This is a genomic window from Paenibacillus sp. FSL K6-3182, assembly GCF_037976325.1.
Taxonomy (GTDB): domain Bacteria; phylum Bacillota; class Bacilli; order Paenibacillales; family Paenibacillaceae; genus Pristimantibacillus.
In genome coordinates, this window is sequence record NZ_CP150265.1 from 4,661,674 (window position 1) to 4,718,640 (window position 56,967).

The 56,967-nt window shown below is 45.1% G+C and carries 62 protein-coding genes and 2 riboswitches (1 of these 64 only partly in view); of the genes, 18 read left to right on the forward strand and 44 right to left on the reverse strand.

The window, feature by feature from the left end:
- Together MHH56_RS20740 and MHH56_RS20745 are read left to right on the forward strand one after the other, a co-directional pair.
- A protein-coding gene (locus MHH56_RS20740) for a prepilin-type N-terminal cleavage/methylation domain-containing protein (RefSeq protein WP_339203564.1) crosses the window boundary here: on the forward strand, nt 1-377 show its 3' portion. 79 nt of this gene lie to the left of the window's left edge; the window shows 377 of its 456 coding nt (coding positions 80-456); the start codon falls outside the window, past its left edge; the stop codon is at nt 375-377.
- A gap of 20 nt (nt 378-397) precedes the next feature.
- Nucleotides 398-904 carry a hypothetical protein gene (locus tag MHH56_RS20745; RefSeq protein ID WP_339203566.1) on the forward strand — a complete coding sequence of 169 codons (507 nt, stop codon included), beginning with the start codon at nt 398-400 and terminating at the stop codon, nt 902-904.
- On the opposite strand, the gene MHH56_RS20750 is transcribed toward MHH56_RS20745, so the two are convergent.
- The 5 genes from MHH56_RS20750 to MHH56_RS20770 form a co-directional block, all read right to left on the reverse strand.
- On the reverse strand, nt 901-1,674 hold the full coding sequence (locus tag MHH56_RS20750) for an A24 family peptidase (protein WP_339203568.1): 774 nt from the start codon (nt 1,672-1,674) through the stop codon (nt 901-903). The two genes, MHH56_RS20745 and MHH56_RS20750, sit on opposite strands and share 4 nt — an antisense overlap.
- A gap of 70 nt (nt 1,675-1,744) precedes the next feature.
- A complete protein-coding gene (locus MHH56_RS20755) occupies nt 1,745-2,095 on the reverse strand; it encodes a prepilin-type N-terminal cleavage/methylation domain-containing protein (protein WP_339203570.1) in 351 nt (116 codons plus the stop codon).
- A 143-nt stretch (nt 2,096-2,238) separates the two neighbouring features.
- On the reverse strand, nt 2,239-3,450 hold the full coding sequence (locus tag MHH56_RS20760) for a type II secretion system F family protein (protein ID WP_339203571.1): 1,212 nt from the start codon (nt 3,448-3,450) through the stop codon (nt 2,239-2,241).
- A 33-nt stretch (nt 3,451-3,483) separates the two neighbouring features.
- Complete coding sequence (locus MHH56_RS20765) at nt 3,484-4,521, reverse strand: type IV pilus twitching motility protein PilT (protein ID WP_339203573.1); 1,038 nt, start codon at nt 4,519-4,521, stop codon at nt 3,484-3,486.
- A gap of 35 nt (nt 4,522-4,556) precedes the next feature.
- Nucleotides 4,557-6,224: an ATPase, T2SS/T4P/T4SS family gene (locus MHH56_RS20770; RefSeq protein ID WP_339203576.1), complete on the reverse strand. Its 1,668-nt coding sequence runs from the start codon at nt 6,222-6,224 to the stop codon at nt 4,557-4,559.
- Nucleotides 6,225-6,544: 320 nt separating this feature from the next.
- Here MHH56_RS20770 and MHH56_RS20775 point away from each other — a divergent pair, with 320 nt between their 5' ends.
- The gene (locus MHH56_RS20775) at nt 6,545-7,768 is read left to right on the forward strand and encodes an MFS transporter (protein ID WP_339203579.1); all 1,224 of its coding nucleotides are present in this window, start codon (nt 6,545-6,547) and stop codon (nt 7,766-7,768) included.
- An 882-nt stretch (nt 7,769-8,650) separates the two neighbouring features.
- Here the strand turns inward: MHH56_RS20775 and MHH56_RS20780 are convergent.
- On the reverse strand, nt 8,651-9,283 hold the full coding sequence (locus MHH56_RS20780; RefSeq protein ID WP_339203580.1) for an O-methyltransferase: 633 nt from the start codon (nt 9,281-9,283) through the stop codon (nt 8,651-8,653).
- A 142-nt stretch (nt 9,284-9,425) separates the two neighbouring features.
- On the opposite strand from MHH56_RS20780, the gene MHH56_RS20785 reads away from it, so the two are divergent.
- Both MHH56_RS20785 and MHH56_RS20790 read left to right on the forward strand, forming a co-directional pair.
- Nucleotides 9,426-10,568, forward strand: coding sequence for a class I SAM-dependent RNA methyltransferase (locus tag MHH56_RS20785; RefSeq protein WP_076266796.1), 1,143 nt, complete (start codon nt 9,426-9,428; stop codon nt 10,566-10,568).
- A 63-nt stretch (nt 10,569-10,631) separates the two neighbouring features.
- Nucleotides 10,632-12,629 (forward strand): LTA synthase family protein, encoded by a 1,998-nt coding sequence (locus MHH56_RS20790; RefSeq protein ID WP_339203581.1) that lies wholly within the window; start codon nt 10,632-10,634, stop codon nt 12,627-12,629.
- Nucleotides 12,630-12,747: 118 nt separating this feature from the next.
- On the opposite strand, the gene MHH56_RS20795 is transcribed toward MHH56_RS20790, so the two are convergent.
- The 8 genes from MHH56_RS20795 to racE all read right to left on the reverse strand — a co-directional run bounded on the left by MHH56_RS20795 (nt 12,748) and on the right by racE (nt 18,003).
- Nucleotides 12,748-14,190 (reverse strand): PDZ domain-containing protein, encoded by a 1,443-nt coding sequence (locus tag MHH56_RS20795; protein ID WP_339203584.1) that lies wholly within the window; start codon nt 14,188-14,190, stop codon nt 12,748-12,750.
- An 86-nt stretch (nt 14,191-14,276) separates the two neighbouring features.
- Nucleotides 14,277-14,576 (reverse strand): hypothetical protein, encoded by a 300-nt coding sequence (locus tag MHH56_RS20800; RefSeq protein WP_076266793.1) that lies wholly within the window; start codon nt 14,574-14,576, stop codon nt 14,277-14,279.
- Nucleotides 14,539-15,153, reverse strand: coding sequence for a DUF3990 domain-containing protein (locus MHH56_RS20805; protein WP_339203587.1), 615 nt, complete (start codon nt 15,151-15,153; stop codon nt 14,539-14,541). The genes MHH56_RS20800 and MHH56_RS20805 overlap by 38 nt, the downstream gene beginning before the upstream one ends.
- Nucleotides 15,154-15,263: 110 nt before the next feature.
- A complete protein-coding gene (locus tag MHH56_RS20810; protein ID WP_076266791.1) occupies nt 15,264-15,488 on the reverse strand; it encodes a DUF1450 domain-containing protein in 225 nt (74 codons plus the stop codon).
- A 37-nt stretch (nt 15,489-15,525) separates the two neighbouring features.
- Nucleotides 15,526-15,828 (reverse strand): iron-sulfur cluster assembly accessory protein, encoded by a 303-nt coding sequence (locus tag MHH56_RS20815; protein WP_339203589.1) that lies wholly within the window; start codon nt 15,826-15,828, stop codon nt 15,526-15,528.
- Between the two features lie 45 nt (nt 15,829-15,873).
- Nucleotides 15,874-16,107: a hypothetical protein gene (locus tag MHH56_RS20820; RefSeq protein WP_076266789.1), complete on the reverse strand. Its 234-nt coding sequence runs from the start codon at nt 16,105-16,107 to the stop codon at nt 15,874-15,876.
- Nucleotides 16,108-16,185: 78 nt separating this feature from the next.
- On the reverse strand, nt 16,186-17,091 hold the full coding sequence (locus MHH56_RS20825) for a M14 family metallocarboxypeptidase (RefSeq protein WP_339203591.1): 906 nt from the start codon (nt 17,089-17,091) through the stop codon (nt 16,186-16,188).
- Nucleotides 17,092-17,193: 102 nt separating this feature from the next.
- Nucleotides 17,194-18,003, reverse strand: a complete 810-nt coding sequence (gene racE / locus MHH56_RS20830) for a glutamate racemase (protein ID WP_339203593.1) — start codon at nt 18,001-18,003, stop codon at nt 17,194-17,196.
- 328 nt (nt 18,004-18,331) lie between these two features.
- On the opposite strand from racE, the gene MHH56_RS20835 reads away from it, so the two are divergent.
- The 3 genes from MHH56_RS20835 (at nt 18,332) to MHH56_RS20845 (ending at nt 22,323) form a co-directional block, all read left to right on the forward strand.
- Nucleotides 18,332-19,138, forward strand: coding sequence for an SDR family NAD(P)-dependent oxidoreductase (locus tag MHH56_RS20835; RefSeq protein ID WP_339203596.1), 807 nt, complete (start codon nt 18,332-18,334; stop codon nt 19,136-19,138).
- 48 nt (nt 19,139-19,186) lie between these two features.
- On the forward strand, nt 19,187-20,932 hold the full coding sequence (locus MHH56_RS20840; protein ID WP_339203597.1) for an alpha-glycosidase: 1,746 nt from the start codon (nt 19,187-19,189) through the stop codon (nt 20,930-20,932).
- Nucleotides 20,933-21,102: 170 nt separating this feature from the next.
- A complete protein-coding gene (locus tag MHH56_RS20845) occupies nt 21,103-22,323 on the forward strand; it encodes a sugar phosphate nucleotidyltransferase (RefSeq protein ID WP_339203598.1) in 1,221 nt (406 codons plus the stop codon).
- A 134-nt stretch (nt 22,324-22,457) separates the two neighbouring features.
- On the opposite strand, the gene MHH56_RS20850 is transcribed toward MHH56_RS20845, so the two are convergent.
- From MHH56_RS20850 to MHH56_RS20870, 5 genes are all read right to left on the reverse strand, one after another.
- Nucleotides 22,458-22,874, reverse strand: a complete 417-nt coding sequence (locus MHH56_RS20850; protein WP_339203600.1) for a YtxH domain-containing protein — start codon at nt 22,872-22,874, stop codon at nt 22,458-22,460.
- Between the two features lie 51 nt (nt 22,875-22,925).
- Nucleotides 22,926-23,402, reverse strand: coding sequence for a DUF948 domain-containing protein (locus MHH56_RS20855; RefSeq protein WP_339203601.1), 477 nt, complete (start codon nt 23,400-23,402; stop codon nt 22,926-22,928).
- A 216-nt stretch (nt 23,403-23,618) separates the two neighbouring features.
- On the reverse strand, nt 23,619-24,275 hold the full coding sequence (locus MHH56_RS20860; RefSeq protein ID WP_339209688.1) for a metalloregulator ArsR/SmtB family transcription factor: 657 nt from the start codon (nt 24,273-24,275) through the stop codon (nt 23,619-23,621).
- Between the two features lie 150 nt (nt 24,276-24,425).
- On the reverse strand, nt 24,426-24,845 hold the full coding sequence (locus MHH56_RS20865; RefSeq protein WP_339203603.1) for a HepT-like ribonuclease domain-containing protein: 420 nt from the start codon (nt 24,843-24,845) through the stop codon (nt 24,426-24,428).
- Nucleotides 24,846-24,997: 152 nt separating this feature from the next.
- Nucleotides 24,998-25,285, reverse strand: coding sequence for a Dabb family protein (locus MHH56_RS20870; RefSeq protein WP_339203604.1), 288 nt, complete (start codon nt 25,283-25,285; stop codon nt 24,998-25,000).
- Nucleotides 25,286-25,395: 110 nt separating this feature from the next.
- On the opposite strand from MHH56_RS20870, the gene MHH56_RS20875 reads away from it, so the two are divergent.
- Nucleotides 25,396-25,662: a hypothetical protein gene (locus MHH56_RS20875; RefSeq protein WP_339203605.1), complete on the forward strand. Its 267-nt coding sequence runs from the start codon at nt 25,396-25,398 to the stop codon at nt 25,660-25,662.
- Between the two features lie 69 nt (nt 25,663-25,731).
- Here MHH56_RS20875 and MHH56_RS20880 read toward each other — a convergent pair whose 3' ends face one another.
- The 4 genes from MHH56_RS20880 to MHH56_RS20895 form a co-directional block, all read right to left on the reverse strand.
- Nucleotides 25,732-26,121 (reverse strand): cytochrome c oxidase subunit II, encoded by a 390-nt coding sequence (locus MHH56_RS20880; protein WP_054024112.1) that lies wholly within the window; start codon nt 26,119-26,121, stop codon nt 25,732-25,734.
- Between the two features lie 135 nt (nt 26,122-26,256).
- A complete protein-coding gene (locus MHH56_RS20885) occupies nt 26,257-26,658 on the reverse strand; it encodes a hypothetical protein (protein ID WP_083681694.1) in 402 nt (133 codons plus the stop codon).
- Nucleotides 26,659-27,035: 377 nt separating this feature from the next.
- Nucleotides 27,036-27,272: a hypothetical protein gene (locus MHH56_RS20890; RefSeq protein ID WP_339203606.1), complete on the reverse strand. Its 237-nt coding sequence runs from the start codon at nt 27,270-27,272 to the stop codon at nt 27,036-27,038.
- A 118-nt stretch (nt 27,273-27,390) separates the two neighbouring features.
- The gene (locus MHH56_RS20895; RefSeq protein ID WP_339203607.1) at nt 27,391-27,966 is read right to left on the reverse strand and encodes a GNAT family protein; all 576 of its coding nucleotides are present in this window, start codon (nt 27,964-27,966) and stop codon (nt 27,391-27,393) included.
- A gap of 129 nt (nt 27,967-28,095) precedes the next feature.
- Between MHH56_RS20895 and MHH56_RS20900 the strand changes: the two genes are divergently transcribed.
- On the forward strand, nt 28,096-28,767 hold the full coding sequence (locus tag MHH56_RS20900) for a class I SAM-dependent methyltransferase (protein WP_339203608.1): 672 nt from the start codon (nt 28,096-28,098) through the stop codon (nt 28,765-28,767).
- 52 nt (nt 28,768-28,819) lie between these two features.
- Here MHH56_RS20900 and MHH56_RS20905 read toward each other — a convergent pair whose 3' ends face one another.
- A complete protein-coding gene (locus MHH56_RS20905; RefSeq protein ID WP_339203609.1) occupies nt 28,820-30,388 on the reverse strand; it encodes a sensor domain-containing diguanylate cyclase in 1,569 nt (522 codons plus the stop codon).
- Between the two features lie 80 nt (nt 30,389-30,468).
- Nucleotides 30,469-30,774, reverse strand: a complete 306-nt coding sequence (locus MHH56_RS20910) for a helix-turn-helix transcriptional regulator (RefSeq protein WP_339209689.1) — start codon at nt 30,772-30,774, stop codon at nt 30,469-30,471.
- A 122-nt stretch (nt 30,775-30,896) separates the two neighbouring features.
- On the opposite strand from MHH56_RS20910, the gene MHH56_RS20915 reads away from it, so the two are divergent.
- On the forward strand, nt 30,897-32,288 hold the full coding sequence (locus tag MHH56_RS20915; RefSeq protein ID WP_339203611.1) for an MFS transporter: 1,392 nt from the start codon (nt 30,897-30,899) through the stop codon (nt 32,286-32,288).
- A gap of 1 nt (nt 32,289) precedes the next feature.
- Here MHH56_RS20915 and MHH56_RS20920 read toward each other — a convergent pair whose 3' ends face one another.
- From MHH56_RS20920 to MHH56_RS20960, 9 genes are all read right to left on the reverse strand, one after another.
- On the reverse strand, nt 32,290-32,958 hold the full coding sequence (locus MHH56_RS20920; protein ID WP_339203612.1) for a DNA alkylation repair protein: 669 nt from the start codon (nt 32,956-32,958) through the stop codon (nt 32,290-32,292).
- A gap of 100 nt (nt 32,959-33,058) precedes the next feature.
- Nucleotides 33,059-34,414, reverse strand: a complete 1,356-nt coding sequence (locus MHH56_RS20925; protein ID WP_339203613.1) for a hypothetical protein — start codon at nt 34,412-34,414, stop codon at nt 33,059-33,061.
- A gap of 156 nt (nt 34,415-34,570) precedes the next feature.
- On the reverse strand, nt 34,571-35,047 hold the full coding sequence (locus MHH56_RS20930; protein ID WP_339203614.1) for an NUDIX hydrolase: 477 nt from the start codon (nt 35,045-35,047) through the stop codon (nt 34,571-34,573).
- A 233-nt stretch (nt 35,048-35,280) separates the two neighbouring features.
- The gene (locus MHH56_RS20935) at nt 35,281-35,580 is read right to left on the reverse strand and encodes a hypothetical protein (RefSeq protein ID WP_339203616.1); all 300 of its coding nucleotides are present in this window, start codon (nt 35,578-35,580) and stop codon (nt 35,281-35,283) included.
- Between the two features lie 417 nt (nt 35,581-35,997).
- Nucleotides 35,998-36,426: a pentapeptide repeat-containing protein gene (locus tag MHH56_RS20940; RefSeq protein WP_339203617.1), complete on the reverse strand. Its 429-nt coding sequence runs from the start codon at nt 36,424-36,426 to the stop codon at nt 35,998-36,000.
- A gap of 118 nt (nt 36,427-36,544) precedes the next feature.
- Nucleotides 36,545-37,570 carry a S66 peptidase family protein gene (locus tag MHH56_RS20945; protein ID WP_339203618.1) on the reverse strand — a complete coding sequence of 342 codons (1,026 nt, stop codon included), beginning with the start codon at nt 37,568-37,570 and terminating at the stop codon, nt 36,545-36,547.
- A gap of 177 nt (nt 37,571-37,747) precedes the next feature.
- Nucleotides 37,748-38,269 carry a DUF6855 family protein gene (locus MHH56_RS20950; protein ID WP_339203619.1) on the reverse strand — a complete coding sequence of 174 codons (522 nt, stop codon included), beginning with the start codon at nt 38,267-38,269 and terminating at the stop codon, nt 37,748-37,750.
- 185 nt (nt 38,270-38,454) lie between these two features.
- Nucleotides 38,455-39,060: a metalloregulator ArsR/SmtB family transcription factor gene (locus MHH56_RS20955; protein ID WP_339203620.1), complete on the reverse strand. Its 606-nt coding sequence runs from the start codon at nt 39,058-39,060 to the stop codon at nt 38,455-38,457.
- Between the two features lie 206 nt (nt 39,061-39,266).
- Complete coding sequence (locus MHH56_RS20960; RefSeq protein WP_339203621.1) at nt 39,267-39,824, reverse strand: DUF1273 domain-containing protein; 558 nt, start codon at nt 39,822-39,824, stop codon at nt 39,267-39,269.
- Between the two features lie 87 nt (nt 39,825-39,911).
- Nucleotides 39,912-40,014, forward strand: a riboswitch (TPP riboswitch).
- Between the two features lie 87 nt (nt 40,015-40,101).
- Between MHH56_RS20960 and MHH56_RS20965 the strand changes: the two genes are divergently transcribed.
- From MHH56_RS20965 to thiD, 4 genes are read left to right on the forward strand one after another with little or no spacing between them, the layout of a single operon-like run.
- The gene (locus tag MHH56_RS20965) at nt 40,102-40,878 is read left to right on the forward strand and encodes an ABC transporter ATP-binding protein (RefSeq protein ID WP_339203622.1); all 777 of its coding nucleotides are present in this window, start codon (nt 40,102-40,104) and stop codon (nt 40,876-40,878) included.
- Nucleotides 40,859-41,635 (forward strand): ABC transporter permease, encoded by a 777-nt coding sequence (locus MHH56_RS20970; protein WP_339203623.1) that lies wholly within the window; start codon nt 40,859-40,861, stop codon nt 41,633-41,635. Before MHH56_RS20965 ends, MHH56_RS20970 begins: the two co-directional genes overlap by 20 nt.
- Nucleotides 41,632-42,657, forward strand: coding sequence for an ABC transporter substrate-binding protein (locus tag MHH56_RS20975; RefSeq protein ID WP_339203625.1), 1,026 nt, complete (start codon nt 41,632-41,634; stop codon nt 42,655-42,657). Before MHH56_RS20970 ends, MHH56_RS20975 begins: the two co-directional genes overlap by 4 nt.
- Nucleotides 42,658-42,689: 32 nt before the next feature.
- Nucleotides 42,690-43,499, forward strand: a complete 810-nt coding sequence (gene thiD, locus MHH56_RS20980) for a bifunctional hydroxymethylpyrimidine kinase/phosphomethylpyrimidine kinase (RefSeq protein WP_339203626.1) — start codon at nt 42,690-42,692, stop codon at nt 43,497-43,499.
- A gap of 102 nt (nt 43,500-43,601) precedes the next feature.
- On the opposite strand, the gene MHH56_RS20985 is transcribed toward thiD, so the two are convergent.
- From MHH56_RS20985 to MHH56_RS21010, 6 genes are all read right to left on the reverse strand, one after another.
- Nucleotides 43,602-43,784, reverse strand: a complete 183-nt coding sequence (locus MHH56_RS20985) for a hypothetical protein (protein ID WP_076266766.1) — start codon at nt 43,782-43,784, stop codon at nt 43,602-43,604.
- Nucleotides 43,785-43,946: 162 nt separating this feature from the next.
- Nucleotides 43,947-44,444, reverse strand: coding sequence for a preQ(1) synthase (gene queF / locus MHH56_RS20990; RefSeq protein WP_339203627.1), 498 nt, complete (start codon nt 44,442-44,444; stop codon nt 43,947-43,949).
- 31 nt (nt 44,445-44,475) lie between these two features.
- Entirely contained in the window at nt 44,476-45,207 is a 732-nt protein-coding gene (queE, locus tag MHH56_RS20995; protein WP_339203629.1) for a 7-carboxy-7-deazaguanine synthase QueE, read from the reverse strand.
- 2 nt (nt 45,208-45,209) lie between these two features.
- Nucleotides 45,210-45,647: a 6-carboxytetrahydropterin synthase QueD gene (gene queD / locus MHH56_RS21000; protein ID WP_076266764.1), complete on the reverse strand. Its 438-nt coding sequence runs from the start codon at nt 45,645-45,647 to the stop codon at nt 45,210-45,212.
- Nucleotides 45,648-45,656: 9 nt separating this feature from the next.
- Nucleotides 45,657-46,307, reverse strand: coding sequence for a 7-cyano-7-deazaguanine synthase QueC (gene queC, locus MHH56_RS21005; protein ID WP_339203631.1), 651 nt, complete (start codon nt 46,305-46,307; stop codon nt 45,657-45,659).
- Between the two features lie 148 nt (nt 46,308-46,455).
- A riboswitch (PreQ1 riboswitch) is annotated at nt 46,456-46,499 on the reverse strand.
- A gap of 149 nt (nt 46,500-46,648) precedes the next feature.
- Nucleotides 46,649-47,170 (reverse strand): hypothetical protein, encoded by a 522-nt coding sequence (locus tag MHH56_RS21010; RefSeq protein ID WP_339203632.1) that lies wholly within the window; start codon nt 47,168-47,170, stop codon nt 46,649-46,651.
- 154 nt (nt 47,171-47,324) lie between these two features.
- Here MHH56_RS21010 and MHH56_RS21015 point away from each other — a divergent pair, with 154 nt between their 5' ends.
- Together MHH56_RS21015 and MHH56_RS21020 are read left to right on the forward strand one after the other, a co-directional pair.
- The gene (locus MHH56_RS21015; protein WP_339203633.1) at nt 47,325-47,906 is read left to right on the forward strand and encodes a DJ-1/PfpI family protein; all 582 of its coding nucleotides are present in this window, start codon (nt 47,325-47,327) and stop codon (nt 47,904-47,906) included.
- A gap of 53 nt (nt 47,907-47,959) precedes the next feature.
- Nucleotides 47,960-48,625, forward strand: a complete 666-nt coding sequence (locus MHH56_RS21020; protein ID WP_339203634.1) for an HAD family hydrolase — start codon at nt 47,960-47,962, stop codon at nt 48,623-48,625.
- A 103-nt stretch (nt 48,626-48,728) separates the two neighbouring features.
- On the opposite strand, the gene MHH56_RS21025 is transcribed toward MHH56_RS21020, so the two are convergent.
- Nucleotides 48,729-49,838 carry a GDSL-type esterase/lipase family protein gene (locus MHH56_RS21025; RefSeq protein ID WP_339203635.1) on the reverse strand — a complete coding sequence of 370 codons (1,110 nt, stop codon included), beginning with the start codon at nt 49,836-49,838 and terminating at the stop codon, nt 48,729-48,731.
- Between the two features lie 288 nt (nt 49,839-50,126).
- On the opposite strand from MHH56_RS21025, the gene MHH56_RS21030 reads away from it, so the two are divergent.
- Entirely contained in the window at nt 50,127-51,029 is a 903-nt protein-coding gene (locus MHH56_RS21030; RefSeq protein ID WP_339203636.1) for a J domain-containing protein, read from the forward strand.
- A gap of 334 nt (nt 51,030-51,363) precedes the next feature.
- Here MHH56_RS21030 and MHH56_RS21035 read toward each other — a convergent pair whose 3' ends face one another.
- The 3 genes from MHH56_RS21035 to glp are packed head-to-tail and all read right to left on the reverse strand — an operon-like array spanning nt 51,364 to nt 56,927.
- The gene (locus tag MHH56_RS21035; protein ID WP_339203637.1) at nt 51,364-53,499 is read right to left on the reverse strand and encodes a nitrate reductase; all 2,136 of its coding nucleotides are present in this window, start codon (nt 53,497-53,499) and stop codon (nt 51,364-51,366) included.
- On the reverse strand, nt 53,484-55,634 hold the full coding sequence (nirB, locus tag MHH56_RS21040) for a nitrite reductase large subunit NirB (protein WP_339203638.1): 2,151 nt from the start codon (nt 55,632-55,634) through the stop codon (nt 53,484-53,486). Before nirB ends, MHH56_RS21035 begins: the two co-directional genes overlap by 16 nt.
- A 27-nt stretch (nt 55,635-55,661) precedes the next feature.
- A complete protein-coding gene (gene glp / locus MHH56_RS21045; RefSeq protein WP_339203639.1) occupies nt 55,662-56,927 on the reverse strand; it encodes a gephyrin-like molybdotransferase Glp in 1,266 nt (421 codons plus the stop codon).
- Nucleotides 56,928-56,967 lie beyond the last annotated feature (40 nt).

The following is a 56,967-nucleotide window of genomic DNA, read 5'->3' on the forward strand; positions in this document are numbered from 1 at the left end:
TATTCATTTTGCAGCAGACCGCTTTAGATACCAAATCTAATGAAAAATCAGATGATGCTGTTGTTGTTGCTAGAAATGTTATGGAAGAAATCAAACACAAACTAAAATCGAACACAGTACAAACTTCAATGTATGGACAAGCCGTTTCACTAGTGAATTTACGAAATCTTGCATCAACCACCATTTATTATCCGGATGCTGTTGATCGGCGGTATGAACTGCGCATTCAATCTCATACAGCTTCGTTAGGAACAGTGTCTCTTACCGATACTGCAGTAACCGACTTAGACTCCATATTCCGCAGAGTTACCGTCATTTGTATCGAGGTCTCTTCTTCGAAGAAATTCGAATTAGAAGCGTATGTTGAATACAAATAATATCGATTGAGGTGAACGGAATGAGACAATTTTTAAAAAATGAAAAAGGATTGACACTTGTTGAAGTTACTGCCGTTCTTGTTCTTTCGGTCATTATATTAGGCTTCTTAATCTACTTGCTAAACTATTCAAATATGAGTCTAAGTCAGGTTTCAACAAGAGAGAAAACACTCCAACAGCAAAGGGATATCATGAGCCAAATTGTGAAAACAGTCCGTAAAGGCTACTCACCAGCTCCATTAGTGAGTAAATCTAGTAATTTGCGCCTTGTTAGCTCTGAGAACGATGAGGTGGTTGACTACACTTACAATAGCTCTTCGAAATCACTTACAGTCTCATTTAAACCGATTGTTGAGAACGTTGTAGCCGCAACTCCAACCTCAAGCTTCACATTCTCTGATCATGTAGAAAACATTCTATTTGATGCCAACGACGGCCGAATAGAGATTAGCCTTGAGATGAAGCTGCCAAATCATTCGATAAAAAAAACATCGACCGTTGTTTATACTACTCAGCGAACCAGCTAAAACTCTAGCAAAGATAAATACCATCCTATCAAGCCGTTCCCCCAATAATACGCTGCTAACGCACCAACAGCGATATAGGGTCCGAACGGTATCGTTTTGCCTCTGGACTGTGCCCCTGTTGCAATCAAAGCAAGCCCTCCGATTAATCCAAATAAACTGGCGAGAAACAAACTGAGCAAGGTGAGCTTAACGCCTAAGATCAAGCCTATGAACACATAAAGCTTGATATCTCCGCCACCCATCGTTTCTTTCTTCAACACCTTATTTCCTATGATGCCTATGATTAACAACGCCCCGCTGCCCGTAATAGCAGCGATTCCATAATTTAATAACGGAAGCGGATGAACGATTAGTCGAATGCATACCGCGCCTATAAAACCAACCGCCACCACTTTATTTGGAATAATCATATCGGTTAAATCTGTTTGTACGATGATAACTAAAATACTAATGAAAAATAGAACAGCGAACAGTTCGAGTTTCCAGCCTATGTAATAGGCTGCATGAGCAAACAGAACGGTCGTTATGAGATCGCCTACGGGGTATCGCCACACTATACGAATTTCACTTGCAGCGGTCTTTAATATCGAGATTATTACTGATAGCAATGGAACTATAGCATACCATTTCGGATTTACTTGATTATTTATTTCGTATACAGGTGGATAAACAGAAAGAAGCCGTTCATCCCATCGGATAGCAACAGCGTTAAGCACACCGCTAAGAAGCAGCCCAAAAAACGCGAATGCGATAATAGCTGGTGTAGTCATTTTGACCCTTCTTTGCTTGAAAGATTTATAGAAAGGCAACCTTGGAGGTTGCCTTTCTATACTACTGTTATTAGCTTAAGGTTACTGTCCATTTATTTGCGTTAAGCGTTGCAGTAAATTTAGTCTTAGAATTACCTGTTACTTTCCAAGTAGGCATAGCATTTAAATATCCCTTAGTTACTAATTCTGTGTCAATAACCGCATCTGTCACAGTTGCAGTTTTCTCTTCATCAACCACGTACCGTAACACAGATTCGATAATAATTTGGTCGGTAGCAGCGTCTGCTTTAATTTTTGAATTGTTAATCGTGTTCCCAATAGCCGGGATAGCAATTGCAGCAATAATCCCAACAATAACTAACACCGCAAGCAACTCGATAAGCGTAAGACCCTTTTGATTCCGTTTCAAAGCCATTAACATAAACATTCTCCTCTCAATTTTTAAAGCATATTTAAAACAATTAAAACCAAGAAACCATTTCTACATTTAAGCAGCTCTGAGCAAGGGGTACATCTATGCTCAGAGTGGATAACGCTTATTCTCCGTAATTTGGAAACATCAATCTATAAATAGCTCTGCATCATCTTAAAAGTCGGCATCATGACCGCCATAACGATGACTCCCACTACCCCCGTTAGCAGAACAATCATAAGCGGCTCTAAAAGCGCCTTGAGACGATCCGCCATCTGATCGACGTCTGACTCATAGAAATCAGCAACCTTATCCAACATGCCCTCAGTTGAACCTGAACGCTCGCCGATAGCCATCATTTGAACAACCATAGGGGGAAAAAGATTGGATTGTTTAAGTGTGTCTGACATCGTTTCCCCACTTAGAACCTTTTCCCGAGTATCCGAAATCACCTTCCCCATTGCCTCATTTCCTACAACGTTTGAGACGATAGACAAGCCTTGCATAAGCGGAATAGCAGCAGCTATAAGCGAACTAAACGTTCTTGAGAAACGGGCAATTGCTTGCTTATGCCATAATGTGCCGAATACCGGTATTTTGAGAAGCATGAAGTCCAACTTTTGTCTGCCGGAAGCTGTGCGTCTAATAAATTTCCATAATAAGCTAGGCACAAACATTGCAGCAATTACGATATACCAGAAGTTTTGCATAAATTCACTAACTGACATAACGATGCGCGTTGGCAATGGCAGCTCGATTCCCATTCCCGCAAAGCTTGTCACATACTGAGGAATAACAAAAAGCATCATGAAAATAACGACGAGAACCATCATTACGAGCATCACCGTCGGATAGACCATTGCTGACTTTACCTTTTCTCTTGTGTTGCGCTCTTTCTCGAAGAAAACAGCTAACCGATGCAGCATCGTATCCAGATTTCCTGCTACTTCACCTGCCTGAACCATGCTAACAAATATAGGCGAGAAAACGGTAGGGTATGCGGACACTGATTCAGAGAACTGTTTGCCGCCTCTCATTTCTTCAGCAATGGCTGCGAGAAGTTTGGATAAGGTTTTGCTATCGGTCTGTTCACTCAAAATTTGAACAGCCTCTACTAAACTAATACCAGCTTGATACAAAGTCGCCAACTGCCTGCAAAAGACAGTAAACTGATCCATCTTGACTCGCGGCCCGCCAAACGATATATCCTTGTATAACGTCGTTTCATTCGTATCTAATATATCCGTGACCCACAAGCCTTTCTCGTTGAGAGCCTCGCGTGCACGTTGCATCGTATTCGCTTCAAGAATTCCAATTGACTTCTTGCCACTGGAAGTAATCGCTTTGTACCGATATTTCGGCATTTTACCCACTCCAATGAAACTCGAATATTAAACTTATAACTCACCGAATCCGAATAACGCTTCACGTGCAGCTTCTATTTTAACCTGACCCTGCTGCACGAGTTCCCGCAGCGCATACTCCATTGTCTGCATGCCTAGCGCCTTGCCAGTCTGCATAACAGAACGTATTTGATAAATCTTCTCGGATCGTATTAGATTTGAAACAGCAGGCGTATTGACAAGAACTTCAAAGGCAGCTGTTCTTCCATGTCCGTCGGACTTAGGCAATAGACGTTGTGAGATGACGCCTAGTAAAACGGCTGCTAGCTGAATTCGAATTTGCGCTTGCATTGCAGGCGGGAAAACATCAATAATGCGATCTATCGTTTGCGGTGCGTCCGCAGTATGTAAGGTGCCGAATACGAGATGTCCGGTTTCTGCTGCACTAATTGCTGTACTTATCGTTTCTAAATCTCGCATCTCACCTACGAGTACAATGTCTGGATCCTGCCTGAGCGCCGCTCGCAGACCATCAGAGAAGGACGGCGTATCCAGACCAACCTCACGCTGATTGACCATCGATTTCTTATGATCATATATAAACTCTATTGGGTCCTCAAGTGTTATAATATGAGCATTTTCCGTTCGGTTCAGATGGTCGATGATGGATGCTAACGTGGTAGACTTCCCGCTTCCCGTGGGTCCAGTTACTAGAAGTAAACCTTGTGGTTTCTTCGCAAATTCAGACGCCATCCGCGGCAGCCGCAGCTCCTCCATAGTAGGAATTCGGCTGGGCACTATTCGAATAGCTAGTCCAACGCTGCCTCGTTGCTTATACGCGTTTATTCTAAATCTGGCGATCCCTGCTACTCCGTAAGAAAAGTCAACGTCACCGTTTTGTTGCAGCGCAGTATACTGTTCTGCATTCATGAATTGCTTAGCGAGCTCGAGCGTATCAAGCGGCTTTAGTAATTCATCGTTTACGGGTAGCAATTCTCCGTGAATTCGGAATATGATGGGAGAATTAACTGTGATGTGAATATCAGATGCTTGTTTGGAATGAGCTAAGCGAAGCATTTCCTCTGCCTGCATGTACAGCCCCCCTCCTGGCAATAACTAACTAGCCTTTATTCTCCAAGCCCTAACACACGAAAAACCTCAGTAACCGTTGTAAGACCTTCTGCTGCTTTACTTAATCCATCCACCATGATCGGGATCATTCCTTGCTTGAGTGCATGTTCATAATACTCATTGTCAGATCGCTTAGAAATAATGAGTGAGCGAAGTTCATTATCTACAAGCAACACTTCATGAATGGCTAATCTGCCTTTATAGCCGGTACGACCGCATTCTCCGCAGCCCGCACCTTTGTATAGGTGATCCGTTCGGATGCCATAGCTTGTTATAAGTTCTAATTCCTTATCAATCGGCGTATATCTCTGCTTGCAATGCTTACAAATCCGTCTAACAAGCCGCTGTGCCACGATACAATTGACAGAAGACGAAATAAGAAAAGGCTCTACTCCCATATCTATTAATCTTGTAATTGAATTCACTGCGTTATTCGTATGTAATGTACTCAGAACCAGATGTCCAGTCATTGCGGCACGTACTGAAATTTCTGCTGTCTCTGTGTCACGAATTTCTCCTAGCATTACGATGTTCGGGTCCTGCCGCAAAATAGCCCGTAATCCTCTCGCGAATGTCAAACCACTAGTAGAATTTACTTGAACCTGATTTACACCTTCAAGCTGATATTCTACCGGGTCCTCTACTGTAATGATGTTCACGTCTTCTTTGTTTAAATGGGCTAGCGCTGAATATAGTGTTGTAGACTTACCGCTTCCTGTCGGACCTGTTATAAGTACTACCCCATAAGCCATTTCAATGCTTTTGCGAAAGACCTGTTCATTGCGCTCGGATAACGTTAGTTTTGAAATATCTGCCAATGAATTTCCAAGATCTAATACTCGAATAACAACCTTCTCACCATGAATCGTCGGCAAAGTAGAAACCCGAACATCAACCTTTCGAAAATCAATATCGAGCTCCACTCGTCCATCTTGCGGAAGACGTCGCTCAGCAACGTTCAAATTAGCCATAATCTTAATTCGGGCTACAATAATGCCATGCATATTAGGCGGGAGCGTTCGCTCCGTTCTCATCACACCATCCACACGATAACGTATGCGGAAGCTTCCGTCCTGCGGATCAAGATGAATATCACTTGCACCCAATTGCACAGCTTGTACAATAACTTGGTTGACAGTTTTCACGACAGGAGAATCCTCATCCGAAATCGCGTGATCTTCGTCTATATCTTTTAGCTGCAAATTTTGACTGATCTGCTCGATTGTATCTTGCAGCCCATAATAACGGTTAATGGCACGTACAAGCTCATCTTTAGAAGCGATTACTGGCTCAATTCGAAGCCCCGTAGCAATACGTATTTCATCAATTGCGAAGTAATCTAGCGGATCAGCCATTGCTAGAATCAGCTTATTGCTTTCCATGCGAAGCGGCATGACACAATGCTGGTCGGCCAGCTTCTGAGAAATAAGTTGTATAATCTTAGGATCTATCTTCTGGCGATAGATTTGTACATGCGGTATGCCTAGCTGAAATTCCAACGCTTCAATAAACTGCTGTTGTGTTATGTAACCCTTTGAAATCAATACGTCGCCAAGCCTAGTCTTTAATTCCCGTTGCTGAATTAATGCCTGCTGCAGCTGTTCTTCGCTAATTACGCCAGACTCGACTAGCAAATCTCCTATTCGCTTACGAAAACCTGACATAACTCATCACCATCTATCGATAAATTTGTAGATATACTAAAGATATTCTCACAATTTGGAACTTGATTTAATTAAATCAAGTTCTAGCATATCTGTCAATGACTTTAGAACTATATTGTTCTCTAATCTATAAGTATTTTAGCCTAATAAAGCGAACAACTATTTTAAAAGGGTCTTATGACCTATGAAAATCTTCCCATTATAAATATAAACGTTTAATAAGAAGAAAAATTATTTAATCAATATTTTAAACTCGTACATTTTAATCATTTTATTAGAAGCAATTTTTTAGAATCGATCACATATGTTATAATTTTCTTATGGAACAATGGAAAAAAAATCTGATCGTGTTGTGGTTCGGACAGTTTCTCGTTATGGCTGGGATGACGATGATCATTCCGTTCCTGTCCCTCTATTTGCAATTTGATTTAGGTTTAACCGATAAGCATGAGATCGGCGTGTGGGCTGGGCTTATTTTTGCGGGCAACTTTGTGACGTCATTTATTTTTCAACCCATATGGGGAAAGATGGCTGACAGGTACGGTCGCAAAATGATGCTGCTCCGCTCTGGTTTCGGTATGTCCATCGTTATGGTATTAATGGGATTTGCCACAACTCCATGGCACTTGCTGCTGCTTCGTATGGTGAATGGGACAATATCCGGCTTCAACCCTGCTTCTATCGCATTAATTTCCGCAACAACGCCTAAAAACAAGATGGGCTTCGCGATGGGAACGATTCAATCAGGAGGCATTGCCGGAACGATACTTGGCCCATTTATTGGCGGCTTGCTCGCGGATTCTATTGGCTTTAGGCCGATCTTCTACCTGACAGGAGCTTTGCTGTTCGCAGCCTCGCTGCTTGCTCTATTTGTTGTAAAAGAACCGTTTGACCGCATGAAAGCAGCTGCTCGCGTGCAAGCCTCCGTCATCGAAGGTTTTCGAAAGTTAAGCGGCATTCCTCAGCTTACTGCGTTATTTGCCGTCACTTTTCTCATTCAATTCGCTATGATGAGCCCAATGACGCTTATTCCGCTTTATGTTCAGGAGCTTCACGGGACAACGGCCAACCTTGCTTTCTTGGCAGGCTTCGTCGGATCAGTCACCGGTCTCTCTAATCTCGTGTCCTCGCCGCTGCTCGGTAAGCTTAGTGACCGAATCGGCGCAGAACGAGTACTTGGCGTAGCGCTTGTTGGTTCGTCGCTCGCCTTTATTCCACAAGCGATGGCAGGCACCGTATGGCAATTGCTCATTGCCCGCTTTTTTCTTGGCATCTTTCTCGGGGGGCTTATCCCAGCCGTAAACTCCCTTATTCGAAAATACACACCGGACGGCATGGAGAGCCGTTCCTACAGCTTCAACACCAGCACAATGAGTCTAGGCAACATGATTGGCCCGATCACGGGTGGTGCCCTCTCCGGTTGGATCGGCATTAAAGGTTTGTTTCTTGTATCAGCGGTCATGCTCATGATTAACGCTGGATGGGTATGGCAGTCGCTGCTTCGTAAACGACCGCTGCCTAAGCAGCAAGGCAAGGACGGCTGACTCGGTTTTTGAGACAGTAAGGGGTCATGAAGGAAATGTAATTCCTTCATGACCCCTTTTAAATAAGTGATGTACTTTTGTTGTAAGCACTCATTGGTGCTAATTGAGTTCAAACCCAAACCATGCTACTTTTACTCTGTAAGAACACATAGGTTCTTACAGCACTCAAATCAACGTTACACCCACCCATTAAGCACACATATGCACTTAAAGCCTACTCCGAGCACTCCCAACACACTAAATTCTCGCTGTAAGAACTCATATGTGCTTACAGCACTCAAATCAACGTTACTCCCACCCCATAAGCACACATATGCGCTTAAAGCCTACTCCGAGCACTCCCAACACACTAAATTCTCGCTGTAAGAATACATATGTGCTTACAGCACTCAAATCAACGTTACTCCCACTCCATAAGCACAAATTTGCGCTTACAGCACCAATCGAGCACTCCCAACACACTAAATTCTCGCTGTAAGAACACATAGGTTCTTACAGCACTCAAATCAACGCTACTCCCACCCCATAAGCACACATATGCGCTTAAAGCCTACTCCGAGCACTCCCAACACACCATATTCACCCTGTAAGAACACATAGGTTCTTACAGCATACAAATCAACGCTACTCCCACCCCATAAGAACACATATGCGCTTAAAGCCTACTCCGAGCACTCCCAACACACCATATTCACCCTGTAAGAACACATAGGTTCTTACAGTACTCAAATCAACGCTACTCGCACCCGATAAGCACACATATGCGCTTAACGCATCCTCTAAGCATCAACAACAATCCAACCATCCAACCGACGCTCAAAAAAACAAGCCCTAACCCCTTCAGCATCAGACCGAAGTGGATCAAGGCTTGCTTCATTACTATTACTTCACAATCGCTATCGCTAATCCATCGTAGCCCGGCAATATCGTGCTCTGCAAACGATCGTCTGTTGCGATGATCTCATTAAAAGAGCGCACGGCACGAACCGCTGGACCTTCCTTAGCTGGATCGATCGTTCTTCCGCGCAGTAAAATATTATCGCCTACAATAATCGCTCCCGGTTTAGCGAGTGCAATCGCGTAGTCCAGATAGATGGGATATCCTTCTTTATCTGCATCAATAAAAAAGAAATCAAACTTCCTGTCAGCAGACTTCAGCTCCGCAAGGCTTTGCTTCGCATCACCGACCATATACTCTACCTTATCTCCGAGTCCTGCTTCTTCCATATGCAGCTTGGCTAGATCAGCATAGTTTTGCAGCAGCTCAAGCGATACTAATTTACCGCCCTCTTGCAAGCCCCGTGCCAAGCAAATGCCGCTATAGCCGCCTAGTGCTCCAATTTCAATAATATTTTGTGCTTTCGACAGCGATACAAGCATCGTTAACAGCCTGCCATACCCATCAGCAACTGATATATCCGGCATTCCATTAGCCGCTATACCTGCTTTTGTACGCTCGAGATCAGCATCTGCCACATAAAGCGAATCCACATATTGTTCATTTTGCAACGTCATTCTACTCTCTCCAATTTTACAATTTGTAAAAACAAGCTAGTTTGTCCTATACTTGATTGTATGTTTTTGTTCACGGGGTTACAAGCTTATGCTTTAGATATGAAGCTAAGGTCACCAAGAATTAATGAAAAGAGAGTGTAAAATGGAAAAGTTACAATTGATCGCAACTGCGCCAATGGGGCTTGAAGCGGTTGTTGCACGTGAATTGAAGGATCTAGGTTATACCGATCTTCAGGTAGAGAACGGACGCGTTAATTTCACAGGCGGTCCTATCGATATTTGCCGCACCAATCTTTGGCTGCGCACAGCAGGCAGAATTCTAATCAAAATGGGAGAATTCCCTGCTACCACCTTCGATGAATTGTTTGAAGGCACCAAAGCGCTTGATTGGCCGACATGGATTCCGAATGACGGTGAATTCCCTGTAAATGGCCGCTCGCAAAAATCTCAGCTGACAAGCGTACCTGCCTGCCAAAGTATCGTAAAAAAAGCGGTCGTTGATAAAATGTCTGCACGTTATGGTACCGAATGGTTTCCCGAAAACGGCGGACGTTATGTAATAGAAGTTACGCTTATGAATGACCGTGCCATGCTGACGCTGGACACTACAGGCGATGGCTTGCATAAACGTGGATACCGGAAAGTAGCAACCGAAGCTCCAATTAGGGAAACGCTTGCCGCTGCTCTTGTTCAGCTTAGCCGCTGGCGTCCTGATCGGCCGCTTTATGACCCGTTTTGCGGCTCCGGCACGATATTGATTGAAGCAGCAATGATTGGCTGGAACATCGCACCTGGCCTTCGCAGAAGCTTTAACAGCGAAGGCTGGCCGCTTATTCCGAATGAGCTGTGGGATGAAGCGCGCGATGAGGCATTTGATTTGGTCAAAGATGATGTTCCACTTCAAATTGCAGGTTCTGATATTGATCCAGGAGCGATTGAAATCGCAGAAGCGGCTATTAAGAAAGCGGGTTTCGGCAAAGAAATCAAGCTTACTGTACAACCCGTTGCCAAAGTGAAGCTTGAAGGCGATTACGGCGTTATTATTACGAACCCGCCATACGGCGAACGTCTCGGCGATGATGTACAAGCAGAGGCTGCGCTGCGTCAGTTCGGATTGACTGCGCTCCATTACCCAACTTGGTCGTATTTCTCGATTAGCCCATCTACGACAATCGAGCACTATTTTGGACGTCCTGCGGATAAGAAGCGGAAGCTGTTTAATGGACGTATCGAGTGTAATTACTTGCAATTTTTTGGCCCGCTTCCCCCTCGCGGAAATCGATAGTAACGAAAGAGGAAGGATATTTTATAGATGTTATATAATAACCACTCGGCTTTACGCCGCTTGATGAGCAAGATTCTGATAGGGCTCGAGCAGCTGAAGGCTGTAGACTTGCTTTTATTTGTGGCTGTGATGATGGCGAAGGTTTATCTATTCAATGCCATTCTTGACGTACCAAAAATGAAAATGACCGATAAAGATGCCCTTATTGAGCTCGGAGCCATTTTATTGTTCAGCTTCTGGACTATATGGCTGCCTGCACGCGGACGGATCGTTGCACTTATCTTGTTGAACTTGATCGCATCCTTTGTTTTGTATGCCGATATTATTTATTATCGCTACTTTCAAGATCTGATCTCCGTTCCGGTATTGCTTCAGTTCAGTCAAGTAGACTCCTTAGGCGAGAGTATCGGCACACTTCTACGAGCGACGGATTTTATTTTGTTCCTCGATTGGATTGTTATCATTCCCTTTGCGATTTACGCATTATGGCGAGGGCGGAGTGATCTTCGTCAAGCGAATGAGTATCGTCGCAAGCCTGCTGGCATGCAAAAGGCAATCGTCCGCATCGTTCTAAGCGCTGTGATTTTTGGCATCGGAACATCGCTTGTTTTCACAAACGTAAATGAAGCGAAGCGTACATGGGGACAAGGTATTTTGGTCGGCAATTGGTGGAATCTGTCCATCTACAACATGACGGGTGCGCTTGGTTTTCATGGCTATGATGTGTATCGATATGTCAAACAACACTGGCTGGATGCGGAGACGGTTACCGCTGAGCAGTATTCGGGAGCTAAAAACTGGATTCAAGAACGCGGCGACCAGCGGAAAACGCTTGAACAGGATGCTTTATTTGGCGCATATAAAGGCAGCAATGTCATTATGCTGCAGCTCGAAGCTTTCCAAAACTTCATGGTTAATAAATCAATCGGCGGTAAAGAAATTACCCCGAATTTAAACGATTTAATTGAGCAGAGCGCCTATTTCAGTCAATTTTATCAACAAACCGCTCAAGGCAGAACCTCGGATGCCGATTTCATGGCAAACTGCTCCATGCAGCCCGTCACGAACGGCTCGGTTTTCATCCAATATGCACCAAACGAATTCGATTGCATGTCCAGCACCTTGAAAGCAAACGATTATGGGACATCCGTCTTCCACTCTTATGAGGGTGGTTTTTGGAACCGAAATACGATGTACAAAAACATGCAATATGATCAGTTTTACAGCTTAAAGCATTTTCAACTAGATGAAAAAATAGGCTGGGCTCTCGGAGACAAGTCTTTCTTCCGACAATCCTTTGACGTCATTGCCGATCAGAAACAGCCCTTTTACTCCTTTCTGATTACACTCTCCAGCCATTATCCGTTCACGATGCCGGAAGAGGAGCAAAAGCTTAACCTTGGCGAGCTGGATGGTACATTAATGGGGGATTATTTGCAATCAATTCATTATGTAGACGCCGCGCTCGGTGAGCTGGTTGATCGAATGAAAGCAGAAGGGCTTTGGGATCATACGATTCTCGTCATGTACGGGGATCACGACAACTCAATTAATGACTGGTCGTTGTTTGAGACTTTCCTTGGCAAACCACTGAATGATTTAGAGAGTCAAATGATTGTGAAGCAGGTACCATTGCTCATACATTTGCCTAAGAACGAGCATGCAGGAACGTATACGAATGTCGGCGGTCAGCTGGATGTAACGCCTACGATCATGCATCTGCTCGGCATTTCGACGGCTGATCAATATTTAATTGGCATGCCTCTGCTTATGGAGAATCCTCTCCTTGGCAAGAAGGTCGTGCAAAGAAACGGTGCCTTCACTGATGGTACCCTCTACTTTATGCCTTCAGCGGATGGCATCGCTGAGAACGGAGCATGCTGGAACATCCAAGACAAAGCATCCATACCAGTCAGCGGCTGCATAAGTGCCTTTGAAGACTCGCGCACCGAGCTGAACATGTCGGATCAAATCGTCATGAACAATCTCATCGCTGACTTCAAGGAGCAAACCGCTACAGAAGCTCGCAGCAGCAATGGGCTTGAGACAGCTGGTCGTTAACGTTGCAGCTTGGTAAGCTATGAAAAAGCAAAACAAAAGAACCTTCAAATCCACATTCAATAGTGGATTTAAAGGTTCTTTTTTATATTCGGTATACCTAACATTCCTTCACATTTAGCTACTTTTTATGCTCAGACAGCCAATTGAGCACATCGTCAATCGTGTTCACTGGCACAATGTTGAGATCAGGCGCTCCGCTTCGAGCATCTCCTTCCAGCTCTGCCGGCACAAAAAACACATCCGCATCCGTCCGGCTGATGGCATAAGCCTTTTGCTTAATGCCGCCAATTAAACCAATCGAGCCATCTGCTTCAATTGTACCTGTACCCGCCACCTGATTGCCATACGTAACGCCGCCCGGTGTCAGCTGATCAATAATAGCCAGCGTCAGCATCGCCCCGTGCGATGGGCCTCCAATATGCGCCATAAAGCGTTTGTAATCGATGTTAAGCGGGATATCGAGAAGCAGCTCTGTTTGCACCGATATGCCGAACACCGCTCGCTCTGGCGAATCAGCTGAAGCCTTCGTCTTAACCTCTGCCTGTGTCTGAACTCCTGCTCTCCTTAGCGTAATCTGTACCGACTCGCCAGGCTCTACCGCTTTCTCCATGTAGTCGGTCATCTCGCCAATCGATTTAACCGCTTGCCCATTCATCGCATCAATAATATCGCCAGCTTGCAGCTTCTGCTCAGCTGGACTATCCTTTACGATGGCAATAATTCGAATGCCATCTGGCTTAATTCCGCCTCCAACGCCTGCTTTCTGCATGGCAACAGCTGCTGCAACACGATTGGCATCTGTTTTCATATGAACGACTTGCGTGTACGATTCCGTCAGCGGCGGTTCATTTTCTGGTATTTTCTCGAAGCTATACATCGGAAGCAGCTTGGCATACAGCCAATCAGCCGGTACGGCCGGCCTCTCGAATACGAGTATGCCGTTTACCGTTCCTTCGCTGTTTTCGCTCTTCTCTACATGCGCATAACGATTCATATTGAGCGTCATCCCCGGGTATGTGACGCGATAGCCGGTAGGGCAGAGCAACACCAATAGAAGCACTATCGTAATCGTTAGAGTGATCACCCCGCGCTTTGGCAGCCACAGAGGGCTTAGAAGCCTCTTGGGAGCGTTCGAACGATTCCCTCCTATATTCAATGCCTTCGCCGCTCGCGACCGCTCTAACGCTTCAGTAAGAAGCATATCTACAAACACTAGCGGTGCAGCAGCGCCAATAATCAGCAGCATCTGGAACAGCTTCTCTGGCGCGAACAGCACATAACCTGCTCCAATTATGCCTAGTCCCGCGATTATAAGCCGTATTAGCTGTAAAATAAGCGTCCAGCCTTTTCTTTTCCGCTGCTGCCAAACCCCGAGCAAGGCACCAACCGCCCAGCTAATCGGTATAAGGGCTAATATATTGAACAACCAATCGATCATTTCTATCCACTGTATCCCGCCAGACGTCTTCAGCGGGGCCGGCAGCCAAATGAGCTCTGCTGCAGCCAAACAGGCAAGCGCTAGGACTAGCCCAAATAGGTAATAACGTGCTGGCTTCAGCATTCTTTTCCCCCTAAGCTTTCTCAAACGAAGCATATGTATTTCTCTTAGGATAAACAAAGGACCCGGGCGATACACATCGCGGGGTCCTATTTCATTTGCAAATATTGCCGCTGTTCCGAATCAATGCCTCTGTCTCTCATTTCGCCTTTCTCCACGCTTTGGATTCGTTCAAGCCACTGCGCTGGGGAATGGTTCATACGACGCGCACGATCGAGCAGCTGAGCATACTGGGCACAATTGTCATACCCGCTAAGCTTGCGGATAACCTGAATATATTCGACGACAAGTTCTCTTGCATCCGCTGCGGTATAGCCGTATTCGGCAGCTAAAGCCTCAGCAATTCCGCGTTCATATAAGCTTAACCTGACCTGTGTTTTCACTTTCATGATACATCCACCTGCTTCCCGTATAAATATGGTAGCCGACTAGTTTCAAATGAGATTCCCACCGTTCGGAGCAAAATACGACCTGATTGCCGAGCCGCAGCGAATCGAGCTTCCTGCCTTTGCGCGACACTGTAATTTGCTCATAAAACCATTGCTCATCTTTCTTTAATTGTACTGCTTTATGTACGATTTTTCCAGTGTCATTGTCCGCCATAGGACCGATGATAATGTCTGGATGCGCATCACAGGGATCAGTACCTTTGACCGCTGCCTTGCGGTGAGCAAGAATGAAGGACGCCCATGCTGGTGAATCGGATAAAAACAAGAGAGGCTCGACCTGCTCCGGTACCGAGGTCAGTTCTACGACAAGCACACATGGACGACCGCCGTCCCATGACTCCTTTGCTGCCTTATGCGACCATTTGCGTGCTTGCTCAGCCGATATTGTCGTATACAATCCTTCTCCAAAATCTTTCCCCGGCCGCCAATAGGGTGAATTCAACAGCTTCTGCCCAAATGATTGAACAGTATCGCTTGTGGTTCCATGATATAAAAGCTGAGGCGTCGTAATGTCCACGCTCGCACTCCTTTCGTTTGGCTCCTCGTATGAAAATACAAAGACCCTACGAAATCAAACTGTCGCAGGGTCTTGTCGTGTATGTCGTTCTATAATATTAATATTGTTATTTATTTCTTGATGTAAGGAATGATCTTCTCGATGACCTCATCCTCTGAAGGCGCCTTAATGTACCGTCCATTAACAAAAATAAATGCATAGCGGGCACATGGCCCGCAGTACGATTTGCAGCCTACACGAACCTCTGTGTCCGGCGCCAGCTTCTGCAGCTTGGGCAAAATCGATTTGATCTTCGTATGCTTGCATTTGTCGCAAACCATTATATCGTTAGCCATTATTCATCGTCCTGTCTCAACCGAATACGGAAAAATGCTAGTGATCACCGTGGTTGCCCTTGGTTGGATTCGTAACGGCAAAACCTTCTTCAGGCACATAGAAATAATCGATGCGAACGCCGTCCAGAAAAGCATTGTCTTTCTCCAAAATAACATCGATCCCTTTGTCAGTGGATACAACAATATCCTTCTCAGTCGGCTCGTCGATTCCCATACCGTAATGAGCATGGTCGCCGTGCGAATGAGTGACATAAATACGCAGCTTTTTACCTTCGTTTTCAGGCTTGTCCAGCTCTACTTGCAGAACTTTAGCAGCATTTTTTGAAATTTTGCAGTTCATAAATTATCCAGCTCCTCTTATCGTTAGGCCTTGCGGCAATCGTTATTATTTTATATTATACTTGCTCTCCATTCTACGGGCAAACCATTCGGCAAGCACCATCGTAACCGCGATGTCGTCAATCGGCATGAACGGCATGACATCCGGCAAAACCCAGTAAAGAAAAACAGGCACGGAAAAAATCAGCTTGTCCAGCAGTGAAACATCCTTTGATCGAAGCAGCTGAAAAATACGGACAAACGTACGCTGCCAATGGCGCAGCGACAGCAACTTGCGCATGAAATCCCACCTTTGCTGACCTTTTCCGATTAGTATAGCATAAGCATGGCGTAATTAACTACTAGAGGCCAGCGGCCGCTAAAGGCGAAGCGCCTCTAGCAGCAGCGGCTGCAGCTCCACATAAATTTGATCAAAATTACTCATCGGCAGCGGATTTTCGCCATAGCCCGCTTCCACTGTAAAGCCAGGTCTGCGGAATTGATGAATGAACCAGTCTTTATAACCCGCATCACTGCCAGTCAGCTTTACCGCTTCATATCCACTTGCCTGAGCGAGCCGTTTGGCAAGCTGCTCTGCATTTGCCGGCTCATAGTCACGATAATTCCAATAGATTTCCCGCCCCTGCGTATGAAGAGCAAGAACCGCATCGAAACCGATTCTACTCGTAAATTGAGCCATGGCATTCGCCTCCGGCTCACTTAGCGGATACGGTCCTGGATAGTCGCGTGGTCCAGGTCCCTCTACCCCTCTGCGCTTGCACTCTTCTTCCCAAAACGCAGGAAATTGATCATTTAAGTCAACGCCTCTAATGTTGGCCTTCCAGTTGCTGAACTGATCGGAGCCGCCATTCCATTCCATTAGCTGCTGATAATAAGGATGCCTCGGCAATGCTCCGTATTGTGCGAGCTCCACACCATCTGGGTTTACCATCGGGACAGCCCATAAAGTCACGTCTTTGCACAAATCCGCCACTTGCTGTCCACCCATTCGCTCCCCGCTGCAATAAGCTGCCGACAAATCAGCAACGAAGCGCATCAGCAGTGCAGAGGTAATCCATTCATTTGCATGAAAAGAGCCGTTCATATGAATTTGACGCGGCCCGTTGCCGCAGCGGAGCGCCAATAACGGCTTGCCCATTACGCTCTCCCCAATAATATGTGCCGATAAAAACGAGTATCTGCCTGATAGCTGCCGAACACCCTCCACTAAATCAAGATAGCCATACGTTTGTAAGGAGTATATAACCATCGCCCCCAGCTGCATAAATTTGCTCCTATCATGCTATGCAAGGACTTACTTGTCCTATGTAGCAATCAACAAAAAGAAGCCTTGCTATGTTTAAGCCCGGCTTCAGTTTCTTATCATTTAAATGATATTGGGTATTTGCCAAACTACAGGCGTTAGTTCAATCTGCTTTCCAAGCCACTGCTGAGTAATGGATTGAAACATCCGCGGATTTCCGCTGCAAAAAAATTGATGCACCGGTTCCTTTTCCTCGCTCGCAAGCTGGTCATTGTTTTCCAAAATACTCCTGATCTCGCGTGTCGTCTCGTCCGCTGAGCTGATGAGATTCACGCTCTGGCCCATCACCTCGGATATGGTTTCTGCTAGAAAAGGATAATGCGTGCAGCCAAGTATTAGCGTATCCATTGGAAAACGCCGCAAATGCCCAATGGAGCTCTGCACCGTTTCGTACGTTTCAAAGGAACGAAAATTCCCCTTTTCCACTAGCGGCACAAATCTCGGACACGCTTCGCTTATCACTTGCACCTTCGGCGACAACGTCTTTAAGGCTTGCTCATAAGCACCGCTTTTGATCGTTCCCTCTGTGCCGATGACACCAACATAACCCGTAGCTGTAAGGCCGATAGCTGCTCTTGCACCAGGATCAATGACCCCAACAACCGGGATCGCGACTCTTGAGCGAATGTCTTCAAGTCCTGCCGCCGTTGCTGTGTTACATGCTATAACAATCATTTTCGGATTAAACTGAATTAAGTAATCGACGATTTCCCTCGTAAAACGAACAATCTCTTCTGAAGAACGCGGTCCATAAGGCGTTCGAGCCGTGTCTCCAAAGTAAAGGATTTTTTCTCGCGGCAGTTGGCGCATAACTTCCTTGGCAACGGTGAGGCCGCCAACGCCTGAGTCCAGTATTGCAATCGGTTGCTGCACAAACACACCGCTTTCCTAAACATAATGTGATGAATAGAGACAAAATAGCATATGAATACAGGCACAAAAACGTACCAGTATCTTATCGACATTTCGGACAAGCGGTGTGAAATTTCAAATTGAAAGCTCAATGTAAATGACAAAGGACCGTCAATGACTACGATAGGTAGCATTGACAGTCCTTTTTTAGTTAATCCAGCAATAATGCAAAGGAATAAATGGGTGCAGCCTTTAGTATTCGGTTTAGATCATCTCAGATCGGGTACATACGTGTAGAAACAATGTGGAGCATTGCATTTGGTTTGATAACAAAAAGGAGGGCGTTCAGATGACAAAAGCGAAATATCCGATCGGCCGTTTACAAGAAAAGGTCGCTCTCATTACCGGGGCAGGCTCTGGTATTGGTAAGGCAGCAGCTTTGAAATTCGCGAAGGAAGGCGCCAATTTGGTTCTGCTTGATGTTAAAGAATCCGCCATGGAGCAGGTATGCCGCAGTGTTCGAGAATACAATGTCGACTGCCTGCCTATTGAAACTGATATTTCCAATGAAGCTCAGCTTGCAGACGCTTTTCGACAAGCACGCGAGCATTATGGACACCTAGACATTGTATTTGCCAATGCAGGTATTAACGGTGTATTAACACCGATTGAACTGATGGATATCGAAGATTGGAATACGACGCTTCAAGTTAATCTCACCGGCACATTTCTAACTGTAAAACACGCTATCCCTTTGTTAAAGGATAAAGGCGGAAGCATTATTATCACCAGCTCCATAAATGGTAATCGGGTGTTCTCGAATATCGGTTTCAGCGCCTACAGCAGCACGAAGGCTGGACAGGTCGCTTTTGCCAAGATGGCTGCTTTGGAGCTTGCCCAGTACAAAATTCGCGTGAATGCCATCTGCCCCGGAGCTATTGAGACGAATATCGAGCAAAATACGGAGCGAACGCCAGAGCTCGAGAGTGTGTCGATTCCCGTTGAATATCCAGAAGGCAGCCAGCCGCTGGAAGATGGGCCTGGCAGCGCAGCTCAAGTGGCCAAGCTTGCATTATTCCTCGCATCCGATGATTCGGACCATGTCTCAGGCACTACCGTTTACATAGACGGAGCAGAATCTTTGCTGCGCGGATAGCAATTATTAAGAATAGATAGAAGACCATATGATAAGGGGCGAACGCCATTGTTTAAAGAATGTTTACATCATTCATCGGATCTGAAATGGGCATATGCATACGATCGCGATACTTTCCATCTCAGGCTCCGCACCAAAAGAAATGACGTTGATGAGGCTGTTGCGGTAACAGGAGATAAATACGACTGGGATCAGCATCATCATGATGTTCCGATGGAAAAAATAGCTGCCGATTCCCTCTTTGATTATTGGGAAGCTGCCATCAAGCCGGAGTTTCGGCGTTTTTCGTACGGCTTTCGTGTACGCAGCGGCGAAGAAACGTTATGGCTCATCGAGAATGGCATCTTTGAGGAGCAGCCCGCCCCAGCTGGCGGATATTTTGAAATTCCTTTTATTCATACGGTCGATTTGTTTGATGCGCCTGAATGGGCAAAGGAAGCTGTTTTCTATCAAATTATGCCCGACCGCTTCGCAAATGGCGATACGGCCAACGACCCCGACCACGTACAGCCCTGGGGTGAAGCGCCGAGCGGCGAAAGCCACTTTGGCGGCGACCTGCAAGGCATAATGGATAATCTCAAGCATCTGACGGACCTCGGAGTGACGGCGATTTATTTGACGCCATTATTTACAGCACCTTCAAATCACAAATATGATACGGTCGATTATATGCAAATCGATCCGCAGTTCGGAGATGCCGAGCAGCTTAAGAAGCTGGTTAGCGCTTGTCATGATCTAAATATTCGAGTTGTCTTGGATGCTGTCTTTAATCATACGAGCGAGCAGTTTCCACCTTTCCAAGACGTGCTGGCAAATGGAGAAAATTCGAAGTACAAGGATTGGTTTCATTTGAATGGCTTCCCTGTAGAGGTCAAAGACGGTACAGCAAATTATGCTACGTTTGGATTTTATGGCAATATGCCGAAGCTGAATACCGCAAATCCGGAAGTAAAACAATTTTTGCTTGATGTTGCTGTGCACTGGATTAAGGAAGCAGATATCGACGGATGGCGGCTCGATGTTGCCAACGAAATTGATCATGCTTTCTGGCGGGATTTCCGTCATGCCGTTAAGGCTGAAAAGCCGGATGCTTTTATTATCGGCGAGGTATGGAGCAATGCGCTTAACTGGCTGCATGGTGATCAGTTTGACTCTTCGATGAATTACCCATTTGCGCAGCATATCTTGGATTTTTTTGCTTCCTCCGAAGGAAAAGCATCGGATTTCGCCGATCAAATCAACCATTTACTAATGCGATATCCTCAGCAAACCAATGAGGCGATGTTCAACCTCCTATCCAGTCATGACACACCTCGTGCGTCAACTCGTTTAAATGGAGACAAGCAGCGTTTAAAGCAAGCCGTTGTATTCATGATGACTTCTATGGGTATCCCTTGCATCTATTATGGCGACGAGATTGGAATGGATGGCGGCGATGATCCAGACTGCCGCAAATGCATGGAATGGGATACGGACAAACAGGACCGCGAGCTGTTTGATTTCTATCAGCTCCTCATCGCCCTACGTAAGCAGCATACCGTTCTTCGTGATGGACGATTCCGCTTCTTATTTGCAGATAACGAACGCGGCGCCTTCATTTATGAACGCTTAAACGCCAAGCAACATTTCACCATCTGGATTAACCATACCGAAGAAACCGTTAAGCTTAAGCATCCAATGGAGGTGGACGACTGGAAAGATGCGCTCTCGAATGAAGAAGTCGCCACATTCGAAGAGCAGCTTCAGCTTGAGCTCGGCCCGCATGACTTCCGAATTTTGTATAGAAATATCTAATCATCTGAGGGCTTTTGTACCGTCTAACTGGCGGAGCAAGAGCCCTTTTCACTTTTCTATTTCCCCCTTTTTTTCTCCGTATCGGTTTCAAAGTCACCATGAAAGGTTAATGACTCCATATAAGAAACAGAGCCAACACTACTACACTTACTGGTCAGGGGGAAATTGAATTGAAGAACCATACTGAATGTATTGCTATGCTGTTAGCCGGTGGAGAAGGGCGGCGCCTAGCCCCGCTCACAAGTCAGTTTGCCAAACCTGTCGTACCTTTTGGCGATCGCTTCCGAATGATTGATTTTCCACTTAACAATTGTGCAAACTCAAATATTACTACGATTGGCGTGCTTACGCAGTACTGCGCCGAAAGCGTTCATAAATATGTAAATCAATCCACGAACGGCTATCAAACGGATCAAGCGAATAGCGGAGTAACCTTCCTCCCTTCTTCAAGAAAATGTTTAGAGGGCTATGCAGGAACGGCCGATGCTATTTATCAGAACATCGACTTTATCGATGAGAAAGCTCCTGAGCATGTACTAATCCTCTCGGGCGACCACATTTACGAAATGGACTACAAGCCTATGCTTGAATTCCACAAAAATCGCGGTGCAGCCGTTACGATCGCCGTTAAACAAGTTCCTTGGCGCGAGGCAAGCCGCTTCGGCATTTTAGAAACTGATGAACAATTTCGGATCAATTCCTTTCATGAGAAACCTTCGGATCCTCGCAGCAACTTAGCTTCCATGGGCATTTATTTATTCCGCTGGGCAGACTTAAAAAAAATACTCATTGAAGATGCTGCTTCGGAAGCGTCAACTCATGATTTTGGCAAAGATATTATTCCTGCTCTTCTTTCCTCCAAAACCAATATGATCGCTTATCCTTATAACGGCTACTGGCGGGATGTCGGCACAATCAACAGCCTATGGGAAGCCAACATGGACCTGCTGGATGGCGAGCTAAAGCTTGGTGCAGCCAAGTGGCCAGCTCAGTCCGGAACAAACCAGTCTAGCGAAAAGCCTTACTTAAGCCACGAAGCATCAATTACCGACTCCATCCTCCACCCCGCATGCGCTGTGGAAGCAGAAGTAACACGCTCTATCATTTGCTCAGGCGTTACGATAGGCGTTAACAGCGAAATTTATGAGAGCATCATCATGCCGGGAGCCAGAATTGGAAGAAATGTTACGCTCCATCGCGCCATTATCGGTGAAGGTGCTATCATTCATGACGGTGCGTTCGTCGGTCGATTAGATGATGAAATTTCTGTAGTAGGGCCAGGCGAAGCCATTACCGCAACTTCACCATCGATGAACGACTACAATATGGAGCCGCTCGCAAGCTTGCTTCGTCCCGTATCCAATTACGTCCACAACCATATTGTTGGCTAACCCCTATCCATACACGTGAATAAAAAAACAAACGGCAGGAGACTTCGCTCCCTGCCGTTTGTCTTTTTGTATAATGCGATTGAACCATTTTACCCATTGCCTAATTTACGTATGTTGCAACTACCACTAAGTCTCTATTGTTCCTTTGCTGTAGCAGCTTCTGTTTCTCCGGCTTCTACTGCTTCAATTGCGCTTGCTGCTTGCTCATTGCCCTCTTCTGTAAAAGCAATATCGCCACTAACCGCTTCTGTTTCCTCGGTACCCTTGCTGCGGCCTCTTACCGTGCTTACAACGCTGCTTGCCGCTTGTTTCGTACGATCGGCAATTTGAATCGCTTGGCCGCTGATCTGTTTAGCAATACGGCCCGTCGTATCGCCTACTTGACCTGCAACTCTAACCGTCGTTTCTCCAACCTTCTGCGCACCTGTTGAAATATCCTGACGCAATTCCTTGCCCGGCTTCGGTGCTAGCAACAATGCAGCAATCGAGCCTACAACACCTCCAGCTAATGCGCCGAGAAAAAATCCTTTTGTTTGTTTACGTGTTGTCATTGTTTTTGCTCCTTTCGTGTTTAGCGTGCTCTTCGACCTTAGCACCTTGACTTAAGATTCCGATTCGAATACAGGTCCATGCTCATCTTCGGCAGTCGTTGCTGCCTTTCGGCTAGTTTGCCACAGCTGCCATGCCGCCATCCCTAGCTCTGCCCATTCAAGCGCCTCACCGACCTGCCGCTTCGTCTCGTGCCGCTTCGCATGCTGCTCAGCCGACTCCGATAATATAGACGTTACCCGCTCAACCGTCGATGTCGTGTGGGCAATTGCTCCGCCGACCTGCCCTGCCGCTTCAAATAGCTTGCTCATGGCTTGCAGCTGACGGTGTACCGCGCGAATCGCTTCCTCGGTCGGCTGCACAAGCCCGCCAATCTCAGCGGATAACTTACTGAGGTCCTGCCTCATAACCTCCGCTTCAGCCTGCACTTGCTTCACTCTGCTTAGCGCCGACCGCAAGGCAATGAGTATACCGCCAACTAGAATGACAAATGCTCCAGCAACTACCGCTGCGCTCCACATCATGACCATGCCTGCATCCCTCCTCCTCTATCAATTGCAGGATCATACGTATATGCTCCTAGACGAATGCCCACTTGCGTAATGACAGTATAAGCAGCATGGGCTTGTCATGACACAACCGAAATAAAAATGATAAAGCATCACTGCTTTTTCCACATTTGCAACAAAAAAAGGCTGCCTCAGCAAATCTTCTCCGATTTGCAAAGACAACCTCTATTTATTTCATTAACCGATATGGTAGCTGCACTTGCCGCCGCCCTTCGCCAAACATTCCGTTCGTTCAACAGGCACGTCAAGCAGCGATTTAAACAAGGAGAGCTCACATTTGCAAGCTTGCAAATATTTGCCGGCAACTTGAGCAATCGGACAATTATACTCATACAACATATAGCTGCCATCGCTTTGTGGTTCCACTTCAGCCATGTACCCTCCAGCGTTCTGAATCGCTGCGAGCTCACTCACCTTCTGCTCCAAGCTCTTCCCCGCCATCCGCGGCTCATAACGCTCGAGCAGCTTGTTCTTGCGTCCATCAAACATCCGGTCAATAAGCGCTGCGGTATCCGGGTCATCAGCGAGCTCGCCCAGCAAGTCGAGTGCGAGCATATGATAATTTTTTGGGAAAAGCTCATCCGCCTCAGCTGTCAGCTCATACGCATGGAGCGGTCTGCCCATGGCTTGCCGCACCGATACGATATTCACGCTGCCTTCGCTCTCTAGTGCATACATATGCCGCCTGATTGCCATTTCCGTTAGTCCGAGCTCGCTTGACAAGGAACCAGCATTCAATCTGCCGCCTGTTTTCAGCAGCATCAATATGCGCTCTCGCGTGGAATGATCACCGCGCGAAGCTGCCGTTATATCTGATGCACTTGCCGTTTTCATCCGCTTCAACCCTTCACCACCTTTGCAGGCTTGATAGCGTCATTGTAACGTATTTTTAGTTTTTCGTAAATCAAGCGTAAAACAATCATAAAGTCACAATCTATGCTTGTTCTGCAATTGTAATGGTTTACATGCAAATAGCAAAAACGCCTACAGCTCGCGTTCTAAATAATCATCAATCGATTGCTTAAAGGCAGGCAGCAGAGTAGTAAGCGTCTTCGTAAGCGGATGAAGCTCAGTTCTCGGCCAAACATAATAGTCCTGCACTAACGGCTTGCGAAGCTTTACAAGGTCCGTCAGCGTCGCCTGCATTTCAAGCGGAAACGCGCCTGCCTCGCCAGTAATATCGATGATGTCCTCATAGCTACTCGCATCCCGCAAAATAAACCCGTCGATCAAGAAGCTGCCAACATCTGTTACGGTTTCAATAGCCAGATGCAGCGCTCTTTCCTGCGCCAGCCCCTCCAGCACCGTTCCCTGCCAATTAGCGGCAAGCGAGTCCAGCGCCGAAGCAATTTCAGTAATCGAATTCAACCTTACCGCTATTTGTTCACGATTCACATAATACATCAATCAGTCGCCCGCTTTCAGCCTTGCTTCTTTTTTTTCCCTTTGCGTTTCAGCCACGCCACCATAATAATGCTGCTAAATATGATAACAAGCAAATAAGTAAATATTTCGTATACATCCCTCATGTCGCTCATAACTGCTCAACCTGCCTCTCAGCTTTCAAAATCAACGCTGACGGAAGCTTCACGAACTTGCATCATGTGTTCAATAACTTTTTTATGTACAGGATGCACTTGATACACTTCTAGCGCTTCCAAAGATTCGAACTTCGTAATAAGAGCGATATCGTAAGAACGCTCCGAATGCACAACATCCACGCCAACCTCAATCGACTTTAATACATCGATTTGCCCTTCCATATCCCTAAGCACTTGTGCGGTACGCGCTACGCTCTCTGCGCTGCCATCTTTTAATTTGAAAAATACGATATGAGTAAGCATTATTTAGTTCCTCCTCTAATATTGACGCATAACTTTTGTCTATTTGTCACATAATAACCTATGCAGTCGCATTACGGCAATCTTTAACACGAAGGGGCTCGGTGTACGTTATGCGCTATCCGGTTACAATTGTTGCAACAGTTATTGGACTAGCTATCTGCTTGTTCAACTCCACGGGTTACGACCCGCACAATCTTGTTTTCTTCATGTTTAGCATTCCCGCTTGGGTCGTTGATTTATTTGTTGACGTGCACGAGGTTAACGTCTTGCTCATGTATGTGCTTACTGTTGCTACATGGGCGCTGCTTGGCTTTCTCGCCGACGTGCTTATCGTACGCAGCCGTGACAAAGAGCATCATCCTCGTTCAGCACGATAGCTTTATTTTAGGCAAAAAGGAGCCTTTCGGCTCCTTTCTCATTTCTACAGCACATGAATCAATTACGCACTAGGCTGCTTCAACCACTAAAGTCGATTCCATCGTTGTATGTCCTTGACCGCATGGAATGGAACAATAGATTCTGTAAGTACCTGGCTCTTTAAATTCCAAATCTGTTTCCGGGTGATCGTTATCCAAAGCTACTTTAAGCTCGTCAATATGCATCCCGTGGATACCGCTTTTGTTGGAAAGTTTTAGTCTAACTTTGTCTCCAACTTTAACTTTGTACTCTTTTTGATCAAATACAAAATCGTTGGACGCTACAACCTTCAATAAAGTCATGCCCTCTGGCAACGAGGCAGACTCATCAACCGGCTTAGCTGGCAGTGCGAATGTGAGCAAATATAAGCCCAGCAAAGACGCCGCTGCGAATACAGTAAACATAATCCACTTATGCATTGCTATGTGCTCCCCTTTGCGATCATAATGTCTACCTCTTATATTACATAAGATCGTCCGAAGTTCTCAACCTTAAACTACGGAAAGCTGAAAAGTTTTTTTGTTATTTTGACAAAACCATGAACAATTACAAAATTAGCTGGACAAATACTGTTTTAACACCCGTTCAGACTCCGCTTTTACAAAGCCCCACAGCATAAAAAAACGATGATGGTACCCTCTGCACACATATTCGGCATGCAAACCATCGGCTTCGCGCTTCTCCTCATACACCTTTATTCCTGTTTCGCGGAATTTCCTTCTAATTCCAGCGAGGTCGAGCAGCACCCGATCCTGCATGCCGCGCATCATCGATTCATAGAACCGCGGCAGTTTAATGGCTGAAGTGCCGATCACACGTATATCATGATCCAAAATACGCATAACAATGCCAAGCAAAACGTACTGCTTCACCAGCACAAGCTCTTCCTCGGTCTGTATCGGTGGATTAGCTGCCATTCTGACTTTTCCGCGGGCTTCTTCCTCTTTAGCGGCCATTGCCACCCCTCCAAATAAGAACGTTTGTTCTTATTATAGCGAGGAGCGAGGATTTGATGCAAGTTAATTTACTATTACCCAAAAGTTAACTTTTAATCCTGCTTGGCACGATTGTTTGCGAGTCGTGGATTCGTATCCGTTGCATGACATAGGCATAAATCAATTTTTACCAAACCCAATGCAATACAACATGCTTAAAAATGCGGCTCGCTCGCGCTAACAACTGCCTCTTCGCTTTACCCAAAAAAATGAATACCCTTGTAAGCACGACTGCGTGCTTACAAGGGTATTGCTGTCATTACTTTAAAGTACTTCATTATGTACGTCTTCATATTACCATAGTTCATATTACCATAGTAAAATTACGAAATTCAAAGTCAGCTAACCTGCCTCTCCCAAACCAAACAACCCCTATAAATACAAAAGGAACCATCGCTGTAATTCGCGTGATTCCTTCGGTGTTTCTTATTCAGCTTCGCCTGCTTCTCCTGCAAAGTAGGTGTACGTTTGATCGTTGGATTGACGCCCAGCCAGCTGCCCCGCAGTGCATCCGGCGTCATGCGCCCTTGCTGCGCCAGCTTCTGCCTTGCTTTTCTCGCCTTGCTAATAGACATTAGTAATGCCTCCCAAAAAAAAAGTATTATAAAGCAGCACCACCGAGCAAGCATAAACTTAGCTTCCTGCGGCTCGCTTCCTCCTATTATACGATGAAAACGTCCTTTGCGAAAGACGCTAGCGTGCGTGCAATAATTCAAACTCCTTGCGCAGCATCGTAAATACAAGCAGCTCAATAAAATTCCCATCCTCAAACTCAAATTCCCTTGGCTGACTATCTTGTTTGAAACCGAGCTTACAGAGCAGGTTGATCGATGCAGTGTTTGACGGATCTACCTTTGCCTCGATGCAATGCAGCTTCATTCTGTTGAAGCCAAAAGCGATAATGGGAGCCGCTACCTCACTCATAATCCCTTTCCGCCAGTAGCTTGGAGATAGATCATAACCTAAATCCGTACGCGCATGCTCCTTCAAATAATGTAAAAACCCACAGGTGCCGATTACTTTACCCGAGCTCTTCTCTTCAATTATCCATCTGATGCCTATTTGTAGAGCATAAATCTCCAAATGCCAATTCATTTCCTGCCATGCCTCGTCTTCTGCGGAGAAAGGCAGCAGCGGTGTATATTTGACAACATCATCATTGGAATAGAGCTCAAACAATTCATGCACATCCCGCTGCTCTGTTTTTCGCAAAATAAAACGATCCGTCTCTATTCGCGGAAACGTCTGAAATGAGAATGACGCACCCATCTATTCAACCCCTTTTCCCATCATACAAACACGTAAAATACATAATCTTTCCCTTGCATCATAAGCTTGAAAAATGAGCCTTGCATGTGAACTTGCCATATAATCACGTTTGCGGGAGGAAAATAATGCATGTTAAATCCAAATGAGCACAGCCGCGAAGAAGCACGTTTCTTCACATCGACTGATCCGAGGATAGATACGCTTATCTATCCTTTGCCTGAAACCTGGTGGAGCCGTCCCTATGAGTATGAATGGTGCCGAACGCTCATTTCACCAAATGATATCGTACTGGATGCAGCCTGCGGCATTTCTCACCCATTAAAATTTTATTTGGGCGGCGTTTGCAAGGAAGTGCATGCTTGCGATTTCGATGCGCGCATTAGCTCGTGGGAGGCTATTTCTCAGGAAATTATTCAGGACGTAGGACAGCCAGCTCTCCAGTTAATAACCAACCACCAGGGCTGGTCCAAGGTTCAATATGCTCAGGCAAGTATAACTGACCTGCCTTATGAGGATAATTATTTTGACATCATCTTCTGTATTTCTGTGCTTGAGCATCTAAGACATGTGGATCAGGACCTCAGCTTAAAAGAATTCGCAAGAACAGTGAAACCAGGAGGCCGGATCGCGCTAACCTTCGATTATCCGACAGTTGACTTGCAGCAGCTCAAACGCGCCGCCGAATCCGCAGGACTCACATATGGCGGCGAATTTGAGGCGACGCCCAGCTCTACTGCTATTAGCTCAACTATGTGGGGAACGTTATATTGCTTTAGAGTACTGTTAAACAAACCAGTATGATTTTCTATTTAGGATGAATGGCGTATGGAGCAGAGCAGCCTTAACCGAACAACTATTCCTCTCGTCCGCTTAATGGCTTATTGTCGTACACCGTTGTTCGGTTTCTGCCCGCTTCCTTCGAGCGATAAAGCGCTTGATCCGCCATTTCAATTATTTCCTTCGCATCCTTCACCTTCCCACTCGACATTGAAATGCCGATTGAAACGTAGATTGGACTGCCAGTCGGACTCGCGCCAGCAGCGATTCCTTCTCTAAGCCGCTCCGCAATATTGGTTGCTGTAGGAATGCTTCCTAGCTTAACCAGTATGCCAAACTCTTCACCGCCGTAGCGGAAGCTAAGATCGTGACTTCTGGAAAATGCTTTTATTTGCGCAGCTGTATAGATTAATACTTCATCTCCTATAAGATGCCCGTGCTGATCGTTAATTTTTTTGAAATGGTCAACATCCAGCAGTATAAGCGCAAACGGTATATCCTCGGCAATCCACTCCTGAATGGTCAAATCAAATGTTTTCCTATTCGCAAGTCCCGTAAGCCCATCCAATCGAATTTCCTTGTTCAGTAAATTAAAATGGTTATTTATACTTTGATTAAGCTGTCTCACTTCATAGATGTAAGAATTTGTTTTGGGCATTTTGGAACGTATCGCCTTTGTTGATAAAATTGCTTCCTCTGAGAAAGCAGCTAGTTCAAATAGAGGCTTTGATATTAAATGGGAAACGTACCACGCAAGCAGCAGGATGACGATAAACAACGGGAGAAATTGCAGCAGTATACTCCATATCAATTCATTTAACGGCTTATCAATAATTGAAGCAGGCGTTTGTGCTACGATTGCCCAACCGGTTATCGACTCGTTCGCATAACCCGCAAAATAACGATTTTGCTTTGAATTAACGATCTCCTGCGATCCGCTATGTCCAGCTAATGCCTTATTAATAACCTCATTTGAAGCAATTTTTTCATTAATTCGCTTATGGTCCGGATGGAAAATAAGGCGGCCTTGCTTATCTGCTACGTAGACGTAAGAGCCGTTTCCGTAAAAATGTTCGTTGAGCAATTTGCTAAGCGCGTTGCTCTCGCTCAAATAAATGGTTCCAGCTACAAAACCTTCATATTCGCCTTGTTCATTAAATATGGGTGAAGAAATTAGCATAAGAAGCTGGTTCGTTGTTGTCCCCACATAAGGCTCTGAAATAAGCGGTCTTTTCTGTTCAACCGCTTGCTTCGCTGCGTAAGAGTTCAGCACTGCCCCTGCCTTGACTCCTCCGCTTGACAAACTAGATAACATCACTTTACGATTGGAATCCACAATGATAATCGCATTAAAATATTGCTCATTCGCATCGTACCAGCTATCCAATTCCTTTTGCGATATATTTTGTATGCCTGCTCTTGCCGCTATGGCATCAACATTGTTGCTAATAATATCCAATAATTCTTTCGTATTAGAGGACAGCTTTTGCGCATATTGATAATTGCTTTCCAAATAACCCGACGTTAGTGAAGTCTTGTTTGTCGTCCATGCAAAATAACCGCCGATGATGGCGGTTAAGATAACAGAGCCGATTACGAACAGCCCCAAGACGAATCGAAGTTTTAAGCCTTTGCGTGTACCCACAGTTGTTCCTTCTCTCGTTGCCAAAGTACAGCCTTATTTTAGCGTATATGGGCGAGAAAAGAAATAGTCCTTACTTTCGTCTATACAGAAGCTGGTTGAATAATGGCCGTTAACAGGCCTGGAAAGCGAGCATCCAAATCCTCAGTGCGCAGCGTCAAAAAATGCTGGGTGCCTTGCTTTCTAACATTCACTACACCCGCTTCACGCAATGTACGGAAATGATGCGTCATTGTAGACTTTACGACAGGAAGATCAAAGTGACCGCAGGACTGCTCGCCATGCTTAACGATAGCGACAACAATGCTAAGCCGAATAGGATCACTTAATGCATATAAAACAGAAGTAAGCTCAATATCCTCACGATTGGGATGGAATAATATTTTCAAAGGCATTCGCACCTCTCTCATTAAGTACTTATTGCATTATACCATAGCTCATGCTATATTTTCATTGTACGATAATATTCGTACAATGAAAATAGATAAAGAGACAACTTTGGAGGTTCTATATGAGAAACAGTGCCGCTGTTACTGCCCCACCCTTATTCACCGAGGAGCGGCCCGCCTTTAGAGACGGTCTCGTTATCCCGCTGCTAGGTTTAACCGTAATTATTGTGATCATGAATACGATGATGTTTAATCTGGCCTTGCCCCAAGTAACGGCTCAGTTTATGCTATCCCCATCGGCAGCTTCCTGGATCATAACGGGTTATTCCATTATATTTGCCATTTCATCGATTACCTACAGCAGACTCTCTGACTTTGTTCCGATTCGTCTGCTGCTCACGATTGGCTTAATCGCCATGGGCGGCGCATCTGTGCTTGGTTATTTTAGTCATCATTATGTACTGCTGCTTGTCGCGCGCCTTATTCAAGCTTGCGGAGCGGGCTCTGTCCTTAGTTTAACCATCGTGCTCATTACACGATTTATTCCACTTGCTCGCCGGGGCAAATCCATGGCACTCATTACTTCGGCTGCCTCGCTTGGCCTTGGTTTAGGCCCCGTCATCGGCGGTGCTATAACACAATATTTAGGCTGGAACGATCTGTTTATCGTTACTGGAATCTCACTTTTACTCATTCCTGTGTTTTATCGACTGCTGCCGGTTGAAGCATCGAACAAGGGGTCCTTCGATATCCTCGGTGCCGCTCTTGTCGGAATTGGTTCCACAGGTGTTCTGCTCTATATTACGAACCATTTCTTAATTGCTCTTATTGGCGGAATACTTGCACTAATCTTATTCTGGATACGGATTAATCGTGCAGTAAATCCTTTTGTTCAGCCTACTCTGTTCCGCAATAAAAGGTATATTCGTCTGATTACACTTGGTGTTGTATCTTACATTAACAATTTTTCCACACTTTTTCTGCTGCCTCAGGTGCTTATTCACCTGTTCAAGCTGACACCAGGTCAAGCAGGTCTCATTATTTTTCCGGGAGCCATAGTAGCTATGCTTTCCTCCAATCGCATTGGAAAAATCATTGATCAACACGGCAACAGCTTGCTGCTTCGGCTATCTCCTTGTTTTCTCTTGCTCGCTGCTGTTTCTTTCGCCTTGTTCGCGGATCAATCCATCTACGTTGTCATGGCCATTTATATCGTGATGAGCGTTAGTTTCTCCGCGTTAAACTCTGGCGTTTCGAACGAGCTGTCAAGAATCTTACCAAGTGAGCATGTAGGTGCTGGAATGGGCTTATTCCAGCTGTCGCAATTCATTAGCGGCGCTTTCAGCGTAGCGATTAGCGGTATCGTTCTCGCGGCACAAAGCAATGTTCCGCTTGACCGTGCATTTTCAAATATATTTTGGGGAATGGGCGTCATTGCCGCCTTCGCCATTGCAGCATCGTGGCTGTACTATTTCTCTTCAAAGCAGCAGCTCGATGAGTCAAATCGACGTTAAGCTAAACGATATGCTTTAACGCCTCTTTCTTGCTAAGCGGCGAGAGCGGCGTTTCTTCTACAAACCGATGCACACAGGCTGCATCGGTTTTTGCATATTCTCTAAGCGCCCAGCCGATCGCTTTGCGAATGAAAAACTCGCTTTCGTCCTTCGTGCGGCGTATGTAGTCAAATAACCGATCTGTATCCGTATCATGCTTGTACCTAAGCTGAAACAACAAAGCAGTTCTGCGGAGCCACATCTGATCTGAATCGATCCAGCGCTCCGTATACTCCGCTGTTAATTCCGGATATTTCGAGAGCTGACTGCCGACTAAATGCGCTGCCAGAAAATCAACGGTATCCCACCAAGAATGGGTCGTTACCCACCGCTCCAGCCTGTCGATATGTGAAGGCTCAGCCTCTTTGCTGTATCTTTCCATCAAACCCATCGCTACATAATGGAACTCTCGCTCGTTCAGCTGCCATAGCTGCTCTGCTGTTTGCAACAGCTCCTCGCCCTTCGGCTTTTCATTTTGCTTCCAAAATTCGCGCAGCAGCTGTGTTCGCTCCGGAGTCTTTAGGCCAAGAAATATAAATTGGCCGCGCATGTAAGCCTCCATAGGCTGAGCCGTCTCCGGATTGGCGTGCTCCCTGAACTTTGCTTCCAAAGCATGCGCAATTGCAGTCATCAAATACCAGCTCCTTTTCTTGAACGATAACACAAAGCAGCCCTAACCATCAATGATGGTCAGGGCTGCTTCATCGTAACTATTTTGCCAAATAATCTTATTAAGCCGCTTCGTTATGCAAATATCTAAAGAATGGCTTATCTACCCAAAATTGAGTAGGCGTAATGTTGACATTAGGATCAATGGCTTTAAATCCTGCAACGACCTTCGCAGAATCCTCATTAAGCGAGAACGGGTTAACTGTATAAGGGCTGTCTGGATCTGTAATAAAGTTGTTCGTAATAATTTCATAATCCTTTAGTGCAGTTTGTGAGTAGTAGAGCGGCTGCCACCATGATGCAACGATAAGTCCTGCTTGATCCTCTTCATCTTTCTTCGCATAAGCTAGAACAACGTCTTGGAAAGCTGCTTTATCTGCCGCAGTTGCAAATTCAAATTCAAGGTCATACTCTTTGGAATACGAAATATAGTTGCCATTTGAAATTTTAACTACGTTTGGACCAGGATTGCCCCATTCCGCTAGAAAAATAAATGCGGATGTTTTTGGCTCGAATTGCACTTTCGCATTTAGGCCTTCACTGCGAAGCAAACCAATAAGCTGAATCGCGTGATTAAAATCGGAATGACCGTAAATCAGAGACAAAGAATCGATGAAGTTAGCATTGAAACGGGAGTCCTTGATGTTGTAGCCTGTGATCAAGCTTTGCTCCAAAGCAGTATTTACCAGCTTTTGCAGCTTAGGCGCATCGATAATATCAGAAGTTTCGTAAGCGCTGCTTAGCTTTTGGAAAATATCGTTGTCGTTAACATAACCGATATACTTTTTGTAAAGACCTTTTGTAATAAGCACTTTACCAAGCAATGTGTGGATCAATTGATCGCTTGCTGCATTTTTTGGTTTGAAGCCTGTGTAAAATTCAGCTGGTAGCAAGCCTGTATCTACTGCTGCTGCAACTTCTTGCGCACCTTTTGTGCCAAGCGCGCTGCTTTTAACGTTCAGCTTCGTTAGTACTTTGTTTACTTTAACAGCCGGGTATGTATAAGCAAGCTCCTTCAAATCTGCTGCTCTTACCGCAATGGAAACCGCTACAGCGCTTGTAAGTACTTGATCGCCTTGAATGGCCGGGCCAGACAAAATGCCTTTCTCATACAAAGCCGCCGCTGCAGGATAAAGCTTGTTATCTGACTTTACATCGGAGAAAGTGACCTCTTTGCCTGATGGCTCGTAACCAAGAATATCAGCTACTGCTTCAATGAATTCACCCTTCGTCACTTTGCTGGAGAGGCTGACATTAAATTTTTCTTTCAAAAACTGCTTATACTGTGCTGCGCCATCTTCCTTTAGTGCCGCTGCTTCAGACGGAGCCGCAAAGGCTGCTGATTGTGTAAAGATAACAGAGAAAGATAAGAGGAGTGCTACTAGCAGTTTTGTGTATGATGCTTTTGTGTTTTTCATGAACATTGCCTCCATGTTTCTAATTCCGATGTTTTTAATCGGGTATGAGTAATGTTCCATAGTATACCAGCTAAAAAATGAAAGTGTCAATAAATATATTTTATTTATTAAGTTTTTCTTTGCTCGGATGTCATCGTTATTTTGTCATACAATATTTCATTCGTTTTTACCTTTAGCAGAGATAACCTTGCACCACTCAAGAACTGCTTTGTCGACTTCGTCCATATGACCAATTTCTTCAATTAAATCCCAAAGTACGATCTGCTCAGTTTCTTCATTTGCTTGGAATGGGACGAGCTTATCTACACTAGCATAATAAATGGGATTATATTTGATATCTCCATTAGGCTTCTTCACTTTTATCAACCCGATGAACTCGAGGTCATTAACGATTTGTGATGTTTCTTCGAATAACTCCCTGCTTGCACATTCCCTCGGTGTTTCCCCTTCCTCTCTTCCCCCTGCGGGTACTTCCCATTGTTGTCTCCACTTGTTAAAACAAATAAGAAATCGCTCGCCACAGTTGATTACCGCGTATGATCCCGCCAAAGGTACATCCTCTCTGAGCTCATCCTCTTTCATAGGCAGGCATGCCAATAGCTCAAAACCATCTTTATTGGACGTTATACTCAACGTTATCTCTCCTTCCATCATTTACTTACCTTCGATTACTCCACTTTATAAGAGATTTATGGATTCGTGTAGCTCTACATTTACGTAGTACTCGCAATAACGGCTTTATTTAGTCATCATTTTCTGTTCAATCAGGCCGACCTAACAATACAAAAAGACTGCCCTTAGGCAGCCTTCATATAGAAATACATTTAATTCGCAGCATCCATTTGCTTATTTATGATAATGATTTACTATAAATCTTCAAAGCCTACCGCAATAAAAATACCTGCACTAACGACAGCAATATGAACAATAGAAAATAAAACATGTACGGAAACTACATTCAAATCTTTTCTTGTCAGCTGGGGGCTCGTTCTTAACTTATATATGGAAAAGCCAATTAGGCCCGTTATGAATAATGATTGAGCCAACCATCTTGAAACGGTTAAAAAAGCTGGAGTGTTATTAACGATGGGGTTTAAAAACCAACGAAATGGATCAAATAACATTGCCGAAAGAATCATAGCCCATGCCAACAAATGAATCGGCAAAGCAGTTAAAATATGATTTCGAATAGCTGCTCTCCTCCTATTTTGCGATCAGATACCATTGAGACGTGACAATTTAGAACAATGTTGCTTTGTTAACGGACATCAGGTACTCTATTTGCCACATTTCCACCCTTTTTTGCGAACTAACGGACATAGAGGACCTTATTCAGCTTCAAAAGTTATATTTATGCTCCTTTTCACAGCCATAACGTATCCTATGTCCGTTAGCAAGCGGATTGTACGTTAAACACATATATAGCGTCCTCTATGTCCGTTACTGTACCTCTAAAATCGCGAACAACTCCTAATAGAAAAACCCACCCCATTGATTCTAAAAAAACCGCAAAAGGCTGCCTAGTTGGCGAACTTTTTACGGCTTTAAGTGATCGTGCCTCGCTGAATAAAATTTCTATATTCCTATTTTATCTCCATAGATTCAAATTGTTTAATTAAACTTTCGATATCAATTCCGTTTATAGTTAAACCAGAAATATCGCAGTTGTCGAATTTAGCGTTCTTTAAATTGCAATCCGTAAATACGCTTTGATGTAAATTACAATTGGTTAATTGTACCGGTGTTCTGTTGAATTCAACATCAGGCTGACTTGGATTGCCGAATCCAATGTTGCGAAAATGGGCTCCCCCCCACTGTGCACCGTCAATGACAAACTCACTCAAATTAGCATCTGAGATATGCAATCCCGTTAAATTCACATCATTCATATTCATACCGCTAAGGTTACAACAGTTAAGCGTGACCTGCTCCGCACAAACATTTTTGAAGCTGGAAGCTGTAACATCTGAATTAACGATTGTCAGGATCTCTTTTTGATTTTCTAATTTCATATTTTTCCCTCCAAATTAACGTTTGAATTCTATTCTAGTTTAAATCAGCTGCTGATATCTGTCCAAAATAATATTCACAATTTCATGTATTGAAATAAATGACATATAGTAGATTTTATTACTGCACGGCGGATTCTTCAATCGAAAAAAGTATCCCTCGTTCCTCATTAGCTTGCAAACTAGCCTCAACACCATTTGGAAGTACAATCATGGGGTCCGTGTGACCAAAATCCGCATCACATATGATCGGAAAATCGTATCCTCTCGTTGCATTCTGCAGCAGCTCTTGCAATGAATCATCTTCATTAAATCCTACAATCGATTGGAATCTTCCAATAATGAGACCGGAAATTTGATCAAAGATACCCATCTGGCGAAATTGTGTAACATATCTATCAATTGTACTTGGCTGCTCACTCTCGTCTTCTTCCAGACACAAAATTTTGCCCTCGAAGCTTGGTAAATAGGGCGTACCTGCCAGCAGCAGAAGTGTACCCATATTCGCAGCTAGAATTGGTCCTCTCGCATGCCCCGGCTTTAAAATCTTCATGCCCGTATTAGGTATCGTCGCTCTAGGGCGTGAATCGTCAATGTCCCAGCTTAAATGTTCCTCTGTCCAATGATCGCTGGAGTCAATCATTCCTATTGGTGTATCTTTCATTAATGTTCTCACAAAGGAATGGTATGTAAAATCAATAAGTCCACCAAATTCTCCAAATTGCGGCATAATAGCAGGTCCCATAAATGTAATTAGATTTGTTTTCGCATGTATGCCTGCTAAAAGTGCAGTGATATCACTATACCCCATTATAATTTTTGGATGGCTGCTAATGAGCGAATAATCTAATTCTTCAAGCAGTTGATGTGAATTGTATCCCCCGATTGTAGCGATAATTGCTTTTACATCAGGGTCACGAATCATATGATGAAAATCTTCCAAACGATTATTTAGGCTGCCAGCCGTGTGACCTGTTCTCTTCCTGCTATGCTGTCCTGTAATTACTTTAAATCCCATATTTTCTAAAGCAGCTATTCCACGATTCAATCTGTTAGGGCAATAAAAAGCAACAGGCGAGGATGGTGAAACAATTCCAATGGTATCTCCGGGTTTTAGTTTATCGGGTTTCAAATGTAAGGATGTCAAGGAATAACCCTCCTAATCATTCTTTTTAAATAAATATATACAAATATTTGTAAGTTCTCAATCACTCTTACAATAAAAAAAAGCTGCCATTACGGCAGCCAATCACTCGAACTCAATACTCACATACAATAGGATTGTAGATTCCTCATCCTTTTTCGAGTTTTCACTCCACTGAGATTAAATAGACTTCATCCGATTATTCCTTGGATTATGCTCTACTTCTGCAAGCCCCAGCTTCTCCATCAATGGTGGAAGATACATTCCGAATCTGCCGCGCAACCCTTTTTTCAATCCATACCAGCCGCCAATCGGGTTTTCAGACGAGCGTCCCCATGCTTCAATAGTGCCCTCTTTAGCAGGCTTCTGCTCATCGGCGCTGCCAAGCTCAATCCAGTCACCATGTTGTTTGAGCATCGCGCTTAAGTCATCAATGCAGCGGAAATCATAATGCAAGACCGTCTTCCCAACTGTGCATACTAAAATTTCTTTACCATCTTTTTCATCCTTATAAATTTCATATTCAGATGTCTGAGGGGGTGTTTTTAATTTCCATGGGTTTTCTTTTGTACCTTCTGCCAACGCCATATGTATTCGCTCCTTTTGTAATCCACTCTTATTATGTACTTTATCTTTCAGATATCCTTCAGATGCTACTACATTCGATAAAAAAATTACTTTTCCTTTATGACGCAGTAGCACAGCAGCCGCTCGATGAGTTCAGTTTTACTTCTAACGGACATAGAGTCCGTTATTTGGCAGAAATCGCAGCCTTTTATAACGATTCGAGCCAAATAACGGCCTTCATGTCCGCAACCACGGCCAATAGAAGAGAAATAAAGCAAATAAGGCATCTGATGTCCGTTATTATCTAAAGCAACTTCCGCTTACGAAAGAATCTCCCACTTCGCCCATATTTCTTGCGGATTCAATTCGTATATATCATTTTCTCTAAACATCAACTGATGCATAATGAACTCTCTGCGAATGGTCGCGAAGTCGTCATGATAACCTTTGATAAATTCGTTAATCTCCTTCTCTGTATACTGTTTCCCTCTCGTCAAATGAGAAACCATATGCTGAAGCACGATCAATTTTTTCTTATGCTGAGCCGGCATATGCTTCAGCTTACCCTCAGCTGTAAAAAAGTTGCGGATGACTGAATCCTTCAGTTTCTTATTGCTATCCTCCAAATTGTCCACTCCCTTCTCTGTACCTGCATTCCGGTAAATGAGCTCCGCCGCCGCATTAGCGTTGCTCTTAATAAAATAATGGTTCAACGAAAAATAAATCGTGTTTTTCTCTCTGCGTTCATTAATTAAGCTGGCCTCTCTTAATTTGGTCGCATGATGTGTAATCGTAGCAGGCGTAACGCCTAATTTCTCTGCGAGCACCTGCCCATTAAGCTCACCTTCGGCCAGCATAATCAACAATTTAATTCTCGTCGGATCGGATAATGCCTTATGATAGGCTACCACCTTATCTAATTGCACCGTTCGCCACCTCTTCCTCCACCAAGCAAATTTAATTTACGTCTAATTAGATATTTATCTAATCAGATAATAATACGCCACCTATTATTTGTCAATCTCAATGTATCTCGATAGCATAAACAGTCAGCTTGGCGCATAAAAAAATGCTGACAGGTCTCTGCCTGCCAGCATGAAATAAACTCCTCTTACTCAACTACCATGCATCGTTAATTTTCCGAATACAGGTTGTCGTCATCCGCAATGCTCTGAATGTCCTCCGAGCTTATGCTGAAATAACCATAGTCCTCAGATTGCTGTTTCTTTAACGCTTTTTCTTTAAAAAACTTGGGGCTGCCCTCGCCTGCATCCTCATCATAAACGAGCAGAATACCGTCCGTTTTCCGAAACAGCAGCTCGTCCCTAGCCGTAAACTGCCAAATGCCATTATACGGCTGGTTGCTGACCGAAGCGTAATAATCGACCCCTTTTAAAACCTGCTGATAAAACTCCTTTTTATCATCCTTCCATTTCTCTTCCGGATTGCTGTATGCCGAAATAATTGAAAGTCTCAAATGAGGATAAATTTCCTTCAGCGCAATCACGACCTCGCACGCCCACAAATCCACGCCATATTGACCCGGGGTAATCACCCACTCAAGCCCATCTTCTATAAGCGGAACCAGCTTGCCTGTCAGCGCTTTTTTTATATAAACAATGCCCTCATGCTTCTGGCTAAAAATATTAAGCTCATGCGCTCGGTAGCCCGTTACGAGTAAATTTTTCATTTGTCCAACGCCTTTTCGGATAATTATGGTTTACATCTATCCAGTGTATGCTATAGTAGAAAAAATACAAATTGCATATAAACCTATTTATTTCACTAGGGGAGCCTACCGGCTGAGATGGAGCAACTGCTCCGGACCCTTGGAACCTGATCTGGATCATTCCAGCGGAGGGAAGTGGAGCAGCAAAGCATTCATCCATGCGCGCAAGCCTTGTGTGATCGTTAGACCCGCTCATTTCCCCTCGGAAATGGGTGGGTCTTTATTTGTTTACGGAGGGATGCGTATTACAGCTATAATCTCACTTCACCAAGTAAGCTACACCTACGACAAGCTTGCTGAAACATCTATACTGTCTAATCTTTCGCTTCAAGCCTACTCAGGTGAGTTTGTCTCTATCATCGGTGCTAGCGGCTCAGGCAAAAGCACTCTCTTTAAGCTCATGGCCGGATTGCTTCAGCCTAGCCTAGGTGAAATTAGGCTGCATGGCAAGCCTGCCCCCAATCGTCTCGGCAAAATTGCTTATATGCCGCAAAAGGATCTTCTTCTGCCATGGAGAACAATACTCGGCAATTGTCTGCTTCCACTTGAGCTGGCACGCAGCAATCCCCATTATACCACGATCCAAATCATAGAGCTGCTTGCTCGCTTCGGACTGGCAGGCTATGAACAAGCTTACCCTGACGAGTTGTCAGGCGGCATGCGACAGCGGGCAGCTTTTCTGCGCACGCTAGTAACCGGACAAGAGCTGCTGCTGCTGGACGAACCGTTTGGCGCGCTTGATGCCATGACCAAACGCGGCATGCATAAGTGGCTGCTCGAGCTGTGGAGCGATCTTGGAATAACAGTACTCTTTATCACACATGATCTTGAGGAAGCGATATTGCTGAGCGACCGCATTTATTTGTTGCCAGGTGCTGCTAGCGAAGCGCAAGGGATACAGGAAATAGTCGTTCCTTTGCCGAGACCAAGACACTATGAGCAAAATTATGAACCCGACTTCATCAAGCTGCGGCAAGATTTGGAGCGAAGACTGCATGCGCAAACCTCTAATTAACCAGTGGCTGAGCCATTACGGACTATTTATACTGCTGCTCTTTAGCTTACTGCTCGTTTGGCAAGCGGTCGCACAGCTCGGATTGGTTCCACCCTACATACTGCCGTCACCTAGCTCAATAGCTCAGGCATTAATCGAAGATGGCCATCTGCTGCTTGGCAAACATCTGCTGGCTACGCTTAAAGAAGTGTCCCTCGGTTTTCTATTGTCGATTATTATTGGGACTACGCTCGCAGCAGGCATGTACACTTTCCGAATACTGGAGAAGGCGCTGTACCCGTTTGTCGTCATCAGTCAGACCATCCCGCTTATCGCTCTGTCGCCAATTTTCATTATGTGGTTTGGCTATACGATTTGGAGCAAGGTCGCTGTTGTTTTTTTGACTGCTTTTTTCCCTATCGTTGTGAGCACCTATGACGGTCTTAAGAAAAGCGGTAGCGAATATGAAGAGCTGCTGCTGACAATGGGAGCAACTCGCTGGGGTATTTTCCGAAAAATACAAGTCCCCATCGCCCTACCGTCCTTCTTCTCAGGACTTAAGTTATCGATCGTTTATTGCGTTGTCGGCGCCACCATCGGTGAATGGCTTGGAGGCAGTGAAGGCCTAGGCTACTATAGCCGCCGAATGTCCAGCAATTTGAACGCCGATTCCATGTTTGCATCCGTTTTTCTGCTATCCCTCATTGGCATCTTATTATTTGCTGCCATTGTCCTATTGGAGAAATCAATACTAAAGAGAAAGAGGTTCAATACATGATCATCAAAGCAAAAATGAAATGGATAATTCCAATGCTTGCTTCTCTGCTGCTCGTGCTTAATGGGTGCAGCAGCAACGCTGCCCCAACTGAAAACAAGCCCGAGGACACTTCGACAAAACAAAATCCTCAGACTATTAGCATTATGCTCGACTGGTATCCAAATGCGGTGCATTCCTTCCTCTATGCGGCTCAAACAAACGGTTATTTTGCGAAGCATGGTTTAGAGGTTAACATTCAAATGCCCGCGGATACTAATGATGCGTTGAAGCTAGTGGCTGCCGGCAAGGTTGATTTGGCGCTCAGCTACCAGCCACAGGTATTGATGGCTCGCGGCGAGGATATTCCTGTTAAATCCATTGCAGCAATCGTCAGGCATCCGCTTAATCATCTAATGGTACCAGAAGGCGGAAGCGCCAAATCACCAAAGGACCTTGTTGGTAAAAAGGTCGGCTTCTCCTCCATCCCTCTGTATGAAGCAATGATGCGCACCATGATTAAGCATGACGGCGGTGACCCGCAAAATGTGGAAATGATTGACGTTGGTTTTTCCTTTATTCCAGCTATAGCAACCAAGAAGGTAGATGCGATCATCGGCGGATTTATTAATCATGAGCAATTGCTGCTTGCCAAGGAAGGGCATCCCATGACGGCGATAAACCCAACTGATTTTGGCGTGCCGGATTATTACGAGCTTGTGCTTGTAGCAAGTGAGCAAGGACTAGCTGAGAAGCAGGCGTTGTTCAAAAGCTTCATCGCAGCCATTACGGAGGGTCAACAATTTGTAGCTGAAAATAAACAAAAATCGTTGTCGATTTTATTTGAGCATGAGAACCAGACCTCCCCTCTCGATCAAGAAATCGAGACAAAAAGCTTGGACATTCTTCTGCCTCTCATGGATGCAGGGAAGCAATCATTTGGATATCAGGAGCCTGCTTCTTGGTCTAATGTTAGGGATTGGCTCGTCGATAACGACTTGCTGCCAGACAATATAAAGGCTGAGGATGCTTTTTCAAACTTGTAAATTAATTCTACTCTTTCGAAGGAGATGCACGGATGAGAAGATATCAAGCACTTACGATTGCAGGCTCGGACTCCGGCGGCGGCGCAGGAATTCAAGCTGATCTAAAAACATTTCAAGAGCTCGGCACCTATGGCATGTCGGTTATTACCGCAGTGACTGCGCAGAATACGCTTGGCGTTCAGGGCATCTACCCGCTGGATGCTGAGGCTATTAGCTGCCAGCTCGATTCGATCGGCGAGGATCTGGAGCCATCCGCAGTTAAGACAGGCATGCTGTTCAGCGCAGAAATTATAAAGATCGTTGCAATGAAAGTAAAACAATATAACTGGCATAAGCTCATCATTGATCCTGTCATGGTAGCGAAAGGCGGTTCTCCTCTGCTTCAGCAAGAAGCTATTCAGACACTGATCAAGCATTTGCTGCCGCTCGCGCTTATAACGACTCCTAACATTCCAGAAGCTGAGCTTATCGCAAGAATCCCGATCCGGACGTTAAGCGATCGAGAGGAAGCTGCCCGAATACTGCATCAGATGGGCTCAAGCTATGTTGTCATTAAGGGCGGACATGGTTCAAGCAGCGAACCGCTCGTTGATCTCATCTATGATGGAGAACAATTTGTATATTTGGAAAGCAAACGTATCGACACTAAGCATACTCACGGCACAGGCTGCACTTTCTCCGCTGCGATTGCAGCAGAAATTGCTCAAGGCAAACCTGTACTTGAAGCTATAAGAACTGCCAAAGCCTTCATTCAAGCCGCTATTGAAGATAAGCTGGGGATTGGGAGCGGACATGGCCCAACCAATCATTTTGCTTATAGGGATAGACAGCGCTTGAGCTGATTGCATTCTATTAGAAACAGCAAACGCCGTTTCCATATAGGTCGCGGCGTTTGCTAATTAGTCATGCTTTCATGCAAGCTTAGGCTTGTGTTAAAACAGCTTTCATGCCTTTTCATCCTGCTTCGGCTGCAACAAGAAGGGCTCAATCATATTATCTATACTAATATATTCAGCTTGTGACGCGCTTGGAGCTGCTAGCGCTCGAACGGGAGATACTCCAAAGTTCGTTAACGCCGATGCTATGGTGCAAAGCAGTACAGACATACATATCGCATTTTTAATCATCGTTTGTCCACCTATTCTCTAGTAACTCTAAACTAAGTATAGACTTTAATAGAATAATTGAAATGGACTTCAGGCATGAAATTCACCTAGACCTTAGTCGGGCAATTCAGAAAAATCTATCATAAATGTATCTCTTTCACTAATTTGAGCTGCAATTCTAAATTAACGATTATCCACTTTCTCTGGGTACAAATCATGATTCATGAGGCGGTGCTCGGCCATTTGCTCATATTTTGTGCCAGGCTGGCCATAATTGCAATACGGATCGATGGATATGCCGCCACGCGGTGTGAATTTGCCCCAAACTTCTATATATCTTGGACTCATCAGCGCAATTAAATCATTCATGATAATGTTCATGCAATCCTCGTGGAAATCACCGTGATTGCGGAAGCTGAACAAATACAGCTTAAGCGACTTGCTCTCTACCATTTTGTCACCTGGAATATATGATATATAAATGGTTGCAAAATCCGGCTGTCCCGTCATCGGGCAAAGACTCGTAAATTCCGGACAATTAAATTTCACGAAATAATCGCGATTCGGATGCTTATTATCAAAGGCCTCCAAAATTTCCGGTGCATAGTTAAACAAATATTGTGTTCCTTGATTGCCTAGCAGCGTCACACCGCTCAGCTCCTCTTTGCTTCTTCCTTCCATGCTCGTTTCCGCCTCTCATAGCTGTTTTGAATTAAACGCCTTTCTTATTGCCCCATACCCAGGTATGAAGCTGCGGCAGAACGTGTACCCGCTTTAAATCCTGATTCGGCATAACCTTCTCGATTAGCCATTCATAACGCTCCAATAAATAAGGAAGCATGAGCTGCGGCTCCGTTTCCTGCAAGTTTCCATTGCCTGCCTGCAAATAAAATGGAACCATTGGATACCTGAGGTGAACGTATGTCGCGTACTCTAGATCATCCTCGTCGAAAACGACTGTTTTTAAGCAAAAGCTAGTTGATTTCCGATTCAGTTTGGACACGATTTCATCGAGCTTCGACCAGTCTGTCTTCATGCCAGAGCTCGGCGGCTTAGGCGACAAAGTGAGCTCATCAATCGACCAAAACCAGTCCTGCCAACGACTCCCTTGTGTCTCCAGTGCAACGCTGATGTTTTGTTTATGGAGCTCATCAACAAATTCACCCAGCTGCGCGAGCAGTGCGGGATTGCCGCCGGAAATCGTCACATGCTCAAACGTATTTCCACCTATTTCTTTTAATCTCTCTATTATTTCAAATGCTGTCAGCATGCGAATATCTTCTTTGCCGCTGCCGTCCCAAGTAAATGCCGAATCGCACCAAGAGCAGCTGTAATCGCAGCCAGCAGTACGAACGAACATCGTTTTCCGGCCAATAACCATACCTTCTCCTTGGACCGTTGGGCCGAATATTTCCATTACAGGAATTCGTTTATTGGATGGCATCGTTAGACCGCCTCCCGCTTCGGACGATAAATACAATAGCTCGTCGGCGTTTCACGCAAAAAGACTTGAACGCATTGCGGACGATTTACAGTACCATCCAAATGGCGCTGAACGATGTCGCTAATCGTTCGTGCTACCACTTCAGTCGTAGGAAAACGATCGGGCAACACATTGCTAAAGTGTTCGTTGTCGTCATTCAGCAAAGAATGGTCAAAACGATCATGAATCAACCTTTTAATTATGGCGAAGTTGACAAGAAAACCTGCCTCGTCAAGCTCATCGCCTGCAACTGTTACATTCGCATAATACGTATGGCCATGAAGCTGCTGGCATTTTCCAGCCTCTTCACTCGGTACGAAGTGAGCTGCTGCAAAGTGAAAATCCTTATTAAGCTCATAACTATAGCTATGCTGTGCGGCCGGATAAATCTGCTGCATCATCGCTTCACCCTAAATGCGCTGGACTAAATATTCGTCCAACCCATTCCTTCGAAGCTGGCAAGCAGGACAATCTCCGCAACCATCCGCAATAATCCCGTTATAGCAGGTCAATGTGCGTTCACGGACAAAATCGAAGGCGCCCAGCTCATCCGCAAGCTTCCATGTCTCGGCTTTGTTCAGCCACATAAGCGGTGTATCGATCACAAACGGATAGTCCATCGACAAGTTCAGCGTCACATTCAACGACTTTACGAATATATCCCGGCAGTCCGGATATCCACTAAAGTCCGTTTCGCATACTCCTGTTACGATATGTTTCGCACCAAGCTGCTTTGCAAGCACTGCTGCGAACGTAAGAAATAAGAGATTGCGGCCATCAACAAAAGTTGTAGGCAGCTCTCCTTCTTTTTGCTCAATAGCGATATCGTCTCTTGTGAGTGCATTAGGTGCCAATTGATTAAGAAGGGACATATCAAGAATATGATGCTTAATCTGAAGTTCCTTGGCAATATCCGCCGCGCAATCCAGCTCAAGCTTATGCCGCTGCCCATAGTTGAACGTAACGGCCTCTACCTCCGCGAATCGTTCCATTGCCCAAAATAAACAGGTCGTGCTGTCCTGACCGCCGCTAAACACAACGATCGCTTTTTCTGATTTCATGCTGCATCTCCCTCTCTGATGTGAGAAGACCTGAGATCGCTTGAATTCCTTCGTATGTACATAAAAAACCAAAGAAACGGCGCGAAGCGTTAAAAAAACCGCTTCGCGCCGAACGCGAAAACGACGATGTCACCTAATGGGACAATCGTTTCGCATAGTTTTTTATAGAGGGAGTTCGCGAACCTCTCCCGAGAGCTATCATTGTCCGTAGACAACAGCTTCGGAGTTTCTTCTTCAGTTGTTCATTCACAAGTACTATAGCATAGCTTCTTGCTTAAAGAAACAGACAGTATTTCACTGTAAATATTAGGAACTTAGAGGGCTGGAATATAAAAAAACATCTATCCAGCAATCTCTTTCAGCTTCATCAAAGTCTTAAGGACATGATCAATTAGCTCCGGAATATCCTCCATTTGCTCTTCGCCTATTTTGCGACTAAAGCCAAGCTCGATTACATTCGAATAGGTAGGCAGCTCCGTGCCAAAAAGGTAGCTTATCGTTTGTGTCGGTTCTATATCCGGCTCCCAAATACGCTGCATGACTTGCTTAATTTGGCTGCACTGCGTAGCGACATCCGTCACTTCCATGAAGAAACGAATTCGAAGCGAGCATGCAGGGGTCTCGCCCGTCAGCTCCAATATTTCCGCCGCCAAATCCTTAAGCGAAGCAGTCAGCTGAATTTCTGCAGACACCCCAGCATATTCAGCAAGCTTAAACTCAAGCATAAATTCTCGCGACATAACCGCCAGCTCTAGACGATCTACCCGGTTGATAATATCAATTTTCCGGTCGAGCGTATCCAAATCATAGAGCTGATTCTCAAAGACTACTTTCAAATTTTCATAAACAGTTGGATCAAACATCGATTTCCCTCACTTATACTACAATATCGTCTTTGCTATTGTAGTCGATAAGAGAAACAGAATCGAGCCTTCGATCCGCTTTTTTAACACTTTAATCTATACCGAAGTCCATATTTGTAATATTATTGCAATAAAGAAAAGAGGTGCTGCATCGATGAAAATAGCTTTTATTTTATTTGATGGCGTTACTTTTTTGGATTTTGTCGGCTTCTATGATGTCATCACTCGATTGAAGTACTACGAATCAACAAAAGAGTTCTCTTGGGATATTTGTGGGCTGCAGGAAGAGGTTACGGATGAGCTTGGCATGACGATTAAAATCAATCAAGTCAAGCCGGATCTCACGCAATATGACCTCATTTTCATTCCCGGTGGACTTGGAACAAGAGCGTTAAGATTTGATGATTCGTTCACCGCTTGGATAAAGGAGGCCCAGCAGGCAGAGTATATCGTATCGGTTTGCACAGGATCGCTGCTGCTTGGAGCTGCTGGTTATCTGACCAATAAAAACGCGACCACTCATCCGTTCGCCTATGATTTATTAGAGCCCTACTGTAAAGAGGTTATTCGCTCACGAATTGTACGGGACGGCAATGTCATTACAGCTGGAGGAGTTGCCACCTCGATTGACTTGGGTCTTTACATCATCGGTTTTTTCTTAGAAGAGCATGAGGTGAAAAGCATTAAAAAACAAATGGATTACCCTTATGAGATGGAAGGCATAGCGATCTATTAAACCCCACCTAATAAATACGATGTTGTTTCGCAAGAACAGACGGAGGTGACCCATTGAGCACCATTGATACGACTATCTTTGACCTAGACCAGACCTTGCTTGATAAAAACCAATCGTTGATCAACTTTGCAAAGTATCAGTATGAACGTTTTGCACTCCATGCCTTCATTGAAGACAGAGATGAATTTATTGCGAAGTTTACTGAATTAAATAATAGGCTCATACCCAAAGAAGATGTTTATAACGAGTTAATCGGATATTTCAAGATTGAAGATGCTCTATTTACGCCGCTGCTCGATGATTTAAACAATCACTTTCATCAATACAGCGTCGGGTTTCCCGGCATGAATGAAATGCTTCTCTCCTTAAAGCAGCGAGGATATAAATTAGGCATGATTACGAATGGCAGGGAATTTTATCAGAGAAATAAAGTAACTGCTCTCGGTATTATGGAGCTATTTGATGATATTGTGATATCAGGTGCGGTCAATTTGCGAAAGCCTGATCATGCTATTTTTCAATTGTCGCTCTCTAATTTAAGCTCTTCGTCTGCGCAGTCCGTTTTTATTGGCGATAATCTCAAGGCTGACATTATTCCGGCGAACGAATTAGGGATGCGAACGATTTTGAAGAGCAATGACCTCACGATTAAATTTCCAGATGCGATATGTCATGATTTACGTGAAATTCCAGCCATCATCCATCGTTTTTCAGCATAAAAGAAGCCACAGAGGCTGCTCCTCAAGTAGATTTATCTACATGTGGAACAGCCTCTTCGTATGTCAATAATTCAGCTATTTAGCTTCACCGCCGCTGCCGCTTCTAACGCCCCTTTAAATATAAAAGCAGCGGCGATAAAGCGAGCTCACGCACGCCTTCTGCTACTAATCCAGCAATTTGAATGCCGCCCAGCTCTTGAAAATGTGTGTCGTCCTGAGCGCCATCAGGAAAATGAATAAATTCTCCCGGATAAGCCCACATGAACAGCGCTTTAGACGGCTCGTCTCCCAAACGCTCATACAAATCTTTGCTCTTTGCAGCCAAATCGATCAACGGAACATCCAGCTCTGCCGCAAGCTGCTTCATTCCGAGCAAATAATCACCATGAGTATCGATAATCCTGCCTTGCTCGTCGAACTTGCGGCGATGCATCGGTGTAATTAATACAGGTTTTGCACCGCGTGCCCTTGATTCCTCTACATAAACGGCCAGCATCTCCTTAAAGCTGCCAAACGGTTCAGTTGCCCGCTCTTCATCCGGCTTCTCGTCATTATGTCCGAATTGAATCCATAAATAGTCGCCCGGCTTTATTTGCTCCATGATTGCTGCCAATCGCCCTTCGTTAATAAAGCTTCGTGAGCTTCTTCCCGACATGGCATGATTATCAATCGCTACATCCGTCTTAAAATAAAGCGGAAGCATCTGCCCCCATCCGGCATATGGGAACGTATCTTGATCGGTTACGGTTGAGTCTCCCGCCAAATAAATCGTCGTCGCTTGCTTCGCCTCGTCAATCTGAAGTGCATTTATTCGCGGCGCTACTCCTGAGAAGACAAGCCGCAGCCGTCCATCGGTTACTTTGACGGTGAAGCTGTGCACCGCATATTGTCCTGCTGATGTAACAGCCTTGTGCAGCACTATGCGCCCTACGCCATATTTTAACGTTGTAGAGGTTGGAGCAATGGCATCGCCTATCGTAGCTGTTATCGTGTAGCAGCCATTTGGCAGATCAACAACAAACGCGGCTTCAAGTGGAATACAGAATGCTCCGCGAAGACGATCCGCCTCTTCTCTATTCCGTGAGCTTATACGCAGGGTTGACTCAAAACCGTAGCCTGCGTCTTTGTTATAGATCGTATTCGGCAGTACTTGTATATAAGGTGAAGCGGGAGCGCTGCCGATACCAAAATCAAACTTAAGCGAAACAGTCATTAAGGCACCATCCTAACGGTTTATTTATGTCATTCTAGAATATCAAAATACGGCAAGATAGGAAGTGAATTAGAAGGGGTTTTTGTTCAAAATTCAGTCCACCTGCGTTTGATTGCCTTATGAAGAAGCGCAGTCCCTTATCTTTTTCACTCGATGGATCTCTACTAGTTATACATTAGAGAAAAATTCCATAGTAATAAATTCGTCAAAATTTGCGTTACCCGCGGAATTCCGTATACTAATAGATAGGAATCATATAGGAGCTATTTACTAATTGAGGTGACACAAGTGGACGAGTTAAAACAAGCCTATGAAACGATGGGGCTGCCAGAACTTGCGGCCAAAGAGGAAGTGGAGAAGCGTTATACGACACTTATGCGTCAATCACGCTCCAGAGCACAGCTGCAGAAGGATAACGCGGGGGATGCGGATGAATCTTTTGCAACGATTACGAAAGCATATCGACTGATTCTCGAGTACGAGGATCGCAAGCTAACCGATGCCTTCAACGAGCAAGAGTACGGTAAATACAAGAAGATGGCTGGACAAGCTCAGAAAATGGATCATTTCTGGCGCTATTACAAGTTTCACACGCTCGGAGCCATCGCTGCGGTAGCACTTATTATTTATGGTGTAATCAGCTTCATGAACTATCGTGAAGAACAAGAGCGACTCGCTAATTTGCCGCCCGTCGATTTGAACGTTTCATTTATGGGCAATTACATGCTGAAGGATGATGCGCCTAAGAAAGAGCCTATTGAAACCGCTCTTTTGACAGCGTTTCCCGAATGGAAGAGATTTGTTTCTACGCTTACGTTTGTCCCGAAAGACCAGCAATCTCAATTTGCCTATATGCAGAAAGCAGTGCTCGTACTAGCTACTGAGCATCCGGATGTATATATTATGGATGAGAGCATTTTTGATTGGATCGGCGTTCAGGGAATGCTTATGAAGCTAGACGACGATGTTAACGGAGTGTTCAAGCCGTACATGACTGACAGCCTTTCGAAGAAGCTTAAGACCGACGAGGATACACAAGAGCATGTATACGGAATTGATCTGAGCAAGAGTGCACTGGTCAACCAGCTTCCGCTGTACAAAGAAAACATGATTATCGGCATTAGAGTCGATAGCAAAAATCCAGACAAAGCCAAAGCATTCATTAATAAATACTTGGCTACAATAAAATAGCTAAATAACAAAAAAAGCCCGATTCCGACAGCCATAATGATGGTATGTGCGGAAATCGGGCTTTTTTGGATAAAGAATCCCTACAGTCCACCTCCATCTGTATATTTCAACGTAGCGTTTTTTATAAATAAAACTTTAGACTGACCTACAAAAAATAAACAGTGAGCCCTGGACGGGAAAACAAAGTCCTAAACTTCGTTATGCTTTCCAAACAGTAACGCTCATGCCTATCCCCTCCGTATATAGTTGTAAACCACGCGCGACCTTCATGTCATGCAAGACGCAAGAAAGGACCGCTTTGCTCCAATGTTGGCAGCTTATAAAGATCCTTCTCTTATTTCCGTAAACGCAGCGTTGTTATCGCAACGGTTGATGTTTTGAAGCCCGGCATTTTGCAATGGGGATCCAGCTCGGGACTAGTTGCCTTATTCACGTTCTGCACACCGCCCCAGTGCATGGGTACAAATACGGTATCCTCCCTAATCTTATCGGTGATTCTGCTTCGAACGTTGAAACTGCCTCTGCGTGAAGTCACCTCCACCCATTCGCCATCCTCAACTCGAAGCTTTTGAGCAGTTTTCGGATGAATTTCAATATAGTTTTCGATATTTCGTGCAGCTAAAGACGGACTTTTACGTGTTTGAACACCCGTCAAGTAGTGAGACAGTACTCTTCCGTTTGTCATCGTTAGCGGATATTTTTCGCTAGGTATCTCCTCAGGAAGACGGCTGGCCACTGGCATAAAGATCGCTTTTCCATCCGAATGTGCAAAGGCATCAGTAAACATCATGCCTTGATTTCCATCCTCCTCGGTAGAGGTGCATGGCCAATAGATGCCGCCTTCCCGCCGCAACCGATCATAAGTAATACCATAGTAATCCGCTAACCCGCCACGGCTTGCAAGTCGCAGCTCCTCAAAGATTTGTTCGGCAGATTGGAAGGAGAAATATCTCTTCTTGCCCAATTCTTCGGCTATTTGGCACAAAATAGACCAGTCATGCCTTGTCTCACCTGGCGAAGCGATCGTAGATTCTCTTAAAAGCACTCGGCCTTCCAGATTAGTCAAGGTACCGTCATTCTCTAAGTACGCCGTGACCGGCAATACAATATCGGCTAATTTAGCCGTCTCTGACAAAAACATGTCCGCTACCACTAAAAAATCTAAGTTTTGTAATCCTTTCTCGACTAAATTAGCATTTGGATTTGATACGATTGGATTAGAGCCCATCACGAACAGTGAACGAATAACGCGCTGATGAACAAGCTCCATCATTTCATACGCGGACACACCCTTTCGCGGCAGCTCAGTAGGATCAATTCCCCACACGCCAGCCACATATGAGCGGTCCTGCTCGTCTTCTATATTCCGGTACCCTGGCAATTGATCGCTTTTTTGTCCATGTTCTCTTCCGCCCTGCCCATTGCCCTGTCCGGTAACGGCGCCGTAGCCGCATCCAGATTTGCCGACTTTTCCGGTAGCAAGTACGAGGTTCAAAAAGTTTCTTACTCCTACATGGCCGTCAGTCTGTTGTTCAACACCTCTCGCAGTGAAAATAATGCCGGTTTCCGCGCGTCCATACGCCATCGCCGCTTTTTGAATAGCAGCTACCTTTAAGCCCGTTAAATCGGCCACTTCTTCCAGCTGAATGCCGGATAGATGATCCTTTAATTCAGCAAATCCATTGGTTCTTCTCGAAATGAACGTTTCATCTATCAGCTTCTCATCCAGCAGCACCTTCAGCAATCCATTAACGAGTGCAGCATCTGTACCGGGCTTAAGCTGTAAATGGATGTCGGCAATCGCTGCCGTTGCCGTAACTCTCGGATCAATAACGATGATGATGGCTCCATTTTCTTTTGCTTTTGTGAAATAAGGCATCAATGTGGGCTGACATTCGGCTATATTCGTTCCTGCCAAAATAATGCACCGAGCAAGCGGAATATCGGATAATCGACAGGTCAGTCCTCGATCGATACCGAAGGTTTTGTTGCCAGCAGACGCTGCAGCAGACATGCAAAATCGACCGTTATAGTCGATATACTTTGTTCCGAGCGCAACTCTGGCGAACTTCCCGAGCAAGTAGGCGCTCTCGTTAGTCAGCGACCCACCTCCATATACGCCAAGGGAATCAGGGCCATACTCCTTGGCGATGGCTTGGAATCTGCTGCTAATGGTGCTTAATGCTTCCTCCCATGATGCAGAGACAAGCTGACCATCCTTCCTTACTAATGGCTGAAGCAGACGCTCTGTACTAGTTGCATGCTGATGTGCATTCATGCCTTTCACGCATAGACGTCCTTCCGAAGCAGCATTAGCAATTCCTTCAATCACATACGAAGGCCTGCTTGAGCCTAGAACAGGCAGTTCTTTCGTTATGCGCATCTTGCATTGCACACTGCAAAACGGACATTGCGTATCCATGACGAAGCCTGAATCCTTGCTCATATGAATACCTAACGATTGCTGCATTTGCCCTCACCAAGTCCTTTCATCCTTTGTTGCGCTGCGGCAGCTAACTGTGCGCGGCCGTTAAGCTCTACCTGGCAGCGGCTATCGAGAATGATTTCTCTAATATCGATGATGCCTGCTCTCTCCACCCATTTCCACATCCGCTCGCCAAATTCGGCATTCTCCCGGTAAAGCTGGAGGAGTGCTGCTGACAATGCCAATGCTTGCATATTTGACTCTGCTACAGCGATAAGTTGCCCTTGCTTAACGGGATGCTCTGCATGCCCTCCAGCATAAATTTCCCACCCTGCTGGCGCTCCTGTAATTCCGATATCATGAACAAGTATCCCAACCGGATATTGAATGCTGGACGTAATGGCTGCCTTTACTGGTGCTGGGAAAAGTAAGCTTGCGCAGCAGCTTTGCAGCTCACTCCTAAGGGAAACCGAATCAAACTCTGCATGGAGACCACTTATTAAATCTGGATTTGTAGGAGCTGTGTCTACATTGAAGCTGCATTCAGCTGTGATATTTCTGTCACGAATTGTAGTCTCTGGATGATAAAGCTCTAAATAATATTGTAGGGCAGATGAGCAAACGTTGCAGCCTGATAGACTTTTCCAGCCTAATGTTGTTTTTAATTCATGAATAGTAGACGTCTGATTGGCAGCAACATATTGTTTCAGCATCTCGTGACTGGTATCGGTGCAGCTGCAAATAGGTGGAACCGCTGCTTCCAAAGCACCTTTGCCATGTTGAAGCGAATAGTGGACGATGGCTGCGACGATGGGACGGCAGCCTCCGCAGGAACTTGAAGCTTTCGTACGGTCTCGAACCTGTTCGAGCGTTTGCAGTCCATCTTCAATTACAGCGCACATGATAGCAGATTTGTTTACTGCATTACAGGCGCAGACTGTCTCACGCTCTGGCATATTAGCAGCTAGTTCATCGTTTGCACTGCTGCCTCCCACACTCGGAGGAGCAATAAGCTCCGCAACAGCTGCCCTTCTCTTCACTAAGCCAAGCAAGGTTGTTCCTTCGGCCGTATCGCCAAACAATATAGCTCCGCGAACCGTACCTTCTTTCATTGTCACTTTTTTATATGTTCCACGAATGCCATCAAACTGCTGAATTGCTGTCTCTGCTTCTTCCGGACGAATTTCACCAACTGAAAAAACCTCGACCCCCGAAACCTTGAGCTGTGCGTAAGGTACCGAGCCCAAGTAGGGCTCTGAAATATGTCCGCAAATGCTTTTGGCCAGCACCTTACCCTGCTCATATAACGGTGCAACTAATCCATATGCGACGCCGCGATGCTCCGCGCATTCTCCAACAGCATAAATATAGGTCTTGCTCGTTCGCATGTGATCGTCCACGATGATCGCTCTATTGGTATCGATGCCGCTCTTTTGGGCTAGCTCGACGTTTGGACGGATTCCTACGGAAATGACGATCAAATCTGCTTCTAATGAACTGCCGTTCGTAAAGCGTATGCCTTTGGCGCGATTTAGTCCGGTAATGCTTTCCGTTTCCCTGCTCAGCCAGAATCGCATGCCCTGCTCTTCCAATTCTTTGCGAAGCATGTCGGATGACATACGATCGAGCTGACGATTCATTAAATAAGGTGCATTGTGAATGACATCTGTTTCCATGCCGAGATTTAACAAACCTCGTGCAGCTTCAAGCCCTAGTAAGCCACCGCCGATAACGGCAGCTTTTTTATATTTTTTTGCGTATTCGATCATCGTCTTGCAATCATCAATGTTACGGAACGATATGACACCAGATTTATGAACTCCTGCTATGGGCGGTATAAAGGCTGAAGAGCCGGTTGCTATAATGAGATGATCATAATCGGCTCGAATGCCGGATAAGGTCGTTACATATTGTGAATCCGAATGAATATGAGCGACGGTCTCGCCTGTATAAAGATGAATTCCCCGTTCCTCATACCAAGACCAATCATTAATGACGATGCTGTCAATAGAAGAGTCTCCTTGAAGCACCTTTGATAATAAAATACGGTTATAGTTCGGATGCTGCTCATTGCCAAATACCGTAATTCGGAATTTATTTGGCGCAAGCTTGATGATTTCATCGACACATTTCATACCTGCCATTCCATTTCCTATAACGACTAGCTTCTCTCTACTCATCTAGTTCACATCCACTCGTGCAATTTCCTAGATTGTTAATGAAACAAAGCGAACTTCTTGCCCAGCTGAAGCGCCGGCCCCTCCGGCTGGTATTTGTACGATAGCATTGGCTCTAGCGAAGGCAGCAACATTACCGGACTTATCATGACGCAGCGGCTCTACCATCCATTCCTTCTCCGAGCGATAGACAAATGCTCTCGCATATCTTGGATAAGGGGATGGTTTGTCTATGGCATCGATTAGACGCCCTTCCATCCACTCGGACCGAAAATCATTTCTTCCGACAGCCTTTAATATTGTGGGACGAAGCAGCAGCTCGATACCTGAGAAGCATGCAGATGGATTCCCGGATAAGCATATGAGCAGCTTAGATCCAAAGCGATAGGCAGATGTAGGTGTTCCCGGCCGCATGACAACTTTAGTAAACAAAGGTATACCGCCGATGCTTTCCGCTGCCAGCTTTACGAAGTCGTAATCACCAACCGATACACCTCCTGTAGTTACGATCATTTCTGATTGCTCTAGCGCCGCCTTAAGTGCGTTTTCTATCGTTTTCCGGCAATCGGGTATAGGCCTCTGACGAATGACCGCGGCTCCAAGCTCCCTAAGCCGAGCGCTTACCATGAAGCTGTTCGCGTCAAAAATTTTTCCGGATTGCAAGCTGTCGCCTGGCACAAGCAATTCATCCCCAACCGGAATAATCGTAACGAGAGGTTTTTTATATACCTGTACTTCTGTTTGCCCAAAAGAAGCTAAAATGGCGATTTCTTTCGATTTGATAGCCGTTCCACGGTATAGCACCTTCATCCCATTTAGGACATCCTCGCCCTTCTCGGCAATGTGTTGCCCTTTTGGGTAAGCACGATCAATTTGAATGGATGAAAAACCTCGCAGGTCCATTCGTTCGCGTGCTGCTTCCTGCACGACAATCGCATCATAGCCAGCAGGCACGGGAGCACCGGTGAAAATACGAACCGCAGTCATCATTTCTGACTCCATATCGTACATATGCTCTGATTGACCCGACCGAATTTCCCCTTTAACCTGTAATAACACCGGCCTTTCCTTGCTTGCACCTCCCGACGAAGCTGCGTAAATGGCGTATCCATCCATTGCGGCTCGGCGGAAAGGCGGCAAGGAGAATGGGCCTTCAAAATCATGAGCAAGTACTCTGGATATACAATCTTCTAACGATACCGTTTCACATATCGGCTCCTTCATTTCTCTTGTCAATTTCATTAAAGCAATTGATACGGATGCCGTAAGCGGTTGAATTGGATTTAGGACCGACATGTTATCCCTCCAGCTAATGATTTGTACTAAAATGAACAGA

Excerpts from the sequence above, each read along its gene's own strand:
- MHH56_RS21025 (WP_339203635.1), bottom strand. The coding sequence starts at position 49,838 with ATGACTGTTTCGCTTAAGTTTGATTTTGGTATCGGCAGCGCTCCCGCT.
- MHH56_RS20960 (WP_339203621.1), bottom strand. The coding sequence starts at position 39,824 with ATGAAAAATTTACTCGTAACGGGCTACCGAGCGCATGAGCTTAATATT.
- MHH56_RS20890 (WP_339203606.1), bottom strand. The coding sequence starts at position 27,272 with ATGTCTATTAGCAAGGCGAGAAAAGCAAGGCAGAAGCTGGCGCAGCAA.
- MHH56_RS20815 (WP_339203589.1), bottom strand. The coding sequence starts at position 15,828 with ATGAACTGCAAAATTTCAAAAAATGCTGCTAAAGTTCTGCAAGTAGAG.
- MHH56_RS20820 (WP_076266789.1), bottom strand. The coding sequence starts at position 16,107 with ATGCGCAAGTTGCTGTCGCTGCGCCATTGGCAGCGTACGTTTGTCCGT.
- MHH56_RS20850 (WP_339203600.1), bottom strand. The coding sequence starts at position 22,874 with ATGACAACACGTAAACAAACAAAAGGATTTTTTCTCGGCGCATTAGCT.
- MHH56_RS20885 (WP_083681694.1), bottom strand. The coding sequence starts at position 26,658 with ATGGCCGCTAAAGAGGAAGAAGCCCGCGGAAAAGTCAGAATGGCAGCT.
- MHH56_RS20835 (WP_339203596.1), top strand. The coding sequence starts at position 18,332 with ATGACAAAAGCGAAATATCCGATCGGCCGTTTACAAGAAAAGGTCGCT.
- MHH56_RS20745 (WP_339203566.1), top strand. The coding sequence starts at position 398 with ATGAGACAATTTTTAAAAAATGAAAAAGGATTGACACTTGTTGAAGTT.
- queF (WP_339203627.1), bottom strand. The coding sequence starts at position 44,444 with ATGGAAGGAAGAAGCAAAGAGGAGCTGAGCGGTGTGACGCTGCTAGGC.
- MHH56_RS20970 (WP_339203623.1), top strand. The coding sequence starts at position 40,859 with ATGCGCAAACCTCTAATTAACCAGTGGCTGAGCCATTACGGACTATTT.
- MHH56_RS20785 (WP_076266796.1), top strand. The coding sequence starts at position 9,426 with ATGGAAAAGTTACAATTGATCGCAACTGCGCCAATGGGGCTTGAAGCG.
- MHH56_RS20915 (WP_339203611.1), top strand. The coding sequence starts at position 30,897 with ATGAGAAACAGTGCCGCTGTTACTGCCCCACCCTTATTCACCGAGGAG.
- MHH56_RS20925 (WP_339203613.1), bottom strand. The coding sequence starts at position 34,414 with ATGAAAAACACAAAAGCATCATACACAAAACTGCTAGTAGCACTCCTC.
- MHH56_RS20965 (WP_339203622.1), top strand. The coding sequence starts at position 40,102 with ATGCGTATTACAGCTATAATCTCACTTCACCAAGTAAGCTACACCTAC.
- MHH56_RS20900 (WP_339203608.1), top strand. The coding sequence starts at position 28,096 with ATGTTAAATCCAAATGAGCACAGCCGCGAAGAAGCACGTTTCTTCACA.
- nirB (WP_339203638.1), bottom strand. The coding sequence starts at position 55,634 with ATGAGTAGAGAGAAGCTAGTCGTTATAGGAAATGGAATGGCAGGTATG.
- thiD (WP_339203626.1), top strand. The coding sequence starts at position 42,690 with ATGAGAAGATATCAAGCACTTACGATTGCAGGCTCGGACTCCGGCGGC.
- MHH56_RS20810 (WP_076266791.1), bottom strand. The coding sequence starts at position 15,488 with ATGGCTAACGATATAATGGTTTGCGACAAATGCAAGCATACGAAGATC.
- MHH56_RS20860 (WP_339209688.1), bottom strand. The coding sequence starts at position 24,275 with ATGAAAACGGCAAGTGCATCAGATATAACGGCAGCTTCGCGCGGTGAT.
- MHH56_RS20875 (WP_339203605.1), top strand. The coding sequence starts at position 25,396 with ATGCGCTATCCGGTTACAATTGTTGCAACAGTTATTGGACTAGCTATC.
- MHH56_RS20770 (WP_339203576.1), bottom strand. The coding sequence starts at position 6,224 with ATGTCAGGTTTTCGTAAGCGAATAGGAGATTTGCTAGTCGAGTCTGGC.
- MHH56_RS20790 (WP_339203581.1), top strand. The coding sequence starts at position 10,632 with ATGAGCAAGATTCTGATAGGGCTCGAGCAGCTGAAGGCTGTAGACTTG.
- MHH56_RS20855 (WP_339203601.1), bottom strand. The coding sequence starts at position 23,402 with ATGGTCATGATGTGGAGCGCAGCGGTAGTTGCTGGAGCATTTGTCATT.
- queE (WP_339203629.1), bottom strand. The coding sequence starts at position 45,207 with ATGCCATCCAATAAACGAATTCCTGTAATGGAAATATTCGGCCCAACG.
- MHH56_RS21010 (WP_339203632.1), bottom strand. The coding sequence starts at position 47,170 with ATGTTTGATCCAACTGTTTATGAAAATTTGAAAGTAGTCTTTGAGAAT.
- queC (WP_339203631.1), bottom strand. The coding sequence starts at position 46,307 with ATGAAATCAGAAAAAGCGATCGTTGTGTTTAGCGGCGGTCAGGACAGC.
- MHH56_RS20775 (WP_339203579.1), top strand. The coding sequence starts at position 6,545 with ATGGAACAATGGAAAAAAAATCTGATCGTGTTGTGGTTCGGACAGTTT.
- MHH56_RS20800 (WP_076266793.1), bottom strand. The coding sequence starts at position 14,576 with ATGAAAGTGAAAACACAGGTCAGGTTAAGCTTATATGAACGCGGAATT.
- MHH56_RS20870 (WP_339203604.1), bottom strand. The coding sequence starts at position 25,285 with ATGCTTACTCATATCGTATTTTTCAAATTAAAAGATGGCAGCGCAGAG.
- glp (WP_339203639.1), bottom strand. The coding sequence starts at position 56,927 with ATGTCGGTCCTAAATCCAATTCAACCGCTTACGGCATCCGTATCAATT.
- MHH56_RS20880 (WP_054024112.1), bottom strand. The coding sequence starts at position 26,121 with ATGCATAAGTGGATTATGTTTACTGTATTCGCAGCGGCGTCTTTGCTG.
- MHH56_RS20825 (WP_339203591.1), bottom strand. The coding sequence starts at position 17,091 with ATGCAGCTGGGGGCGATGGTTATATACTCCTTACAAACGTATGGCTAT.
- MHH56_RS20780 (WP_339203580.1), bottom strand. The coding sequence starts at position 9,283 with ATGACGTTGCAAAATGAACAATATGTGGATTCGCTTTATGTGGCAGAT.
- MHH56_RS20760 (WP_339203571.1), bottom strand. The coding sequence starts at position 3,450 with ATGCCGAAATATCGGTACAAAGCGATTACTTCCAGTGGCAAGAAGTCA.
- MHH56_RS20765 (WP_339203573.1), bottom strand. The coding sequence starts at position 4,521 with ATGCAGGCAGAGGAAATGCTTCGCTTAGCTCATTCCAAACAAGCATCT.
- MHH56_RS21035 (WP_339203637.1), bottom strand. The coding sequence starts at position 53,499 with ATGCAGCAATCGTTAGGTATTCATATGAGCAAGGATTCAGGCTTCGTC.
- MHH56_RS20920 (WP_339203612.1), bottom strand. The coding sequence starts at position 32,958 with ATGACTGCAATTGCGCATGCTTTGGAAGCAAAGTTCAGGGAGCACGCC.
- MHH56_RS20750 (WP_339203568.1), bottom strand. The coding sequence starts at position 1,674 with ATGACTACACCAGCTATTATCGCATTCGCGTTTTTTGGGCTGCTTCTT.
- MHH56_RS20755 (WP_339203570.1), bottom strand. The coding sequence starts at position 2,095 with ATGTTAATGGCTTTGAAACGGAATCAAAAGGGTCTTACGCTTATCGAG.
- queD (WP_076266764.1), bottom strand. The coding sequence starts at position 45,647 with ATGATGCAGCAGATTTATCCGGCCGCACAGCATAGCTATAGTTATGAG.
- MHH56_RS20795 (WP_339203584.1), bottom strand. The coding sequence starts at position 14,190 with ATGCTGAAGCCAGCACGTTATTACCTATTTGGGCTAGTCCTAGCGCTT.
- MHH56_RS21015 (WP_339203633.1), top strand. The coding sequence starts at position 47,325 with ATGAAAATAGCTTTTATTTTATTTGATGGCGTTACTTTTTTGGATTTT.
- MHH56_RS20975 (WP_339203625.1), top strand. The coding sequence starts at position 41,632 with ATGATCATCAAAGCAAAAATGAAATGGATAATTCCAATGCTTGCTTCT.
- MHH56_RS20940 (WP_339203617.1), bottom strand. The coding sequence starts at position 36,426 with ATGAAATTAGAAAATCAAAAAGAGATCCTGACAATCGTTAATTCAGAT.
- MHH56_RS20865 (WP_339203603.1), bottom strand. The coding sequence starts at position 24,845 with ATGTATTATGTGAATCGTGAACAAATAGCGGTAAGGTTGAATTCGATT.
- MHH56_RS20895 (WP_339203607.1), bottom strand. The coding sequence starts at position 27,966 with ATGGGTGCGTCATTCTCATTTCAGACGTTTCCGCGAATAGAGACGGAT.
- MHH56_RS20985 (WP_076266766.1), bottom strand. The coding sequence starts at position 43,784 with ATGATTAAAAATGCGATATGTATGTCTGTACTGCTTTGCACCATAGCA.